Below are 55,782 nucleotides of genomic sequence, written 5' to 3' on the forward strand. Positions count from 1 at the left end.
TGTCGAGCCGAGTGGCCTGATCGTCACCACCGGCAGCCAGCAGGCGCTCGACCTGCTTGGCAAGACGCTGATCTCCCCCGGCGACAAGGTCATTGTGGAAGGCCCGACCTTCCTCGCAACCATCCAGTGCTTTCGCCTGTATGGCGCGCAACTGATCAGCGCGCCCATCGATGCCCACGGCGTGAAGACCGACGAACTCGAAAAACTCATTGCCGAACACAAGCCGAAGTTCGTCTACCTGATCCCGACCTTCGGCAACCCGAGCGGCGCGATGCTGAGCCTGGAACGCCGCAAGAAGGTGCTCGAGCTGGCTGTCAAGTACCAGACGCTGGTGGTGGAAGACGATCCCTACGGCGACCTGTACTTCGGCGAGGCGCCGCCGCCCTCGATCATGGCGTTGGCCAAGGACGTGCCGGGCGCGCGCGAGCTGGTCGCGCACTGCGGGTCGCTCAGCAAGGTGTTGAGCCCGGGCCTGCGCATCGGCTGGATGATCGCGCCGCCCGAACTGCTGGCCAAGGCCACCATGTGCAAGCAGTTCAGCGATGCGCACACCAGCACCTTCGCGCAGGCGACCGCTGCGCAGTACCTCAAGAGCGGCCGCATGCCGGCCACGCTGGCCAACGTGCGCAAGGTCTACGGCGAACGCGCGAAGGCGATGGGCGCGGCGCTCAAGCGCGAGCTCGGCGATGCGATTGCGTTCGAGCAACCGGGTGGCGGCCTGTTCTTCTGGGCGCGGCTCACGGGTGCGAACGGCAAGCTGGCCGATGCAAACGTGTTCGCCAAAAAAGCGATCGAACAGCTCGTGGCCTTCGTGCCCGGCGCGCCGTTCTTCGCCGAGAAGCCCGATGTGTCGACGCTTCGCCTGAGCTTTGCCACGGCCAACGTCGAGAAGATCGAAGAGGGCATCGCCCGGCTGGGCAAGGCGCTTTAAGGGGAGCGGTGCAGGCGCGGTGCCGACAGCAGCGCCAGGTTGTCGGCAATCGCGGTATCGACGTTGCGGTATTTCCCGGTGAGGCGCGACAAGGTCATGATGGTTTGAAGGGCCTTCAGGTCCTTCACGCTTGGCGCAACCTTGATCTGCGCGATCGCGGCGCTGGTGTTGCCGCCGTTGATGAGCGCCATCACCTTGCCTGCCCAGTCGTTTGCGCGTGCCATGTATTCACCTGCTTTCCGTTGAAGCATCGACTGTACACACGGCGTTAGGATCGACCATGCGCAAAACCTTTCAACTCCGCCCCGAAGGCAAGAACCCGGATCGCGTGCTCGAAGCGGTCAAACACGAGATCCGCAAGTACATCAAGCGTGAGCGTCGGCGCGTGCTGCCCGAAGGCGTGGACTACTGGGACTTCGACTGCAGGTTCGGCACCGCCGAAGAAGCTGCCGCCCCGGTGCACCTGAACGAGCTCACCAGCCTGATGGATGCGGTGGCGAAAGCCGCCGGCCCGCAGTTCTATGTGGAGATCCTGGCCAAGCACGGGCACCGCAAGGCTCGGCCCGCGGAGGCCGCTGCCGACCCCGACCCGCTACAGGCAGACCAGGGCACGGCTGCCTAGGCTGCCGGGAGGCGTGCGCTGGCCAGCGCCAGCCCGTGCCGTGCTTCCAACGGCTGCAGCGCGGCCGCGATCGAGGGGTGCAGGCGCACCCCGTTCTTTTTCTGCGCCTCGCGCCGAGCGAGGCCGGCCTGGCCGGGCAGCCGCACTGGCTTCGCGGCGTCGACCGGCGTGTTGCTGCGGCATTGCTTCGCCACGTGATCCATCTGGCGCAGGAAAGCGGCCTTGCCGCCGAACGCGTTCAGGTCGTGCAGCGTGATGTAGACAGTGGCACCCCAGCCCTCGGGCGGGTCGGCGCGGCCGTGGCCGGCGAGGCCGCCGGTCAGCGTGTCGACCAGCAGCGCCATGCCGTAGCCTTTGTGGCCGTGGCTCCGACCACCGACCGGAAGCAGCGTGCCGGGCGGCTGGTCGAACAGCACCTGAGGGTTGTTGCTTGGCTGGCCTTTCGCATCGATGAGCCACTCTTCGGCAAAGGTTTCGCCGGCTGCGCGCTTGCGGTTGCTCATGCCGTTGGTGGTGATGGAGGCCGAGATGTCGACCAGCACGCCGCCATCGGTGAGCGGAAAACCCATGGCCAGCGGGTTCGGCGTGAACACCGCCTGCGTGCCGCCGAACGGCGCGACGCTGGCCGTGTTGGGATCCGAGCAGGCCAGCAGCATCAGCATGTCCTCCTGCAGTGCGCGCAGCATGTAGACCGCCAGGCAGGCGATGTGGTGGCTGCGGCGGATGACGAGCGAGGCGGTGCCGAGTTCGCGCGCACGCGGCATGAGCATGTCCAAGCCCTGTTCGATGAGCCAGGGCCCGGGCAGGCGCAGGCCGTCCCAGAGCACGGCCGCAGGCCGATCGGACAGCACCGTGGGCGCGCCGTCGCGCGTCATGCCGCCCGATTCGAGTTCCTTCACATAGCCGGCCAGCAGCGCGAGGCCGTGGGTGTCGTGGCCCAGCAGGTCGCCTTCGACCAGCGTGCGCGCGACGGCACCGGCCATCGATGCGGCGAGGCCGGCCTTCTGCAGCAGCGCCTCGGCATAGTCGATCAGCGCATCGGGGCGGTAGAGCACAACGGATTCCTCGGTCATCGCACGATCTCCAGCAGGCGGTCGAGGCCTCCTTCGTTGATGGCCACCATGGCCTGTTCGCGCACCTTCGGCTTGGCGTGATAGGCGACCGATAGGCCGGCCTCGGCCATCATCGGCAGGTCGTTGGCGCCGTCGCCCACGGCAATAGTCTCGGCCGGCGAGACGCCGAGCAGCGAAGCCACTTCGAGCAGGGTGCGGCGCTTTTCGGCGCCGTCGCAGATGTCGCCCCACGACTGCACGACAACGCGGCCGGTGAGTTTTCCATCGGCCTCGTCGAGCAGGTTGGAGCGCGCGAAGTCGATGCCCAGGCGTTCCTTCACGCGATTGGCAAAGAAAGTGAAGCCGCCCGACACGAGCAGCACCTTGAGTCCGGCCGCCTTGCAGGCCGCGACCAGTTCGGCCGCGCCGGGGTTCAGGCGCAGGCGTTCGTCGTACACCTGCTGCAGCGACGCGACCGGCACGCCTTCGAGCAGCGCGACGCGGCGGCGCAGGCTTTCCTTGAAGTCCTTGATCTCGCCGCGCATGGTGGCCTCGGTGATCGCCGCCACCTCGGCCTTCTTGCCGACCGCATCGGCGATCTCGTCGATGCACTCGATGTTGATCAGCGTCGAGTCCATGTCGAACGCGATCAGCTTGAAGTCGGCGAGTTGCAGCGGCGGGGCAAAGCGCTGGACGACCAGGCCGGGAGCGAATTCAGAGGGGCTCATGCGGGCATCGGTTCCTGTACTTTGGGTTGGCCCAGGCTGCGCAGCACGTCGCGCACCATCTGCGCCCGGTCTTTGGGTTCTTTCAGTTCGCGCTCGATGCGCAGCTTCTCGTTGCCGGCCAGCTTGATGTGCTTGTTCTTCTGGATCAGGCTGATGATGTTCATCGCGTCGATCGGCGGGTCTTTCCTGAAGGTGATGTGGATCACGCCCGGTGCCGCATCGACCTTGACCACGCCATAGGGCCGTGCCAGCACGCGCAGGCGGTGCACGTCGATCAGCGTTTGCGCCTGCGGCGGCAGCTTGCCGAAGCGATCGACGATCTCCTCGAGCAGGATGTCGATCTGGTCGGGCGTCTTCGCGGTCGCGAGTTTCTTGTAGAACGACAGGCGCAGATGCACGTCGCCACAGTAGTCGTCGGGCAGCAGGGCGGGTGCGTGCAGGTTGATCTCGGTCGTCGCGCTGAGCGGGGAGAGCAGGTCGGGCTCCTGCCCGGCCTTGAGTGCGCGCACCGCCTCGCCCAGCATCTCGTTGTAGAGCTGGAAGCCGATCTCCATCATATTGCCGCTCTGACTTTCGCCGAGCACCTCGCCGGTGCCGCGGATCTCGAGGTCGTGCATCGCGAGGTAGAAGCCCGAGCCGAGTTCTTCCATCTGCTGGATCGCTTCGAGCCGCTGCGAGGCGTGCTTGGTCAGCCCCTCGATGTCGGGCACCATGAGGTAGGCATAGGCCTGGTGATGGCTGCGGCCGACCCGGCCACGCAGCTGGTGCAACTGCGCCAGGCCGAACTTGTCGGCGCGGCTCATCACGATGGTGTTGGCGGTCGGCACGTCGATGCCGGTCTCAATGATGGTCGAGCACAGGAGGATGTTGTAGCGCTGCGCCACGAAGTCGCGCATCACGCGCTCCAGCTCGCGCTCGGGCATCTGGCCGTGCGCCACCGCAATGCGCGCCTCGGGCAGGATCTCTTCGAGCTTCTGCCGCCGGTTCTGGATGGTCTCGACCTCGTTGTGCAGGAAGTAGACCTGGCCGCCGCGCTTCAGCTCGCGCAGCACGGCTTCGCGGATCACGCCGTTGCCCTCGGTGCGCACGAAGGTCTTGATGGCGAGGCGACGCTGCGGCGCGGTCGCGATCACACTCAGGTCGCGCAGGCCTTCGAGCGCCATGCCCAGCGTGCGCGGAATCGGCGTTGCAGTGAGCGTGAGCACGTCGACCTCGGCGCGCATCGCCTTCATCGCCTCCTTGTGGCGCACGCCGAAGCGGTGCTCTTCGTCGATGATCAGCAAGCCGAGGTTCTTGAACTGGATCGACGGCGACAGCAGCTTGTGCGTGCCGACCACGATGTCGATGGTGCCGTCGCCCAGCCCCCTGGCCGCCGCGGTGATCTCCTTGGCCGAGCGGAAACGGCTCATCTCGGCGATCTTCACCGGCCACTTGCCGAAGCGGTCGACCAGCGTCTGGTAGTGCTGCTCGGCCAGCAGCGTGGTCGGTGCGAGGAACGCTACCTGCTTGCCGCCGGTTACGGCGATGAAGGCAGCGCGCAGTGCGACTTCGGTCTTGCCGAAACCCACGTCGCCGCACACCAGCCGGTCCATCGGCTGCGGCGAGATCATGTCCTGAATCACGGCATGGATGGCGGCCTTCTGGTCGGCCGTCTCCTCGAAGCCGAAGTCGTTGGAGAAGGTCTCGTAGTCGTGCGGCGAGTAGCGGAAGGCATGGCCTTCGCGCGCGGCGCGGCGCGCGTAGATATTGAGCAGCTCGGCGGCCGAATCGCGCACCTGCTCGGCGGCCTTGCGCTTGGCCTTTTCCCACTGGCCGGAGCCGAGCTTGTGCAGCGGTGCCTCGTCGGCACTCACGCCGGTGTAGCGGCTTACCAGGTGGAGCTGGCTCACCGGCACGTAGAGCGTGGCCTTGTCGGCGTATTCGAGGTGCAGCATTTCCTGCAGCACGGGCGTGCCGTCAGCGTTCTTGCCCTGACCCAGATCCATGTTGATCAGGCCGCGGTAACGGCCGATGCCGTGCGCGGAGTGCACGACGGGGTCGCCGATGTTGAGCTCGCTCAAGTCCTTGATCAGCGCCTCGACGTCGCTGACCTGTTCCTGCTTCTTGTTGCGGCGCCGCGTGGTGGGCGCGCTCGCGAACAGCTCGGTTTCGGTGACCAGGTCGATGCCGCCTTCGAGCCAGGCGAAACCCGAGGCCAGCGCCGCGGTGGCGATGCCGATGCGTTCGCCGCCATCGGCTTCGAACTCGGCCAGCGAATCGAAGGCCGGCGGGCTGACGCCGCTTGCGCGCAGGAAGTCGAGCAGGCTCTCGCGCCGCCCGGCGCTTTCGGCCAGCAGCAGCACGCGCTGCTGAGTGTTGCGCAGGTGATCCTTCAGCCGGGTCAGCGGGTCTTCGGCGCCGCGCACCACGGCCATCGGCGGCAGCACGTCGAATTCGGCGAACGGCGCAGCTTCGGCTGCGGCGCCGCGCAGCGCGAGCTGGGCATGCGGTTTGGCGCAAGCGTAGAACTGCTCCGCATTGAGGAACAGCGCCTCCGGCGGCAGCGCCGGCCGTTCGGGGTCGCCCTGCACCAGCCGATAGCGCTCGCGGGTGTCCTGCCAGAAATGCCGGAACGCGGGTTCCAGGTCGCCGTGCAGCACCACCGTGGCGTCGGCGCCGAGGTAGTCGAACACGGTGGCCGTTTCTTCGAAGAACAGCGGCAGGTAGTACTCGATGCCGGCGGTGGCGACACCGTTGCCCATGTCCTTGTAGATGCGGCTTTTGGTCGGGTCGCCCTCGAGCAGTTCGCGCCAGCGGCCGCGGAAACGGGCGCGCGCGTCGTCGTCCATCGGAAACTCGCGGCCCGGCAGCAGGCGCACTTCGGGCACCGGGTACAGGCTGCGCTGGGTGTCGGGGTCGAAGGTGCGGATCGAATCGATCTCGTCGTCGAACAGGTCGACGCGAAATGGCTGGGTCGAACCCATCGGGAACAGGTCTATCAGGCCGCCGCGCACCGCGTACTCGCCCGGGCTCACCACCTGCGTGACATGGCTGTAGCCGGCCAGCGTGAGCTGGGCCTTGAGCTTCGATTCCTGAAGCTTCTGCCGGGTCTTGAAGTGGAAGGTATAGCCGGCCAGGAAGGCGGGTGGCGCCAGCCGGTAGAGCGCGGTCGTGGCCGGCACTAGTACCAGGTCGGCGTCGTGCTGGCTGATGCGCCACAGCGTGGCGAGGCGCTCGCTGATCAAGTCCTGGTGCGGCGAGAAGCTGTCGTAGGGCAGCGTCTCCCAGTCGGGGAACAGCGCGCAGCGCAGCCCGGGCGCAAAGAAGGTCAGCTCGTCGAGCAGCCGTTGCGCGTCGTTGGCATCGGCGGTGAACACCGCCACCGCGCGGCCCGCGAGCTTTTCGCGTTCGGCGAGCCGGGCCAGCAGCAGGGCGTCGGCGGAAGAGGGCGGCCGCGGGAGCGTGAAACGTTTGCCGGCGACGAGGGGAGGGAGAACCATGGCTTTGTGCAGACAATGCAGAACACCCCGCGCCGGCTGGCGAGGGGTGTGCAAGGCCAATTCTAGAATGGCGCCCCAATCGCCGCTTCGCCCATGCCCCAATCCCGTGCCCGCCTGTTTGTCGTGATTCCCTGCGCGGGCAACGGCAGCCGTTCGGGCAGCCGCGAGCCGAAGCAATACCGGCCGATCGCGGGCAAGGCGATGGTGGCGCACACGGTCGCGGTGTTTCGCGCGCTGGCCGGCCAGCTCGCCGGCCTGACGCTGGTGGTGTCGCCTGGCGACGAAGCGGTGCACGCCGCGTTGCCCGACTTTCCGCGCGTCGGCGAGCGGCTGCTGCTCGAAGGCGGCGCCACGCGGTCTGCGACGGTGCTGGCCGGCTTGCGGGCGTTGCGCGCCGAGGGCGCAGCGGATGCCGACTGGGCACTGGTGCACGACGCAGCGCGCTGCCTGGTCACGCCGGAACAAGTCGGGGCCCTGATCGCCGCCTGCGAGCACGACGCTGTAGGCGGGCTGCTTGCACATCGACTCGCCGACACGCTCAAGTCCGCAGGCCCGGACGGCCGTGTGGCCGCAACGCTCGATCGCGGCGACAAATGGCTGGCCCAAACGCCGCAGATGTTCCGCGTCGGCGCGCTGATCGACGCGCTGGAGCGCGCCGGCGAGGGCGTGACCGACGAAGCCGGCGCGATCGAGGCGATCGGCCTGGCACCGCTGCTGGTGCCCGGCAGCGCACAGAACTTCAAACTCACCTACCCGGAAGACTTCGCACTGGCGGAAGCCGTGCTGAAGGGGCGCACCGCACCATGACCACAGGCTTTCCATTCCGCATCGGCGAGGGTTGGGACGTGCACCAGCTTGTGGCCGGCCGCAAGCTGATCCTCGGCGGCGTCGAGATTCCGCACGTGACCGGCCTGCTCGGCCACTCCGACGCCGATGTGCTGCTGCACGCGATCACCGATGCGCTGCTCGGGGCGGCGGCGCTGGGCGACATCGGCCGGCACTTTCCCGACACGGATCCCGACTTTCGCGGCGCCGATTCGGTCGCGCTGCTGGCGGAGGCTGCGCGCCGCGTGCGCGCGCAGGGCTGGCAGATCGGCAATGTCGACAGTACCGTGATCGCGCAGGCGCCGAAGCTTGCGCCCCATATCGCGGCCATGTGCGCGCGCATTGCAGAGGCGCTGCGCATCGAGCCGGGCCAGGTCAATGTGAAGGCCAAGACCGCCGAGAAGCTCGGGCCGGTCGGTGAGGGTCGTGCGATGGAAGCACGCGCCACCGTGCTGCTGTTCCGCTAGCTGCGGCCTGCTATTTGCCTTGGGGCGCCGAGGGTCTGACGCCAGCCGCGCGGGGCATCCGGATGTGCGCCGCGAGGCCGCGACCGGGGGTGCTGGTGAGCGCGAAAGTGCCGCCCATGCGGTCGATGTTCTTGGCCACGATCGACAGGCCCAGCCCGGCGCCCGCGGCCGAAGTCCGTGCTGCGTCGCCCCGAAAGAATGGCTTGGTCAGTTGCGACAGCAGCGCAGGCGCCACGCCGGCGCCATGGTCGCGCACCTTGATCAGCACCGCGTCGTTGTGCGCCTGGGCCTGGATGTTGATTTCGGCCACGCCGCTGGCGGGCGATTTGCCGTAGCGCCGTGCGTTCTCGACCAGGTTGGAGATCACGCGCGTGAGTTCGACCTCGTCGGCCATCACGGCCAGGTCGGACGCCACATCGACCTTGATCTTCACGTCCTCGTGATCCTGCACCGCGTACGTGCAGGCGTCGATCACGTCGCGCAGGAGCACCGGCTTGAAATCCACGTGGTCGGGGCGCGCGTAGTCGAGGAACTTGTCGATGATGGCGTCGAGCTGCGCGATGTCGGCTGCCATGTGGTTGCGCGCGTCTTCGTCTTCCACGCTCATCTCGGTTTCGAGCCGCAGCCGCGCCAGCGGCGTGCGCAGGTCGTGCGAGATTCCGGCCAGCATGATGGCCCGATCCTGCTCGATCTTGGCAAGCTGGTCGGCCATGCGGTTGAAACCGATGTTCACCGCGCGAATTTCGTTGGTGCGCGCGCGCTCGTCGAGCCGGTGCGCCTCATACTCGCCGTCGCGCACCTCGCGTGCGGCGCGCGAGAGCTGGCTCAGCGGCCGGTTGATGAAGCGTGTGATGAGTGCCGCACCGGTCAGCGAGAGCGCCATCGCCGTGATCAGCCACACCAGCCAGGTGCGGCCGCCGACGCGGCTGAAGCGGGTCGGGTCGAGCAGCAGCCAGTAGTTGTCGCTTTCGATGGTGAAGCCGATCCAGAGACCCGGCTCGTTGTTCACGCGGCTCGCGACGTTGGTGCCTTCACCGAGCTGGTCGATCAGTTCTTCGGTCACGCGTTGGTCGAGCGCGCCAGTGGTGTAGGGCTCGAAGCGGTCGTTGGGCTCGCGCGGCAGGATGCGCACGCCTTCCTGGTCGGCCAGCGTCTTGATCAGCGACACGCGGGTGATCGCGTCCGAGTACACCAGCGCAGCACGGGTCAGGTTGACCAGCGAGGCAATCTGGTGCGCGGTCTGGATCGCGCGCGGCTCGTACTCGAGCTGGCGGAACGTCTGTAGCCAGGCCACCGTGCTGCCGATCAGCAGCAGGGCGAGCAGGAAAAAGGTGCGCCAGAAGAGGCTGAAGCCGAGCTTGAGTCGCCTGCGGTTCCTGCTGGCGCTGCTGCCTTCGAGCGGGCTCGGCAACGTCAGCTGCGAGCTGTCCTCGGCCAGCGGGCTCGGCTGCGTCGTCTGGGGGCCGAACGCAGTGGACACCGGGTTCAGGTCGTGCCGTCCGGCACGAACACGTAGCCGACGCCCCACACCGTCTGGATGTAGCGCGGTGCCGCGGCATCGGACTCGACCAGCTTGCGCAACCGCGAGATCTGTACGTCAAGGCTGCGGTCGAACGGTTCAAACTCGCGGCCGCGGGCCAATTGGGCCAGCTTCTCGCGCGACAGCGGCTGGCGCGGATGGCGCACCAGCGCCTTCAGCATCGCGAACTCGCCGGTGGTCAGCGAGAGCTCTTCGCCGTCCTTGCGCAAGGTGCGCGAGCCGAGGTCGAAGTTGAAAGGGCCGAAGCTCACGGTTTCGTTGTCGGTTGAAGGGGCACCAGGCGCTTCGAGTGGCGGACGGCGGCGCAGCACGGCGTGCACCCGCGCCAGCAGTTCGCGCGGATTAAACGGCTTGCCGAGGTAGTCGTCGGCGCCGACCTCAAGGCCGACGATGCGGTCGACGTCTTCGCCTTTGGCGGTGAGCATGATGATCGGCGTGCGGTCGTTGGCGGCACGCAGGCGGCGGCAAACCGAGAGGCCGTCTTCGCCGGGCATCATCAGGTCGAGCACGATCAAATCGACCGTGTCACGCAGCAAGATGCGGTTGAGCGCCTTGCCGTCTTCCGCGACGATCACTTCAAAACCTTCTTGCGTGAGGTAGCGGCGCAGCAGGTCGCGAATGCGGGCGTCGTCGTCGACGATGACGATCTTGTCTGTACGGGCAGGGACTTGATTCATTTCAACAACACTGAATTTGTAACAACGCCAATTCTGAATGCGTTGGTACGCTATTGAGCGGCTTTCGCTGCTGCGTTGACACTAAGTTACAAAACTTGCGGCCGCTCGCTTTAGCGCCACCATGGCGCCATGGTGGGGTGGCAGAGTGCATTGGTAACGACTGTCATCTGCAATGCGATTTACCTTCCGTACCCTGCCTCTCGTGCTTGCCTGTGTCTGCGCACCGCTGTGGGCAGCGCCCGAAGGCTACCTGCGAATCAGCGATCAGCAGCGCAATGAAGTGCGCGGTGCGGTCGATGCGCACCGCGCCGCGCGGCGTGACGAGGTGCAGCGCGAAGACGCCGCAGCCGGTCGGCGTCTGACGGCTGCCGAGCGGCTCGAGTTGCGCGAGCAACTGCGGCGCCAGTGGCGGGAGTCGTCGGCCACGCTGCATTCGGCAGAATCGCGACCGGCCGAACGCATGGCACCGGTGCCGGTCGCCGACGCCGTGCCGTCGCGGCCCGCAGCGCGCAGCCAGCGCCCGTGAGTCGGGTGCCCCTGGGGCACGGGCCTTCCTTTTCTCCGAAAGACTTGATTTGAATGCTATTAAATTCGTGGCGTCCTGCGCGCTGTTGGCAGGCGCGGGCGCCGCTTTTGCCCAGAATCCGCCGCCGCAGAACGTGCTGCAGTTGTCGGCCAGCGGCACGGTCGAGGTGCAGCAGGATCTGCTCAGCATGACGTTGTCCACCACGCGCGACGGCACGGACGCCGCCGCCGTGCAGAGTCAGGTCAAGACGGCGCTCGATACCGCACTGACCGAGGCACGCAAGACCGCCCAACCCGGCCAGCTCGACGTGCGCACCGGGAATTTCAGCCTGGTACCGCGCTACACCCGTGAGGGCAAGATCAACGGCTGGCAGGGCTCGACCGAGCTGGTGCTCGAGGGCCGCGACTTCCCGCGCATCACCCAGGCCGCCGGGCGCATCACCACGCTCAATGTCGGCAACGTCGGCTTCGCCCTGAGCCGGGAGCAGCGCACCAAGGTCGAGGTCGAAGCCCAGACGATCGCGATCGACGCGTTCAAGCAGAAGGCCGGCGAACTTGCCAAGGGCTTCGGCTTCGGCGGCTACACGCTGCGCGAGGTGTCGGTCAATTCGAGCCAGGGCGACATCGGCCGGCCACGCATGATGGCGGCGCAGGCCAAATCGCTCTCGTCCGATGCGGCAGTGCCGGTCGAGGCCGGCAAGACCAGCGTAGTCGTCAACGTCTCCGGCTCAGTCCAACTGAAGTAAACAGCAGACACCGGTAAGCAGCTGCCACCGACCCCTTCGCGCAACACAGCGGAACCGGCTCCGCCGGGCCGCTGGTGTTGCCCCCGGTCAGGGGGAAGGCGAAGCGACACGCAGTGCGCGAAGCCTGGGGGCGAGCAACATCTACTGCGCTGTCCAGCCGCCATCCATGGCCCAGGCCACGCCGCGGACTTGGTCGGCGGCAGGCGAGCACAGGAAAACCGCCAGGCCGCCCAGTTGCTCCACGGTCGTGAACTGCAGCGAAGGCTGTTTCTCGCCGAGCAATTCGTTCTGGGCCTGCAGTGCCGAAATGCCTTCGCGCGCGGCGCGGTCGTCGATCTGCTTTTGAACCAGTTGTGTCAGCACCCAGCCCGGACAGATCGCATTGCTCGTGATGCCCGTGGTCGCGGTTTCGAGCGCGACCGACTTCGTGAACCCGACGATGCCGTGCTTGGCCGCGACGTAAGCCGACTTCTGGGCCGAAGCGACCAGGCCGTGCGCCGAGGCGACATTGATGATGCGGCCCCAGTTGGCCGCGCGCATTGCCGGCACCGCGAGCCGCGTGGTGTGAAAGGCGCTGGTGAGGTTGATCGCGATGACGGCGTCCCAGCGCTCGGGTGGAAAGTCTTCCACCTTCGCCACATGCTGGATGCCGGCGTTGTTGACCAGGATGTCGACGCGGCCGAACTTCGAGGCCGCGAACTTCATCATGTCCTCGATCTGCCCGGGCTTGCTCATGTCGGCGCCGTGATACGTGGCCTGCACGCCCAGCCCGGTGATCTCGGCCTGCGGGCCTTCGGCGTCGCCGAAACCGTTGAGAACAAGATTTGCACCCTGTTGTGCAAGTGCCTTGGCAATGGCCAGGCCGATCCCGCTGGTGGAACCTGTAACGAGGGCGGTTTTGCCTTTGAGCATAGGGGTGAATCTCCGAATGAATTAGGATGCAATGCGACCATTATCCGCAGTCGCAACGGTGCCTCTCGCAGCCGGATCGGCTTCTTCTCATGACTGAACCCACCCTTCATTTCACCCCCTGCGAAGATGCCGCCGGCGGCCATCGCATGGCCTGGTGGCATTGGGGTGACGCGGCCGCTTCACGCGTGGTGGTTTGCGTGCACGGGCTGACGCGGCAGGGCCGCGATTTCGACGAACTGGCCAAGGCACTGGTGGTGCGCGCCGGCGGCAGCGTGCGCGTGGTGTGCCCCGACGTGGTCGGGCGCGGGCAGAGCGACTGGCTGCGCGATCCCGCCGGCTACCAGATCCCGTTCTATGCGGCCGACATGCTGGCGCTGCTGGCGCAATTGCACCGGGAGCAGCCGATCGCCACGCTCGACTACGTGGGTACCAGCATGGGCGGGCTGATCGGCATGGTGCTTGCAGGAAATCGGAAACTGCCGCTGCCGGCCCCGATACGCCGGCTGGTGCTCAACGATGTCGGCCCGGCGCTCGATCCCGATGCGCTGCGCCGCATCGGCGCTTACGTGGGGCAAAGTGGTCGCTATGCGTCGATGGCCGATGCGGCTGCCGCGCTGTGGTCGCTCTCGGCCATGTTCGGCCCGCATACTTCCGCGCAATGGGCCGAACTCTCGCGCCACATGGTGGCGCCGTCCGCGCAACGCAATGCCGATGGCAGCGGCAAGGTCGACGCCGAGGCCGAGCCGGGCGATGGCCCGTTCGTCCTGCACTACGACCCGGCGATTGCCGTGCCCCTGCGCGCGTTCACTGCCGAATCGACGGCCCAGGCCGAAACCGTGATGTGGGCGCTGTATGACGCGATCAAGGCGCAGACCCTGCTGCTGCGCGGCGCGCAATCGGACTTGCTGCGCCCGGCCACGGCGGCGGCCATGACGCAGCGTGGGCCCCGCGCCACGCTGGTCGAGTTCGAAGGCGTGGGCCACGCACCGACCCTGGTCGCACCGGATCAATACGGCGCCATCACCTCTTTTCTGTTTTCCCCGTGAAGCGTGAACTCTCCAGCCCCTCGTCCCTGAAATTGTCGGAGCCGGTGGTCGACTACCCGCTGTCGGCCGCCACGGCCGACAGCACGCCGGTGCAGGCCAACATGCTTGCGCGCGCGCGTGCGTTCGCGGAGCCGTTGATCGCCGATGAAACCCTGGACACCGGTGAAAACACCCTGGGCCATGCCGACGCGGTGGCCGCGATCGTGGCTGCGATGGGTGGCTCCGAAGCAATGCAGGCTGCGAGCTACCTGGTCTATTCGTGCCAGCACCTGAACCGGCCGCTGGAGGTGATCGCCAAGGTGTTTGGCGACAACTTTGCGGCGCTGGCGGTGGAGACCACCAAGCTGGTCTATGTGCAGAAGCAGACGCGCACCGCCGCGGCCGGCTCGCACACCGACGGTGCTGGCAACCAGACCGAGAACGTGCGCAAGATGCTCCTGGCGTTCTCGCGCGACCTGCGTGTGGTGATGCTGCGGCTCGCTTCGCGGCTGCAAACGCTGCGTCACGCGGCCGCGGCCAGGCAGCCGGTGGCCGAGAACGTGGCGCGCGAGTCGCTGCAGGTCTTCGCGCCGCTCGCCAACCGGCTCGGGATCTGGCAGGTCAAGTGGGAAATCGAAGACCTTTCCTTTCGCTTTCTCGAACCCGAAACCTACCAGCTGATTGCGCGGCTGCTTGACGAAAAGCGCACCGAGCGCGAAGGCCACATCGAGCAGTTGCGCTCGCAACTCGAGCAGGATCTGGCAAGCCAGGGCGTGCGTGCCAAAGTGCAGGGCCGCCCGAAGAACATCTACAGCATCGTCAAGAAGATGCGCGGCAAGTCGCTCGACTTCGCGCAGGTGTTCGACATCCTCGCGCTGCGCGTAATCGTGCAGGACGTGAAGGATTGCTACGCCGCGCTGGGCTGGGTGCATTCGCACTTTCAGCCGATCGACGAGGAGTTCGACGACTACATCGCCCGGCCCAAGGCAAACGGCTACCAGTCGCTGCACACCGTGGTGCGCGAAATGGCCGATGGCCGGGCCGGCAAGCCGATCGAGATCCAGATCCGCACCGAACAGATGCACGACCATGCCGAGCACGGTGTGGCCGCGCACTGGGCCTACAAGGAAGCCGGGCCCAAGGGCTACGCCGGCGTATGGGCCGGCGGCGAGTACGACGCCAAGATCGCGGTGCTGCGCCAGTTGCTGGCCTGGGAGCGCGATCTGTCGGACGGCCAGCAGGGCCAAGGGCTTTTCGACGACCGGATCTATGTCCTGACGCCGGACGCCGCGATCGTGGAACTGCCCCAGGGGGCCACTGCGGTCGACTTTGCCTACACCGTGCACACCAGCCTGGGCCATCGCTGCCGCGGCGCGCGCATCGACGGCGCCATGGTGCCGCTCAACACGCCGCTGCAGAACGGGCAAACCGTCGAGATCATCGCGGCCAAGGAAGGCGGCCCCTCGCGCGACTGGCTCAATGCCGAGCTGGGTTACCTGGCCAGCCACCGGGCGCGCGCCAAGGTACGCGCCTGGTTCAATGCGCAGGTCACGCACGAAACCGTGGCGCGCGGACGCGAGGCGGTCGAAAAGCTGCTGCAGCGCGAAGGAAAGACGGCGCTCAAGCTCGATGATCTCGCGTCGCGGCTCGGCTTCAAGTCGGCCGACGACCTGTTCGAGGTGGTGGGCAAGGACGAGTTCTCGTTGCGCAACATCGAGACGCTGCTGCGGCCGCCCGAACCGGCGCCGGGCCCCGACGACGGTGTGCTGATCCGGAAGTCCCGCGCGACCGAAAAGGGGGTGCAGGGCGGCGTACTGGTGGTCGGCGTGTCGTCGCTGATGACGCAGCTGGCCAAGTGCTGCCGGCCGGCGCCGCCCGACGCCATCGGCGGCTTCGTCACGCGCGGCCATGGCGTCAGCATCCATCGTGTCGATTGCAGCAATTTCCGCACGATGGTTTCGCAAAGCGCCGAGCGCGTGATCGAGGTCGAATGGGGCGCGAAGAAAGGCGAGGAGGGCGCGGTCTACGCAGTCGACGTGGCGGTCGAGGCGCTGGATCGCCAGGGCTTGTTGCGCGACATCTCCGAAGTGTTCGCACGCGAAAAGATGAACGTGATCGGCGTGCAGACCCAATCGGTGAAGGGCACCGCGTGGATGACCTTCACCATCGAAATCGCCGACGCGGCGCGGCTGGCGCAGGTTCTGCGCATCGTGGGCGGCGTAGACGGCGTACGCCACGCCCGCCGCCGTTGAGCGGAACGCTGCCAAACCACTGCTATAATCGCAGGCTGCACACATCAGGCCCATAGCTCAGCTGGTTAGAGCGCTTCCTTGACATGGAAGAGGTCGGCGATTCGAATTCGTCTGGGCCTACCAAACACATGAACAAAGCCACTCGTTAGAGTGGCTTTTTTTCTTGGCTCGACGATCGGGCTACGCCGTTCGTAGGTGGCGACAGTTGATCCAAATGTGTTAACTTGTGCGCCTGCCGTGACAACCCCGACCCCCATCGACCTCCTGCATCCGCCGCCGCTCGATCCGGCGGTCGAAGAGCTTCGGCTGGCGTCCCTGCAGCGCCAGGCGCCGCTCGAGTTTGCGCGCGTGGTGTATGGCCTGAACGACCGTGCCAGCGGGCGCGCCGGCACCATGGCGGCCGAAGAAGTGGCGCGCACGGTGCGTCAGGGCTCGCCGGTCACGCGGGAACGCGCCGAGCAGCGCGCCCGGGCCTACCTGCCCGTGGCCGGCCATGAGCACTGCCCGCGCTGCTGGGTTTTCAACGGCATCAAGAGTCCGCTGCATTACCGCGATGCGAACGACGAGCGCCCCGAAACCGCAACCTGCAAGGTCTGTGGCGCCGAATACACCAGTTCGCTGGAATAGCGCGGGTGCCGCCCGGCGCGGAAGGTTCCGGTCAGGGTAAACCTTGGCGCGATGCAGCAAAACCGCTCCCTAGAATGCCTCGGCGTGATCGCGTCCCCAAGTGAAGGAGTTCCATTGCAGAGCAAGAAAGTCGGCGCCAAGCCGGCCCTCCGGGTGATCAAGAAGTACCCGAACCGAAGGCTGTACGACACCGACACTTCGACCTACATCACGTTGGCCGAGGTCAAGCAACTGGTCATGTCGAAGGCGGCGTTCGTGGTTCGCGACGCCAAGTCCGGTGACGACCTGACGCGCAGCATCCTGCTGCAGATCATTCTGGAAGAAGAGGCCGGCGGCGCGCCGATGTTCACCGAGCAGGTGCTGGCCAGCATCATCCGTTTCTACGGCCAGGCGATGCAGAGCTACATGGGTCCCTACCTCGAAAAGAACATCCAGGCGATGACCGAGGTGCAGGCCCAGCTCAGCGAGAAGTCCGAAGGCCTGACGCCGGAGATGTGGTCGCACTTCATGACCATGCAGTCACCGGCGCTGCAGGGGCTGATGGGCAATTACGTCGAGCAGTCCAAGACCGTGTTCCTGCAGATGCAGGAACAAATGAAGAAGAACACCGAACAGGTTCTGGGCGCATTTGGCCTCAAGCGACCCTGAGGCCGGCTCCGGCTGCGATAGCTGGGACAATACGGGGATATGAGTGAAGTTGTCTCCCCCGAACGAACCGCGACCGCCGCGGCGCCCAAAGTGGGCTTTGTGAGCCTGGGCTGCCCCAAGGCCCTGACCGATTCCGAACTGATCCTGACCCGGCTGAGCGCCGAGGGCTACGAAACCTCGAAGACCTTCGAGGGCGCTGATCTCGTCATCGTCAACACCTGCGGCTTCATCGACGATGCGGTCAAGGAAAGCCTCGACACCATCGGCGAGGCGCTGGCCGCCAACGGCCGGGTGATCGTCACGGGCTGTCTCGGTGCCAAGGCGGGCGAAGACGGCGGCAACATGGTGCGCCAGATGCACCCGAGCGTGCTGGCCGTGACCGGCCCGCATGCGACGCAGGAGGTGATGGATGCCGTGCATGCCAACCTGCCCAAGCCGCACGACCCCTTCGTCGACCTGGTGCCCAACAGCTTCGGCATCGCGGGCCTGAAACTCACGCCGCGCCACTACGCCTACCTGAAGATCAGCGAGGGTTGCAATCACCGCTGCACCTTCTGCATCATCCCGTCGATGCGCGGCGACCTGGTGTCGCGGCCGATCGGCGATGTGTTGAACGAAGCCCGGGCGCTGTTCGAAGGCGGCGTGAAAGAGCTGCTGGTCATCAGCCAGGACACCTCGGCCTATGGCGTCGACACCAAGTACCGCATGGGTTTCTTCAACGGCAAGCCGGTCAAGACGCGCATGCTCGACCTGGTGCGCGAACTGGGCGAGATCGCCGAGCCCTACGGCGCCTGGGTGCGCTTGCACTATGTGTACCCTTACCCAAGCGTGGACGACGTGATTCCGCTGATGGCGAGCGGCCGGGTGCTGCCGTACCTGGACGTGCCGCTGCAGCACAGCCATCCGGCGGTGTTGAAGCGCATGAAACGGCCGGCCAGCGGTGAACGCAATCTCGAGCGCATCGCGAAATGGCGCGAGCTGTGTCCCGAGCTCGTGATCCGCAGCACGTTCATCGCGGGGTTCCCCGGCGAGACCGAGGAAGAGTTCGAGCATCTGCTCGATTTCATCCGCGAGGCCGGGATCGACCGCGCCGGTTGCTTTGCCTACAGCCCCGTCGCCGGTGCTGTGGCGAACGACATCCCGGGCATGTTGCCGGCAGCCGAGCGCGAAGCGCGCCGCGCCCGGTTCATGGAAGTGGCCGAGTCGGTGTCTATCGCGCGGTTGCGGCGACGCATCGGCGCAAGCATGCAGGTGCTGGTCGATTCGGCGCCGGGCATGGGTCGCAAGGGCGGGGTCGGTCGCAGCTATGCCGATGCGCCGGAGATCGACGGCGTGGTGCGGTTGCTGCCGCCCGAGAAGATCAGCAAGACGATGAAGGTCGGTGAGTTCACGCGCGCTCGCATCGTCGGCGCCGAGGGTCACGACCTCGTCGCGGTGCCGGTGTGAGAGTGCGTTGACACTGCAGCCCGGACAACAAAAAAGCCACCGGAGACCGGTGGCTTTGATCGAGAAATCCCGACAAGGGATTTATTTAAACTTGGTGCCCAGAAGAGGACTCGAACCTCCACGATGTTACTCGCTAGTACCTGAAACTAGTGCGTCTACCAATTCCGCCATCTGGGCCCACATGTTGCAAGAAGCTTGCAACGCGTTTTGAATTTCAGGAAAGAGAGAGATCATATCAAAAATAATGGCCACCCCAGCGGCTTGCTGGACGAGATTGAAGGAACGGTTCAAGGACATCGCGACGGGCACGGCTTCGTGCAGCGCGACGATGGTGAGGCCGACATCTATTTGCCCCCGAACGAGATGCGCGCGGTGCTGCACAAGGATCGCGTCAAGGCGCGCGTCGTGCGCCAGGATCGGCGCGGCCGGCCCGAGGGGCGTGTCGTCGAAATCATCGAGCGGCCGGAGCAGCCGATCATCGGCCGCCTGTTGCATGAAGGCGGCATCTGGCTCGTCGCCCCGGAAGACAAGCGCTACGGGCAGGACGTCCTGATTCCCAAGGGCGCGACCGGCACTGCGAAGGCGGGCCAGGTCGTGGTGGTGCAACTCACCGAACCGCCGGCACTGTTCGGCCAGCCCGTGGGCCGCGTGAAGGAAGTGCTCGGCGAGATCGACGACCCCGGCATGGAAATCGAGATCGCGGTGCGCAAGTACGGCGTGCCGCACGAATTTTCCGAGGCTGGCCTCGCCGAAGCGAAAGCGTTGCCGGACAAGGTGCGGCCGGCCGACAAGCGCGGCCGTGTCGACCTTACCGACGTGCCGCTGGTCACCATCGACGGCGAAGACGCACGCGACTTCGACGATGCCGTGTACTGCGAGCCGGCCAAGGTCGGCCGCGGCAAGGGCTGGCGACTGCTGGTCGCGATCGCCGACGTCAGCGCTTATGTGCAGACCGGCTCGCCGATTGACATCGATGCCTACGACCGCGCCACCAGCGTGTACTTCCCGCGCCGCGTGATTCCGATGCTGCCCGAGAAACTGTCGAACGGCCTGTGCTCGCTCAACCCCGAGGTCGAGCGCCTCTGCATGGTGTGCGACATGCTCGTGGCAGCCGATGGCGAGATCTACGCCTACCAGTTCTACCCGGCCGTGATGTTCAGCCACGCCCGCTTCACCTACACCGAAGTGGCGGCCATCCTTGGCAACACACGCGGCCCCGAGGCCGCCAAGCGCAAGGAACGCGTCAAGGACTTGCTGAACCTCTCCGACGTGTACAAGGCGCTGCTCAAGCAGCGTTCGCGTCGCGGCGCGGTGGACTTCGAAACCACCGAAACGCAGATCGTCTGCGACGACGCCGGCCGCATCGAGAAGATCGTGCCGCGCACGCGCAACGAGGCGCACCGGCTGATCGAGGAAGCGATGCTGGCGGCCAACGTCTGCAGCGCCGACTTCATCGCCGAAGGCAAGCACCCGGGCCTGTTCCGCGTGCACGAAGGCCCGACGACCGAGAAGAAGGAGGTGCTGCGCGGCTACCTCAAGGCGATGGGCGTGGGCCTCTCCATCACCGACGATCCGAAGCCCGGCGAATTCCAGGCGATCGCCGAAGCGACCAAGGAACGGCCCGACGCGCAGCAGATCCACACCATGCTGCTGCGCTCGATGAGTCAGGCGATCTACACGCCGATCAACAGCGGCCACTTCGGCCTGGCCTACGAGGCCTACACGCACTTCACCAGCCCGATCCGTCGCTACCCCGACCTGCTGGTGCACCGCGTGATCAAGGCGATCCTCAACAAGCAGAAGTACACGCTGCCGATATTGCCGACGCCGGGCGAAGCGCATGCCAAGCTGGCCAAGCGGCTCGCCTCGCGTGTCAAGTCGCCGACCAGCAAACCGCAAAAAGCCACCGTCGCACCCACCAAGGAAACGCTCGCCTGGGAAGCCGCCGGCCTGCATTGCAGCGCCAACGAACGGCGCGCCGACGAAGCCAGCCGCGACGTCGAGGCCTGGCTCAAGTGCAAGTACATGCGCGAGCACCTCGGCGAGGAATACGGCGGCGTGGTTAGTTCGGCCACGACCTTCGGCATCTTCGTCACGCTCGATGCGATGTACGTTGAAGGCCTGGTGCACATCACCGAACTCGGCGGCGAGTACTTCAAGTTCGACGAGATGCGCCAGGAGCTGCGCGGCGAGCGCACCGGCATCCGCTACGCCATCGGCACGCGCGTTCGCGTGCAGGTAAGCCGCGTCGACCTCGACGGCCGCAAGATCGATTTCCGCCTGATCCGCGAGGGTGATGACCTAGTGGCGCGTCCGGCGAAGGACAAGGGCGCTGCGCCCGGCAACGCAGGCGCCTCGCCCCGGGCATCGGGCAAGCGCCAGTCGCGGCCGCCGCATGCGCACAAGGAGAAAGACAAGGCCGAAGCCACCGCCGCGGTGGCCGCCGCCGAGCGCCCTGCGCAGCAAAGCGCGATGCAGGCGTTCAAGTCGGCGGTGAAGAAGGCCGCGAACAAGATGAAAGGGCGCAAGCCGCGCCGCCCCTGAACCCCTCTGACGGAAACACAAGAATGACTGCAGCAAACCCGAACCCGCGCATTGCGATCGTCACCGGTGCCGGCACCGGCATCGGGCGCTCCGCCGCACTGGCACTGCTGGCCGATGGCTGGAGCGTGGCACTGGCCGGGCGTCGCCCCGAGCCGCTCCAAACCGTGGCCGACGAATCGGGAGGCGGCGCGCGTGCATTCGCGGTGCCGACGGACGTAACAAACCCGGCCTCGGTGCAGGCCCTGTTCTCGGCGGTGGTCGATCGCTTCGGCCGGGTCGACCTGCTCTTCAATAACGCCGGCACGGGCAACCCGCCCGGCTTGATGGAGGACTGGACGCCCGAGCAGTGGAAGGGCGTGGTCGACATCAACCTCAACGGCATGTTCTATTGCCTGCAGCAGGCCTTCCGCACGATGAAGGCGCAGAGCCCGCGCGGCGGCCGCATCATCAACAACGGCTCGATTTCGGCCACTGCGCCGCGTCCGAATTCGGCCGCCTACACCGCCACCAAGCACGCGGTCGAAGGCTTGACCAAGACCGCCTCGCTCGATGGCCGCAAGTACGACATTGCGGTCGGCCAGATCGACGTCGGCAACGCGATGACCGCGATGGGCGGACGCATGGCGCAAGGCGTGCCGCAGGCCAGCGGCGAGATCGCGGTCGAGCCGGTGATGGACGTGGACATCGTCGGCCGTTCGGTGCTCTACATGGCGAGCCTGCCGCTCGAAGCCAACGTGTTGTTCCACACGGTGATGGCGACCAAGATGCCGTTCGTCGGCCGCGGCTGAAGCTGCCGCTCAGCGCCTGCCGCGCGCCAGTGCGCCGGCGGTGAGCGGCGCACTGGCCGGCCAGCGGTCGGCCCGGTTGCCGTGGTGCCAGACGGCGTCACGCGTTGCGTCGAGCGCGGGCAGCAACCCGCTTGCGAGCGCGGCACCGACCATGCCGGCCAGCACATCGCCGGTGCCCGCCGAAGCCAGGCGCGCATTGCCAGTTAGGTTGATAGAGGGCAGGGTGCCCGGCGCGGCTACTACCGTGCCTGAACCCTTGAGCACCACCACCGCGCCGAAACGGTTGGCAAGCTTTTGCGCCGAGCCGAGCCGGTCGGCCTGAACGGCGGCAGTGCCGATGTCGAGCAGCCGCGCGGCTTCGAGCGGATGCGGAGTGAGCACCGTAGACTGCCGGCGCCGTCCGCGTGCCGTCAGCAGCGTTTGCAAGCCGGGGTCGAGTGCGATCGCGTTCAGCGCGTCGGCATCGATCACCAGCCGTTGCGCAGTCGAGATCAGGCGCGGCAGCACGCCCCGCACAGCCGCGCCGCCGCCGCAGCCGCACACCACCGTCATCGCGCCGACATCCAGCGTGGCCGGGTCGCGCACCATGAGTTCGGGTTGCGAAGCGTCGAGGGCCACCTTGCTGTCGAGCAGGCCGGCAAACACCCGGCCTGCGCCTGCGTGCAGCGCCGCCGAGGCCGCCAGCAGCGCAGCGCCGGCCATGCCGGGTGCGCCGCCGATCACGGCCACGTCGCCGTAGCTGCCCTTGTGCGATGCCTCAAGCCGCAGGCGCGCAGCCGGTGCGCCCGCCAGACAGGCGACGGGCGCCGCATCGAAGGCGCTGCAGCCGAGATCGTCCAGCCACACTTCGCCAGCGGCATCGCGGCCCTGCGCCGTGAAAAGACCGGGCTTCAGCGTCAGAAGGCTCAGGCAAAAACGGGCGGCAGCGCCCGTCCCGCGGTCACCGGCTGCGGCGGTTTCCATCGCAGTGGCCCCGCTTTCGGCGTTCAGACTGGAGGGCACGTCGACGCTCAGCACAGGTGCAGCAGTGGCATGCATGCGTTGCAGCCAGTCGGCCATCGTGCCTTCGGGCGCGCGGCTGGCCCCGATGCCGAGCAGCGCATCGATCGCCAGATCCCACCGCTCGGGCGGCGCCTCGGCGAACGCCACGCCGGCGGCGCGTGCGCGTTGAAGCGAGGCCCGCGCGTCGGGCGGCGCATTGCCTTCATGACCCAGCCAAGTTACGACCGGCGCAAACCCGCGCTGCTGCAGTTGCGCCGCGGCCTCCAGTCCGTCGCCGCCGTTATTGCCCGGGCCGCAGGCAATCCACACGGTGCGCGCATGCGGCGCGATCGCCATCGCCAGGCGCGCAACCGCGAGCCCGGCGCGTTGCATCAAGGTATGGGGAGGTAGCGTCGCTGCCGCAGCGCGCTCGACGCGGCGCGTGGCTTCGATGCCGAAGAGCGATGCCGTGGTCGCCGGGGTGATGCGATGCATCGGCTCATTCTGACCGGACTTCAGCCGTCGCCGAGCAGGCGCTCCACGCCCAGGCCTTCGAGATCGACGCCCGGGTCGCGTCCGCCGAGCAGGTCGGCCAATACGCGTGCGCTGCCGCATGAGAGTGCCCAGCCGCTCGAGCCGTGGCCCAGGTTGAGCCAGACGCCGGGAACGCCGCTGCGGCCGATGATCGGTGGGCCGTCGGGCAGCATCGGCCGCGCGCCTTTCCATTGCTGCACGCCGGCCTGCAGCGTCGCTGCACCGGGGAACCAGTCGTGCAGCACTTTGTAGAGCGTCTGCAGCGCGGCCGGGTTGATCGCGTCGGGCGAGCCGCCGAGCTCCGCGCCGCCGGCCACGCGCACGCGCAGGCCGAGGCGCGAGATAGCGACCTTGTAGCGCTCGTCCATCACGGCGCTGCGGGGTGCGTTGAGCGGCTCGCGAATGTTGGCGCTGATCGAGTGGCCGTACACCGGGGCCAGCGGAATGCGCAGGCCCAGCGGGTTCAGGATGCGAGCCGAGTCGACACCGGCGCACACCACCACCGCGTCGAAGGTGTGGGGCTCCGAACCGGCCGCCAGCGAGATCGAGCGCGGTGCTGAGCGGCTTAGCGGCGCGATGTCGCAATTGAAGTGAAACTGCGCGCCGAGCGCCTCGGCCTCGCGCTTGAGCAGCAGCGCGAACTGGCGGCAGTTGCCGACCTCGTCGTCGGGCAGGTGGATCGCACCGCCGAGTTCGGTGTCGGTGCTCAGCGCGGGTTCGATCTTGCGCGCCTCGTCGGGGTCGAGCTCGTGAAAGGGGGTGCCGGCCGCGCGCAGCACGTCGAGGCCGGGCTGCACCAGCTTGAGTTCGCGTTTGGAGCGCAACAGCACCATGTAGCCGTCGCTGCGTTCGTAGCTGAGTTCGCGCGTCTCGGTGATTTCGTGCAGGCGAGTGCGGCTGTAGAACGCAAGGCGCTGCATGCGGGCGCGGTTGGCGAGATAGGTTTCGAGCTTGCAGGCGCGCTGCCAGCGGGCCATGAAGCCGATGTCGCGGCCACTGAGTGGCCAGCGCACCTTGATGGCGCCGTGCGTCGACAGCAGCGAACGCAGTACCTTGGCCCGCATGCCTGGTGCGGCCCACGGGGTGACGTAGCCCGGTGCGACGACGCCGGCGTTGGCAAAACTCGATTCTTCGGCTGCGGCGCCGCGGCGCTCGAACACCACGACTTCATGGCCGTCGCAGGCCAGCTCCCAGGCAGTGGTGACGCCGACGATGCCGGCGCCCACGATCGCGATTTTCATTGGATTCGGAAAGTCAGAAGAGGCGCGCAGTTTCGTGCGCCATGGGTCGAGGATAGACCACGCCTGCGCCGCCCGGCAGGCGGGCGCAGGGCACTATGCGTTCTGGAGCGCTTGTTCGACCTGCAGCGCCAGCGAAAGCACCACGTCGTCGTGCAGTGCGGCATGCCAGAGCATCATGCCGACGGGCAGGCCACCGCCGACCGGGCAGGGCAGCGATATCGCGCAGCCATCGAGCATGTTGACGACCGAGGGGTTGCGCAGCAACAGGCCGTTGACGCGGAAGAACTCGTCGTCGCGCTCGGCGCCCGGTGCCACGCCGGCGATCGGCGGCGCGGTGATCGGCACGGTGGGCGACAGCACCGCATCGAACGGTGCGAGCGCCGCCTCCATGCGCGCGATCCAGCCGCGCCGCGCCTGCACCAGGTCGATGTATTCGTGCGCCTTCATGGTGGCACCCTTGAGGATGCGCTGCGCCACGCGCGGGTCGTAGCCGGCGCCGCTGCGCTCCAGCAGCAACCGGTGCCAGGCGTAGGCCTCGGCGGCCGAGAAGCCGCCGGTCGCGTTGATCGAGGCCAGATCGGCCAGCGGGGGCAGGGTGATTTCCTCGATCCGGGCGCCGGCCGTACGCAACTGGCGCAAGGCGTTGTGAAAGGCCGTGTCGACCGGTGCCTCGATGCCATCGAAGAAGGTATTGGTGACCACCGCCAGCCGGTAGCTCGCCAGCGGCGCATCGGTGACGCCGACCCGGCGCGCCGCGAGGATTTCGTGCGCAGTCACCGCGTCGCGCACCGAACGTGTCATGGCGCAGACGGTGTCGAGCGTGGTCGACAGCGGCAGCGCGCCATCGGCCGGCACCAGCCGTGCGGTGCTCTTGAAGCCGACGATGCCGTTGAGCGCAGCCGGAATGCGGATCGAGCCGCCGGTGTCGGAGCCCAGGCCGATGAAGGCCGCACCCGTGGCAACCGAAACGGCCGCGCCCGACGACGAGCCGCCGGGGATTCGCGGCGTGGTCGCATCGGCCGCATTGGCCGGCGTGCCGTGGTGCGGGTTCACGCCGACGCCCGAAAAGGCAAACTCGCTCATGTTGGTCCGGCCGATCAGTGCGCCGCCGGCTTCGCGCAGTCGGGCCACCGCCACAGCGTCGGCGCGGGCGGCCGGCGCATGGCTCAGAACCTGCGAGCCGGCCGGGGTCGGCTGGCCTTCGATGTCGAACAGATCCTTGGCGGAAAAGGCGAGCCCGGCCAGCGGCAGTCCGGATCCGGCGCGCTCGGCCTCGGCGGCGGCCGCATCGAACAGCGGGCGAGTGAAGACATGGGCGCAGGCGGGCGATCGGGCTGCGGCTACGGAATGCGCCATCTCGGTGCGCGCGGAGGTCTGGCCCGCACGAAGCGCGAGTCGGGTGGCGTGGAGGTCTTGCATGGCCTGCATGCTATACTCCTTGGGTTTCGCTGACACGTCGCCATCCGGCGCCTTTCCCAGTGAAACGCATCCGCAAACCAGTCCATTCAAGGTGTTGCGCGTCGCCCGGATTCCGTTGGGTGGCCGCAAAAACGGGCTGGCTTTAAGACCTAACCTTTGGAGTTATTCCTATGTCGACCACCATGCGCGAAATGCTGGAAGCCGGTGTCCATTTCGGTCACCAAACCCGCTTCTGGAACCCCAAGATGGCCCCGTTCATCTTCGGCCATCGCAACAAGATCCACATCATCAACCTGGAAAAATCGCTTCCGATGTTCCAGGATGCGATGAAGTACGCCAAGCAACTCACGGCCAACCGCGGCACGATCCTGATGGTCGGCACCAAGCGCCAGGCCCGTGAAATCGTCGCTGCCGAAGCGCGCCGCGCCGGCGTGCCGTTCGTCGACACCCGCTGGCTCGGCGGCATGCTGACCAACTTCAAGACCGTCAAGACCTCGATCAAGCGTCTGAAGGACATGAAGGCCCAGCAAGAAGGCGGCCTCGATGCGCTCAGCAAGAAGGAGCAACTGACCTTCTCGCGCGAAATCGAAAAGCTCGAAAAGGACATCGGCGGCATCCAGGACATGACCGCGCTGCCCGACGCCATCTTCGTGATCGACGTGGGCTTCCACAAGATCGCCGTGGCCGAAGCCAAGAAGCTCGGCATCCCGCTGATCGGCGTGGTCGACTCGAACCACTCGCCGGAAGGCATCGACTACGTGATTCCGGGCAACGACGACTCGTCGAAGGCCGTCACGCTGTACGCCCGCGGCATCGCCGACGCGATCATCGAAGGCCGCAACAGCGCCACCGGTGACGTGGTCAAGGCCATTGCCGAAGGCAACAGCGACGAGTTCGTCGAAGTCGAAGAAGGCGCTTCCGCCTGAGTTGACGCGCCCGCGCGCCTGAAGAAGGGGCTTCGTTGCCCCTTTTTTTTAACCTGAATACTGAGAAAACCGGAGAAATCAAATGGCTGCAATCACCGCAAGCATGGTCGGCGAACTGCGCGCGAAGACTGACGCGCCCATGATGGAGTGCAAGAAGGCCTTGACCGAGGCCGACGGCAACATGGAAAAAGCCGAAGAGCTGCTGCGCATCAAGCTCGGCAACAAGGCCGGCAAGGCTTCGGCCCGCGTGACGGCTGAAGGCGTGGTCACCGCGTACGTCGACGGTGCCGCCGGCGGCATGATCGAAATCAACTGCGAAACCGACTTCGTCACCAAGAACGACAGCTTCCTGGCCATGGCCAAGGCCGCAGCCGAACTGGTCGCGAAAAACAACCCGGCCGACCTGGCCGCGCTGGGCGCCATCGCGTACACGCAGGACGGCTTCGGCCCCACGCTCGAAGACGTGCGCAAGGGCTTGATCGGCAAGATCGGCGAGAACATGAGCTTTCGCCGCTTCAAGCACTTCAACTCCGGCGCCAAGCTGGCGTCGTACCTGCACGGCACCCGCATCGGCGTCCTGGTGGAGTTCGAGGGCGACGACACCGCTGCCAAGGACGTGGCCATGCACATCGCCGCGATGAAGCCGGTCGCGCTGTCGACGGCCGACGTGCCGGCCGAGCTGATCGAGAAAGAACGCGCCGTGGCCGCGGGCAAAGCCGACGAAGACCGCAAGGTCGCCGAAGCCGCCGGCAAGCCGGTGCAGCCGCCCGAAATCGTCGCCAAGCGCGTCGAGGGCGGCGTGCAGAAGTTCCTGAAGGAAGTCTCGCTGCACAACCAGCCGTTCGTGAAGAACGACAAGCAGACCGTCGAGCAGATGCTCAAGGCCGCCGACACCTCGATCAAGAGCTTCACGATGTTCATCGTGGGCGAAGGCATCGAGAAGAAGGTCGACGACTTCGCTGCCGAGGTCGCAGCGCAGGTGGCTGCCGCCAAGGGCGAAAAGTCGCCCGCCTGAAGAACGACGCCGCCATCGCGGCGTCGTCGCTTTCACCCCGTACACTCGCCCCCGCCAACAACAAAAGGAAGTCTTTCATGCCCAACGCCCGCCCAGCCCACAAGCGCATCTTGTTGAAGCTGTCGGGTGAGGCGCTGATGGGCGACGACGCCTTCGGCATCAATCGCGCGACCATCGTGCGGATGGTGGAGGAGGTGGCGGAAGTGGTGAACATGGGCGTGGAGCTGGCCGTCGTGATTGGCGGCGGCAACATCTTTCGCGGAGTGGCTGGCGGTTCGGTGGGCATGGATCGCGCGACCGCCGACTACATGGGCATGCTGGCCACGGTGATGAATTCGCTGGCGCTGGCCGATGCCATGAACAAGCAGGGCCTCATTGCACGCGTGATGTCGGCCATCGCAATCGAGCAGGTGGTCGAGCCCTATGTGCGGCCCAAGGCGCTTCAATACCTCGAAGAGGGCAAGGTCGTGATCTTCGCAGCCGGAACCGGCAACCCGTTTTTCACGACCGACACGGCGGCCGCGCTGCGTGGCGCCGAGATCGGTGCCGAACTCGTGCTCAAGGCAACCAAGGTCGACGGCGTCTACAGCGCCGACCCCAAGAAAGACCCGACCGCCACACGCTATTCCTCGCTGACTTTCGACGAAGCGATTGCGCAGAATCTCGGCATCATGGACGCCACCGCCTTCGCGCTGTGCCGCGACCAGAAGCTGCCGATCAAGGTGTTCTCGATCTTCAAGAACGGTGCGCTCAAGCGAGTCGTGATGGGCGAGGACGAAGGCACGCTGGTGCACGCCTGAGGAGAATTGACAGATGACCATTGCAGACATCCGCACCGCGACCGACACCAAGATGACCCAGTCGCTCGCAGCCTTCCAGAACAACCTGACCAAGATCCGCACGGGTCGCGCCAATCCCGCGATCCTCGATTCGGTGCATGTCGACTACTACGGCTCGCAGGTGCCGCTGAGCCAGGTCGCCAACGTGGCCCTGCTCGACGCCCGCACGATCAGCATCCAGCCCTGGGAAAAGGGCATGGGCGCCAAGATCGAGAAGGCCATTCGCGAGAGTGACCTCGGCCTGAATCCCGCGTCGATGGGCGACCTGATTCGCGTGCCGATGCCGCCAATGAGCGAAGAGCGCCGCAAGGAAATGACCAAGCTGGTTCGCAACGAAGGCGAAGCCGCCAAGATCGCCACGCGCAACCTGCGCCGCGATGCGAACGAAGCGGTCAAGAAGCTGGTCAAGGACAAGCTCGCGTCGGAAGACGACCAGAAGCGCGCCGAAGCCGAGATCCAGAAGGTCACCGACCGACACATCGCGGACATCGACAAGATGGTCACGGCCAAAGAGGCCGAGATCATGGCCGTCTGATCTGCTGCGCATGACCGCTTCACCCGCCGTCCCTCATCACATTGCCATCGTGATGGACGGCAATGGCCGCTGGGCGACAAGGCGCTTCTTGCCGCGCGTGGCGGGTCACAAGCAGGGGGTGGAAGCACTGCGCCGTTGCGTCAAGGCCTGTGCCGACCGGGGCGTGGGTGTGCTCACGGTATTCGCCTTCTCGTCGGAGAACTGGAACCGCCCGGTCGAAGAGGTCTCGGGCCTGATGGATCTGATGGTCGGTGCGCTGGGCCGCGAGGTTCCGCGTCTGCGCGACGACGGCGTGCGCCTGCACTTCATCGGCGAGCGAGGCGGGCTGTCCGAGAAGATGACCGCGGGCCTGGTGCAGGCTGAGGCGGCCACCGCGCACAACACGCGGCTCGTGTTCAACGTCTGCTTCAACTACGGTGGCCGCTGGGACATCGCCCGTGCCGCAGCGCAGCTTGCCGCGCGCGGCGAAGCACTGACGGAAGCCAGCCTCGACCGTGCGATGGCACTCGCCCACGTGCCCGATCCCGACCTGTTCATACGCACCGGCGGCGAGCAGCGTCTGTCCAATTTCCTGCTCTGGCAGAGCGCCTATGCCGAACTGTTCTTCAGCGACAAGCTGTGGCCGGAGTTCGATGAAGCCGCGCTCGACGAAGCGATTGCCGCGTTCCGGCGACGTGAGCGCCGTTTCGGCCAGACTTCTGCGCAGCTTTCTTCGAGTGCGCAGCAACCGCGCCAGCTCGCCTGATTCCGGATGCTCAAGCAACGCATCATCACCGCGCTGGCCTTGCTGGCGATCTTGTTGCCGGCGCTGTTCTATCCCGGCTACGTGCCGTTCGCGGTCGTGATGCTGGTGCTGATCGGCGCCGCCGCGTGGGAATGGGGTCGTCTCAACGGGTACGGCTCGCGCATGTCGCTGTTTTTCGGCGCAGAGATGGTGCTGCTGTGCGCGCTGTCCTGGTGGCTCGGCCTGCTCGGTATGCAGCTGACCCTGGCCTGGGCGCTCGCCGGTGTCGTCTGGGTGCTCGGCGGCGCTGCACTGCTGCGGGTCGCGGTGCCCGGATGGCCACGCATTCCGAAGGCGCTGCGCCTGGTCGGTGGCCTGCTGGCGCTCTGGGTGGCCTGGTTGGCAGCCGTGCAGGCGCGCATGGTCGGCATCAACTTCCTGCTCTCGATCCTGTTGCTGGTATGGGTGGCCGACATATTCGCGTATTTCGCGGGGCGAGCCTTCGGCCTCAAGTTCACCCGGAGCAAGCTTGCGCCCGCAATCAGTCCCGGCAAAAGCTGGGAAGGGGTGTGGGGCGGCATGGCGGGTGTCGTGGTGCTGGCCTTGGCCTGGGCCTGGGCCGACGCAGCGCTGCAGGCTTCGGTGCCCAGTCTCTACAGCCGGCTCGCCGCACGCGGCTGGTGGCTGCTGGTGCTCGGAGTGATCTTCCTGGCCGCGATGAGCGTGGTCGGTGACCTGGTCGAATCGTTGATCAAGCGCAGTGCCGGCGCCAAGGACAGCAGCAACCTGTTGCCCGGTCACGGCGGCGTGCTGGACCGGATCGACGCGTTGCTGCCCGCGCTGCCGCTGGCGATGATGCTGGTGTCGTTGTGAACGAAGCACGCAGGCAACGCATCACCGTGCTCGGCTCGACCGGCTCGGTCGGCGTCAGCACGCTGGACGTGATCGCCCGGCACCCGGAGCGGTTCGAAATCTTTGCGCTCTCGGCTGCGACCAAGGTGGACGAATTGCTCGCCCAGTGCGCGCGCTTCAAGCCGCGCTATGCCGTCATGGCAAGCGCCCCCCATGCCGCTCAACTGGCTGAAAAGCTCAAGCAGAACAGCCTCGCCACGACGGTTCTGATTGCGCACGATGCATTGGAGGCGATTGCGTCGCATGAGGACGTCGACACGGTGATGGCGGCGATCGTCGGCGCCGCGGGTCTGGGTCCGTGCCTTGCAGCGGCGCGAAGCGGCAAGCGTCTGCTGCTGGCCAACAAGGAAGCGCTGGTGGTCGGCGGCGAACTGTTCATGCGCACCGTGCGTGAGGGCGGTGCGACATTGCTGCCGATCGACAGCGAGCATTCGGCGATCTTCCAGTCGTTGCCCGAAAACCCGGCGAGCTGGCCGCTGTGCGTGGACAAGATCATCCTGACCGCATCGGGCGGGCCGTTCCGTTCGCGCGCCCCCGGCACGCTCGGTGCCGTCACGCCCGAACAGGCCTGCGCCCATCCGAACTGGGTGATGGGCCGCAAGATCTCCGTCGATTCGGCCACGATGATGAACAAGGCGCTCGAGGTGATCGAGGCGCGGCATCTGTTCGGCGTAACGCCGGAGCAGATCGAGGTGGTGATTCATCCGCAGAGCGTGGTGCACTCGATGGTCGAGTTTCGCGACGGATCGGTCATGGCGCAGCTCGGCACGCCCGACATGCGCGTCCCCATCGCGGTCGGCCTGGCCTGGCCCGAGCGCGTCGAAAGCGGCGCACCGCGACTCGACTTCCGCAACATGGGGGCGCTGAGCTTCGAGCCGCCCGATGACGCGCGCTTTCCCGGCCTCGCGCTGGCCTGGGCTGCGCTGCGTGCTGCGCCCGGCACCACGGCCGTTCTGAACGCGGCCAACGAGATCGCCGTCGAGGCATTTCTGGCGCGCCGCCTTCGCTTCGACCGCATTCATGCGGTCAACCTTGAAACTTTGGCAGCGATCACGCCCTCCAAGCCCACATCGCTGGCCGACCTGCTGGCGCTCGACGCCGACGCGCGTGCGGCAGCCAATGCGGCGGCACTTCGGCTGGCCGCCTGAGCCGCTTGGTCGCATTACAGGGGAACCCGGATGCTCACTATCGTTGCCTTCATCGTTGCACTCGGGTTGCTGATCGCGGTGCACGAATACGGCCACTACCGCGTGGCGGTAGCGTGCGGCGTCAAGGTGCTGCGGTTCTCGGTCGGATTCGGCAAACCCTTGTTGACCTGGCGGCCAAAGCGTCCGCGCCCGGGGCAGGACACCGAGTTCGTGATTGGCGCCTTCCCTTTCGGCGGCTACGTCAAGATGCTGGACGAGCGCGAGGCGCCGGTCGCGCCTGAAGAGCGGCACCGTGCCTTCAACACCCAGCGCCTGGGCGCGCGCGCGGCCATCGTGGCCGCCGGTCCGATCGCCAACCTGCTGCTGGCGGTGGTGCTTTACACACTGGTCAACTGGATTGGTGTGCAGGAGCCGGTCGCCAGGCTCGCGCGGCCGGTTGCGGCTTCGCTGGCCGAGCAGGCCGGCTTGCGTGGCGGCGAGCAAATCGATGCGGCCGCCTACACGGGTGATGCGCTGGAACCCGTTCAGTCGTTCGAGGACCTGCGCTGGCGCATGACCCGTGCCGCGCTCGACGGCCACGATCTGCAGCTCGAAATTGCGGGCGAGGGCGGCCGGCCTTCCCGGGTGCTGGTGCTGCCATTGAGCCGCATCGAGGCCAAGGACGCCGATGCCCAGCTGTTTCGAAAGATCGGTGTTGTCGCGCCGCTGACGCGACCCGAGATCGGCGAATTGGTGGCGGGCGGTGCCGGCGAAAAAGCCGGCCTCCAGCGCGGCGACCTGGTGCGTTCGGTCGGTGGCGCTGCCATCGTCGACGGGCAGCAGTTGCGTGAGGTAATCCGTGCGTCGGTCGACGGCGACAAGGCGCGCACCCAGCCGTGGCTGATCGAGCGCCTCGGTCGCAGTCTCACGATCGAGGTCACGCCCGAGGTACGCGAAGAAGGCCAGCTCAAGGTCGGGCGTATCGGCGCTTACGTCGGCGCCCCGCCCGACATGGTGACCGTGCGTCAGGGCCCGGTGGATGGGGTCTGGCGTGGTGTCGTGCGAACCTGGGAAGTGTCGGCACTGACCGTGCGCATGATGGGCAAGATGGTGATCGGCGAGGCTTCGCTGAAAAACCTCAGCGGCCCACTCACGATCGCCGATTACGCCGGCAAGTCGGCCAGCATGGGCTTCACGCAATACCTGGTGTTTCTGGCCCTGATCAGCGTCAGCCTTGGCGTGCTGAACCTGATGCCGCTGCCCGTCCTCGATGGGGGGCACCTGATGTATTATCTTTGGGAGGGCCTGACCGGCAAAAGCGTCTCCGACGCATGGATGGAACGGTTTCAGCGCGGAGGGGTCGCATTGCTGCTTGTCATGATGTCGATCGCACTCTTCAACGACGTCACGCGGCTCTTTGGTTAACTATCTGCCGGCCCTTTGCGCGCCGGCTCAATTCACAGATGAACAAAACAAACAGTCGCTTCCGTATGCGTAGCGTGGTCGCTCTGGTAGCGAGCGCCTTGGCCGCCACGGCTGCGTGGGCCGTAGAGCCCTTCACGGTGCGCGACATTCGCGTCGAAGGCCTGCAACGGGTGGAGCCCGGCACCATCTTCGCCTCGCTGCCGTTTCGCGTGGGCGACACCTACAACGACGAGCGCGGCTCGGCCGCCATCCGTGCGCTGTTCGACCTGGGCCTGTTCAAGGACGTGCGCATCGACGTCAGCGGCAACGTGCTGGTGGTGATCGTGGAGGAGCGCCCCACCATTGCCGAGGTCGACTTCGCCGGCACCAAGGAATTCGACAAGGCCGCCCTGCAAAAGGCGCTGCGCGAAGTGGGCCTGGCCGAAGGCCGCCCCTACGACAAGGCGCTGGCCGACCGCGCCGAGCAGGAGCTCAAGCGCCAGTACATCAGCCGCAGCCTCTACAACGCCCAGATCGTTACCACCGTCACCCCGTCCGAGCGCAACCGCGTCAACCTCACCTTCTCGGTGACCGAGGGCGACTCCGCGCGCATCCGCGAAGTCAAGATCGTGGGCAACCAGGCCTTCAGCGAATCCACGCTGCTGGGCCTGTTCGACCAGGACGCGGGCGGCTGGCTGGCCTGGTACACCAAGTCCAACCAGTACTCGCGCGCCAAGCTCAATGCCGACCTGGAGACGCTGCGCTCCTACTACATCACGCGCGGCTACCTGGAATTCCGGGTCGATTCGACCCAGGTCGCGATCTCGCCCGACCGCCAGGATCTGTCGGTCACCGTCAACATCACCGAAGGCCAGAAGTTCACCGTCTCGGGCGTCAAGCTGGAGGGCAACTACCTCGGGCGCGACGACGAGTTCAAGTCGCTGGTGACCATCAAGCCGGGCGAGCCCTACAACGGCGAGCAGGTAACCGAGACCACCAAGGCCTTCACGGACTACTTCGGCACCTTCGGCTATGCGTTCGCGAAGGTACAGGCCAAGCCCGAGGTCGACCGCGGCAACAACACGGTGGCCATGAACCTGGTGGCCGAGCCGTCGCGGCGCGTGTACGTGCGCCGCGTGATCGTGGGCGGCAACAACCGCACGCGCGACGAAGTGATCCGCCGCGAGTTCCGCCAGTACGAGGCCTCCTGGTACGACGGCGACAAGATCAAGCTGTCGCGCGACCGGGTCGACCGGCTGGGGTTCTTCACGGAAATCACTGTCGACACGCAGGAAATCTCCGGCACGCCCGACCAGGTCGACCTGGCCATCAACGTGACCGAGAAACCCACCGGAACGTTGCAGCTCGGCGCCGGCTTCTCGAGCTCCGAGAAGGTGTCGCTGTCGTTCGGCATTTCGCAGGAGAACGTCTTCGGTTCCGGCAACTACCTGGGCCTGCAGGTCAATACCAGCAAGTACGCGCGCACGATTTCGCTCACGACCACCGATCCTTATTTCACCAAGGACGGTATCTCGCGCACGATCAGCCTGTACCACACGACGACCCGCCCGTACTACACGACGGACGGCGACTACAAGCTGGTCAACGAAGGCGGCAGCATTCGCTTCGGCGTGCCATTCAGCGAGGTCGACACGATTTTCTTCGGAGCCGGCCTCGAGCGCTACCGCTTCGATCCGGGTCGCGGCAGTTACGTGCTGAATCCGCTGTCCGGCTTCGTGCTCTTCCAGTCGCCCACGCCGCAGTCGTACCGTGACTATTTCGGCTGCACTACAGGCAGCGACAGCATTGTTTCGTGCAGCAAGGACAGCGTGTGGGGCATTCCGCTTACCGTGGGCTGGTCGCGCGACGACCGCGACAGCGCATTGGTGCCGACCAGGGGCCGGCTGCAGCGCGCCAACCTCGAAGTGGGCGTTGGCGGCGACATGAAGTACGTCAAGACCAGCTACCAGTACCAGCAGTTCTTCCCGATCACCAAGCAGTACACCTTTGCCATCAACGGCGAAGTCGGCTACGGCCGGGCTTACGGCAGCAATGTCTACCCAATCTTCAAGAACTTCTATGCTGGTGGTCTCGGCTCGATCCGGGGATTCGAGCAGAACTCGTTGGGGCCGAAGGACGTGCCGCTCCTGGGCCAGACGCAGGGCGCAGCCATCGGCGGCAACAAGAAGGCAATCTTCAACGCCGAGCTCAGCACGCCGTTCCCGGGCGCCGGCAACGACCGCACGCTGCGTCTCTACGGCTTCTTCGACGCCGGCAATGTGTTCGGCGACCGCTCCCCCTACACCTCCGACGCGCAATGGAAGGCACAGAAAAAGATCCGTGCGTCCGTTGGTATCGGCATCAGCTGGATCTCGCCGCTCGGCCCGCTGCGGCTCGCCTATGCGGTGCCGATCAAGCAGCAAAAGGAAGTCCTGGATCCCAACAACCCGTACCTGCCATTGGTAGCCGGGGATAGAATTCAGCGCATCCAATTCCAGATCGGAACCTCTTTCTGATGACTTTCCTGTTTCGTGCCGCAGGCGCGTTCCTGATCCCCGTATTCGCGCTGTGCGCCGCGCCCGCCCAGGCGCAGCAAGAGACATTTCGCGTCGGCTTCGTGAATCCGGATCGCGTGTTGCGCGAGGCCCAGACCGCGAAGGCCGCGCAGGCCAAGCTCGAAGCCGAGTTCGCCAAGCGTGAAAAGGATCTGCAGGGCCAGGGCGAGGCGCTCAAGGCTGCCTCCGACAAGTTCGAACGCGAAGCGCCGACGCTGTCGGAAACCCAGCGTGCGACGCGCCAGCGCCAACTGGTCGACCAGGATCGCGAATTCCAGCGCAAGCGCCGCGAGTTCCAGGAAGACCTGAACGCGCGCAAGAACGAAGAATTGCAGGCCGTCTACGAGCGCGCCAACCGCGTGGTCAAGCAGGTTGCCGAGGCCGAGAAATACGACGCGATCCTGCAGGAAGCGATCTACATCAATCCCAAGCACGACATCACCGACAAGGTGATCAAGGCGCTCAACGCGTCGACGTCCGCAGGCAACGCCAAGTAAGGCCGCGACCGGTGTGGCGCTGCGGCTCGGAGCGATTGTCGAAGCCCTTGGAGGCGAACTTCAGGGTGATCCCGGGCTGAGCATTGCGCGGCTTGTGCCGCTGCAGGATGCCGGCCCTGATGGCCTGAGCTTTCTGAGTCATCCCAAATACCTCAAGGAACTGGCGGCGTCCCGCGCGGGTTGCGTGATCGTGTCACCGGCGCTGCGCGAGCAGGCCGCCGCGCGCGGTGCTTTCATCGTCGCCGCCGACCCGTACCTTTACTTCGCGCGACTGACTCAGCTCTGGAAGCGCGAGCATGCCCGGCCGGACGGCGTGCGCATCCATCCCAGCGCGGTGATCGATCCGGAGGCCCAGGTCGATCCGACGGCGCGCATCGGCGCGCTGTGCGTGGTCGAACGTGGCGCACGCATCGGTGCCGGAACGGTGCTCAAGTCGCGCGTCACGGTCAGCGAAGACTGTGCCATCGGCGCGCGCTGCCTGCTGCATCCGGGCGTGGTGGTCGGAGCCGACGGCTTCGGGCTGGCGCCGCACGAAGGTGCCTGGGTCAAGATCGAGCAGCTTGGTGCGGTGCGCATCGGGGACGACGTCGAGATCGGTGCCAACACCTGCATCGACCGTGGCGCGCTCGAAGACACCGTGCTCGAGGACGGCGTCAAGCTCGACAACCTGATCCAGATTGGCCACAACGTACGCATCGGCAAGCACACCGCCATGGCCGGCTGCGTCGGCGTGGCGGGCAGTGCAGTGATCGGTGCGCACTGCACCGTCGGCGGCGGTGCCATCGTGCTGGGCCACCTGACGCTGGCCGACGGCGTGCACATCTCTGCCGCCAGCGTGGTCACGCGCTCGATCCACAAACCCGGCCACTACACCGGCATGTTTCCCATCGACGACAATGCCGCGTGGGAGAAGAACGCCGCCACCCTCAAGCAGCTGCATGGTCTGCGCGAGCGGCTCAAGGCCCTCGAAAAAACGACGATGCAGGACAAGAATTCATGACGACGACGCTCGATATCCACCAGATCCTCAAACTGCTGCCGCACCGCTACCCGTTCCTGCTGGTGGATCGCGTACTGTCGATGGAGAAGGGCAAGCGCATCACCGCGCTGAAAAATGTCACGATGAACGAGCCGTTCTTCAATGGCCATTTTCCGCACCGCCCGGTGATGCCCGGCGTGCTGATGCTCGAGGCGATGGCCCAGGCCGCTGCGCTGCTGTCGTTTCATTCGCTCGACATCGTGCCCGACGACAACACCGTCTACTACTTCGCCGCGATCGACGGGGCCCGCTTCAAGCGTCCGGTCGAGCCGGGCGACCAGCTCACGCTCGAGGTCGAAATCGACCGCATGAAGGCTGGCATTTCCAAGTTCCGGGGCCGCGCTCTGGTGGGCAGCGAACTGGCGTGCGAGGCCACGCTGATGTGCGCAATGCGCCAGATCAACTGATCCTGCCGACCGCATGACCCAGGTTCATTCGACGGCCATCGTCGACCCGAAGGCCGAACTCGACGCCTCGGTCACGGTCGGCCCGTACACCGTGATCGGCCCGCACGTGAAGGTGGGGGCCGGCACCACGATCGGCCCGCACTGCGTGATCGAGGGCCGCACCGCCATCGGCGCCGACAACCGCATCTTCCAGTTCTCCTCGATCGGTGCAGTGCCGCAGGACAAGAAGTACGCGGGCGAGCCTACCGAACTGGTGATCGGCGACCGCAACACGATCCGTGAGTTCTGCACCTTCAACCTCGGCGTGCCGGGCGCAGGTGGCATCACGCGCGTCGGCCACGACAACTGGATCATGGCCTACACCCACATCGCGCACGATTGCAGGGTCGGCGACCACACCACGCTGGCCAACAACACCACGCTGGCCGGCCATGTCGACCTCGGTGACTGGGTCACCGTCGGCGGCCTCGTGGGCATCCACCAATTCGTGAAGGTCGGCGCGCACGCCATGGTCGGGTTCGCCACTGCGGTGTCGCAGGATGTGCCGCCGTTCATGCTGGTCGACGGCAACCCGATGGCGGTGCGCGGCTTCAATCTCGTGGGCCTGCGCCGCCGCGGCTTCTCGGCCGCCAGGCTTGCGGCGGTCAAGCAGATGCACCGCCTCATCTACCGGCAGGGCCGCACGCTCGACGATGCGCGCGGCGCCGTCGACGCGCTGGCGACCGAGTTGCCGGAAGCCGCCGCCGACGTCGCGTTGATGAGCGGGTTTCTCGCCAACAGCACGCGCGGCATCGCGCGCTAGACATGTCCGCTCCCACGACGACTCCGCGACAGTTCGCACTGGTCGCAGGCGAAGCTTCAGGCGATCTTCTGGCCAGCCTGCTGCTCGAAGGCCTTCAGGCGCGCTGGCCCGACATGCACGCAGCCGGCATCGGCGGGCCGCGCATGCTGGCGCGCGGGTTCGAAAGCTGGTGGCCGCAGGAGAAGCTCGCCGTGCGCGGCTACATCGAGGTGCTGCGCCACTATGCCGAAATTGCCGGCATCCGCCGGCAGCTCAAGGCGCGCCTGCTGCGCGAATGGCCGCAGTTGTTCATCGGCGTCGATGCGCCCGATTTCAACCTCGATCTCGAGGCCGGCCTGCGCGGCCGCGGCCTCAAGACCGTGCATTTCGTGTGTCCCTCGATCTGGGCCTGGCGTGCCGACCGGGCGGAAAAGATTCGCGCTGCGGCCGACCATGTGCTGTGCATCTTTCCGTTCGAGCCGGTCCTGCTCGCGAAGCATGGCATTGCGGCCAGCTACGTCGGCCATCCGGTCGCCAACGTGATTCCGATCACGCCCGATCGCGCTGCCGCCCGCGCAGCGCTTGGCATCGAGGCCGACGCGACCGTGGTGGCGCTGCTGCCTGGTAGTCGTCGCTCCGAGTTGCGCTATCTTGCTTCCCGGTTCTTTTCGGCTGCAGCGCTGATGCAGCGGGCGCAGCCTGCTCTTAAATTCATAGCGCCGGTGTTGCCCGCGCTGCGCGCCGAAGTCGAGCAGCTCTTGGCAGCCAGCCCGATGGCAGGCCAGGTGCAACTGCTTGACGGCCAGTCGCACACCGCGCTGGCGGCCTGCGACGTAACGCTGATCGCGAGCGGCACCGCCACGCTGGAGGCGGCACTGTTCAAGCGGCCGATGGTGATCGCCTACAACATGCATTCGCTTTCCTGGCGCCTCATGCACCGGCAGCAGTTGCAACCCTGGGTCGGATTGCCGAATATCCTGTGCGGCGAGTTCGTGGTGCCCGAACTGCTGCAGGATGCCGCCACGCCCGAGGCGCTGGCCGAGGCCACGCTGGCCTGGCTCGCTGCTCCCGACCGCGTTGCGGCGCTGCAGCAGCGTTTTGCGACCCTGCACGACGAATTGCGCCGCGACACCCCCACACTCTGTGCCGATGCGATCCAGAAAGTTCTTCAAAGCTGAGCAGGCCGCGCTGGTCTGGGATGCCCCGGGTCTGTTGGCCGGCGTCGACGAAGCGGGCCGCGGCCCGCTGGCCGGACCGGTGGTGGCCGCGGCAGTGATCCTCGATGACCTGCGGCCGATCCGCGGGCTGGCGGATTCCAAGACCCTCACCGCGCTGCAGCGCGAGCGGCTGCACGACCAGATCCTGGCGCAGGCCCTCTGCTGCTCCATCGCGCTGGCCAGCGTCGAGGAAATCGACCAGCACAACATCCTCCAGGCCACCATGATCGCGATGCGCCGCGCGGTCGAGGGCCTGCGCCTGAAGCCGGCCAAGGTGCTGGTCGACGGCAACCGGTTGCCCATGCTCGACGTGCTGGCCGAAGCGATCGTCAAGGGCGATGCACGGGTGAAGGCCATTTCGGCTGCTTCGATCCTGGCCAAGGTGCACCGCGACCGGCTGTGCGATCAACTGCACATGGAGTTTCCGCACTACGGTTTTGCCAGCCACAAGGGCTATGGCACGCCCGAGCACATGGAAGCGCTGCAGCGCCACGGCGCCTGCGTGCATCACCGGCGTTCCTTCAGTCCCGTGGCGGCGGCGTATGCGCGCATGGCCGGCCAGGCCATGGCGGCGGATGTGCTCCCGCAGCGCGAAGGCGCGCCATGAGTGTTTCCGACGTTCAGCACATCACGTCGCGCGACAACCCGTTGCTGAAAGACCTGCGCAAGCTTGCGCAAGACCCGGGCGCCTACCGCAGGCTCGGCCGCCTCTGGCTCGAGGGCGACCACCTGTGCCGTGCGGCACTGGCACGCGGCGTGCGCCCGGCCATCGCGGTCTTTTCGGAATCGTTCTGGCCTGCAGCGCCGCTCGAAATGGCGCAGGCTGCTGACAAGAAGATCGTGATCGCAGACGCATTGCTGGCTGCTGTGAGCGGTCTCGAATCGCCGGCGCCGATGGGCTTTGTGCTCGACCTGCCGGGCCGGCCCGATTTGCTGCCCGACGCGCCGACCGTGGTGCTCGACCGACTACAGGACGCGGGCAACGTGGGCTCCATCCTGCGCAGCGCTTCTGCCTTCGGTTTCTCGCAGGTGGTGGCGCTCAAGGGCACGGCCGCACTATGGGCGCCCAAGGTATTGCGCGCCGGCATGGGCGCGCACTTCGGTCTGCGGCTGATCGAGGGTGCGGACGCGTCGGTGCTCGATGGCCTGGTGGTGCCGCTGGTTGCGACCAGTTCGCACCACGGCGACTGGCTGCACCAGGCCAGGTTGCCGCATCCCTGCGCCTGGCTCATGGGTCATGAAGGGCAGGGCGTGTCGGCCGAGTTGGAGGCGCGCGCCGCGCACCGCATCCGCATTGCCCAGCCCGGCGGCGAGGAATCGCTCAACGTCGCCGCTGCGGCGGCAATCTGCCTGCACGCGAGCGCTACAGCGCGCCAGGCCTGAATCAATTTCGCGGGGCGCCACGGGCTATAATCAAGGGCTTTCCCGCACCCACCCCGCCCACAGCGCACGCAAGCCACCTCCTCGACGAAAGCCGCAACCCCCGAGTCGCTTCTTGGGTTCGCTTTGGGCGTCATCCATCCGGAGAACCCAGTTGCTTTTGTCTCTCAAGGGAGTTTTCCCGCCCGCCATCCTGGCGCTTGCAGACGGCACGGTCTTTCTCGGCAACTCGATTGGCGCCACTGGCGCCACCGTCGGAGAAGTGGTGTTCAACACCGCGATGACCGGCTACCAGGAAATCCTGACCGACCCGAGCTATTGCCAGCAGATCGTGACCCTCACGTATCCGCACATCGGCAACTACGGCGTCAACGAGGAAGACGTCGAGGCCGACAAGATCCACGCCGCAGGCTTGATCATCAAGGACTTGCCGCTCGTCGCGTCCAACTTCCGCAAGACCGCCACGCTCAACGAGTACCTGGTGGGCGGCGGCACGGTCGCGATTGCCAACATCGACACCCGCAAGCTCACGCGCCACCTGCGCACGCACGGCGCACAGAACGGCTGCATCCTTGGCCTGGCCGAAGGCGAGGCCGCCACCCAGGCACTGATCGACAAGGCCATCGCCGCCGCCAAGGCCGCGCCGAGCATGGCCGGGCTGGATCTGGCCAAGGTGGTGTCGGTTCAGCAAACCTACGAATGGACGCAGACCGAGTGGAAGCTCGGTGCCGGCTACGGCGTGCAGATCACGCCGAAGTTCCACGTCGTGGCCTTCGACTATGGCGTCAAGAAGAACATTTTGCGCATGATCGCGCAGCGCGGCGCACGCATCACGGTGGTGCCGGCGCAAACGCCCGCGGCCGATGTGCTCAAGCTCAAACCCGACGGTATCTTCCTGGCCAACGGCCCCGGTGACCCGGAGCCCTGCGACTACGCGATCAGCGCCGTGAAGGAACTGATCGAGACCGGCATCCCGACCTTCGGCATCTGCCTGGGCCACCAGATCATGGCGCTGGCTTCGGGCGCGAAGACTTTCAAGATGAAGTTCGGGCACCACGGCGCGAACCATCCGGTCAAGGATCTCGACGACGGCCGCGTGAGCATCACCAGCCAGAACCACGGTTTCGCGGTCGACGAAAAAACGCTGCCCGCCACCTTGCGCCCGACCCACATCAGCCTGTTCGACAACACGCTGCAGGGCCTGGCCCGCACCGACAAGCCCGCGTTCTGCTTCCAGGGTCACCCCGAAGCCTCACCGGGCCCGCACGACATCGGCTACCTGTTCGACCGCTTCACGGCATTGATGGAGAAACACAAGAATGCCTAAGCGCACAGACCTCAAAAGCATCCTGATCATCGGCGCCGGCCCGATCATCATCGGCCAGGCCTGCGAGTTCGACTACTCGGGCGTGCAGGCCTGCAAGGCGTTGCGCGAGGAAGGCTACAAGGTCATCCTGATCAACAGCAACCCCGCGACGATCATGACCGACCCGGCCACGGCCGACGTCACCTACATCGAGCCGATCACCTGGCAGACGGTCGAAAAGATCATCGCGAAGGAAAAGCCCGACGCGATCCTGCCGACCATGGGTGGCCAGACGGCGCTGAACTGCGCGCTCGACCTGTGGCGGCACGGCGTGCTCGCCAAGTACCAGGTCGAACTCATCGGCGCCACGCCCGAGGCCATCGACAAGGCCGAAGACCGCCTGAAGTTCAAGGACGCGATGACGAAGATCGGCCTGGGCTCGGCGCGTTCGGGCATCGCGCACTCGATGGACGAAGCGTGGGCCGTGCAGAAGACGGTCGGCTTCCCCACGGTGATCCGCCCCAGCTTCACGCTCGGCGGCACCGGCGGCGGCATTGCCTACAACCCCGAAGAGTTCGAGACCATCTGCAAGCGCGGCATCGAAGCCTCGCCGACCAACGAACTGCTGATCGAAGAATCGCTGCTCGGCTGGAAAGAGTACGAGATGGAAGTCGTGCGCGACAAGGCCGACAACTGCATCATCGTCTGCTCGATCGAGAACCTCGACCCGATGGGCGTGCACACCGGCGATTCGATCACCGTGGCACCGGCACAGACGCTCACCGACAAGGAATACCAGATCCTGCGTAACGCCTCGCTGGCCGTGCTGCGCGAGATCGGTGTCGACACCGGCGGATCGAACGTGCAGTTCTCGATCAACCCGAAGGACGGCCGCATGGTCGTCATCGAGATGAACCCGCGCGTATCCCGTTCCTCGGCGTTGGCGTCGAAGGCGACCGGTTTCCCGATCGCCAAGGTCGCGGCCAAGCTGGCCGTTGGCTACACGCTCGACGAGTTGCGCAACGAGATCACCGGCGGTGCCACGCCGGCGAGCTTCGAGCCCAGCATCGACTACGTGGTCACCAAGATCCCGCGCTTCGCCTTCGAGAAATTCCCGCAGGCCGATTCGCGCCTGACGACGCAAATGAAGTCCGTGGGCGAGGTGATGGCGATGGGCCGCACCTTCCAGGAATCGTTCCAGAAGGCGCTGCGTGGACTCGAGGTCGGCGTCGACGGCCTGAACGAGAAAACGCAGGATCGCGAAGTGCTCGAGAAGGAACTGGGCGAGCCCGGCCCCGAGCGCATCTGGTACGTGGGCGACGCGTTCGCGATGGGCCTGAGCGTGGACGAAGTTTTCGCACTGACCAAAATCGACCCGTGGTTCCTGGTGCAGATCGAGGAGATCGTGAAGATCGAGCTCGAGCTCGAAACCAAGTCGCTCGACGAGATCGACCGCGACACGCTGCTGGCGCTCAAAAAGAAGGGCTTCTCCGACCGCCGCCTCGCGCGCCAGTTGAAGACGACCGACACCGCGATCCGGGAAAAGCGCATCGCGCTGGGTGTGCGCCCGGTCTACAAGCGGGTCGACACCTGCGCAGCCGAGTTCGCCACCAACACCGCCTACATGTACTCGACCTACGAGGACGAGTGCGAGGCCGCGCCGACGGACAAGAAGAAGATCATGGTGCTCGGCGGCGGTCCCAACCGCATCGGGCAGGGCATCGAGTTCGACTATTGCTGCGTGCATGCCGCGCTGGCGATGCGTGAGGACGGCTACGAGACCATCATGGTCAACTGCAATCCCGAGACCGTGTCGACCGACTACGACACGTCCGACCGCCTGTACTTCGAGCCGCTGACGCTCGAGGACGTGCTCGAGATCGTCGACAAGGAAAAGCCGCTCGGCGTGATCGTGCAGTACGGCGGCCAGACGCCGCTCAAGCTCGCGCTCGACCTCGAAGCCAACGGCGTTCCGATCATCGGCACCTCGCCCGACATGATCGACGCGGCGGAAGACCGCGAGCGCTTCCAGCATCTGCTGCACAAGCTGGGCTTGCGCCAGCCGCCGAATGCGACCGCACGCGCCGAGCCAGAGGCGCTCGAGAAAGCGGCCGAACTGGGCTATCCGCTGGTCGTGCGCCCGAGCTACGTGCTTGGCGGACGCGCGATGGAAATCGTGCACGAGCAGCGCGACCTCGAGCGCTACATGCGCGAAGCGGTCAAGGTGAGCAACGATTCGCCAGTGCTGCTCGACCGCTTCCTGAACGACGCGGTCGAATGCGACGTCGACTGCATCCGCGACGCCGAAGGTGGCACGCTGATCGGCGGCGTGATGGAACACATCGAACAGGCCGGCGTGCACTCGGGCGACTCGGCCTGCTCGCTGCCGCCCTACAGCTTGAACGCCGATACGATCGCCGAACTCAAGCGCCAGAGCGCCGCCATGGCCGAAGCGCTGAACGTGGTCGGCCTGATGAACGTGCAGTTCGCGATCCAGCAGAAGGACGGCAAGGACGTCATCTACGTGCTCGAAGTGAACCCGCGTGCCTCGCGCACCGTGCCCTACGTGAGCAAGGCCACCGGCATCCAGCTGGCCAAGGTCGCGGCGCGCTGCATGGCGGGCCAGTCGCTGAAATCGCAGGGTATGACGAAGGAAGTGACGCCGCCTTACTTCAGCGTGAAGGAAGCCGTATTCCCATTCGTCAAGTTCCCGGGCGTGGACACCATCCTCGGCCCCGAGATGAAGTCGACCGGCGAAGTCATGGGCGTGGGCAAGACCTTTGGCGAAGCCTTCGTCAAGTCGCAGCTCGGCGCCGGTACGGTGCTGCCGAAATCGGGCAAGGTGTTCATCTCGGTCAAGAACAACGACAAGGCGCGTGCGGTGGATGTCGCACGCGGTCTGGCCAGGCTCGGCTTCGAGCTGATCGCGACCAAGGGCACATCGGCCGCGATGCAGGCGGCCGGCATTGCCTGCACCCAGGTGAACAAGGTGACCGAAGGCCGTCCGCACATCGTCGACATGATCAAGAACAACGAGATCGCGCTGGTCATCAACACGGTCGAGGAGCGCCGCAACGCGATCACCGACTCGCGCCAGATCCGCACCTCGGCGCTGCTGGCGCGCGTGACCACCTACACGACCATCTTCGGCGCCGAAGCCGCGGTCGAAGGCATGCAGCACATGGACGAACTGGGCGTGATTTCGGTGCAGGAGATGCACGCACAGCTCACCTGAAGCCATGGCCTCCCAGCTCGTCGAACTCGACCTGGCCGACTGGGCCGGCGCCACGCCCAACGAAGCGTGGATCGCTGCGCTCGAGGCCGGCAAGGTGCTGTACTTCCCGCACCTGGGCTTTGAACTGCTGCCGTCGGAACAGAAGCTGCTGGATCCGGCGCTGCTGGCCGAGGGCGTGCGCAACATCAGCCTCGACGTGGCTGCGTCCGGGGAGAGCAAGCTCAAGGGCGTGGCGGGCGACGAAGCGGCCCAGCAGGCGGCGGCCGCGATGATCGGCCGCTTTCGCAGCCAGGCGCGCCAGCTGATCGACGGCTTGCTGCCGCACTACAGCCCGTCGTTGCGCATGGCGCCGACGAGCTTCCGCCCGGCCCAGGTCGAATCGCGCGTGCAATCCTGGCGCGCCGACGACCGGCGCCTGCATGTCGACTCCTTTCCCTCGCGGCCCAACTATGGGGAGCGCATCCTGCGCGTGTTCACCAACCTGAATCCGCAGGGGGCGCCGCGCGTCTGGCGCGTGGGCGAGCCGTTCGAGACGGTGGCGCAGCGCTTTTTGCCGCGCGCCAAGCCGTATTCGCGCCTGCAGGCCAGACTGCTGCGCGCGTTGCGAGTGACCAAGTCGCTGCGCAGCGAGTACGACCACCTGATGCTGCAACTGCACGATGCGATGAAGTCCGACCTGGACTATCAAAAGACTTCGGAGCAGGAAACCGTGCCGTTTCCGTCCGGTTCGGTGTGGGTCTGTTTTTCCGACCAGACCTCCCACGCCGTGATGTCGGGCCAGTTCATGGCCGAGCAGACCCTTCATCTGCCGGCCGCAAGCCAATACAATCCTTCTGCAAGTCCGCTGGCTATTTTGAGCCGGCTGACCGGACGAACCCTCGTCTGATTTCCACTACCCAGATACCGCCGAACGGCGACGTTCGGCGGTTTCGCTTTTTGAGACAGGCAACCATGGCCACCATTCCGATTACCAAGCGCGGCGCGGAGAAGCTCCGCGAAGAACTGCATCGCCTCAAGACCGTCGACCGCCCTTGGGTCATCAATGCGATCTCGGAGGCACGCGCCCAGGGCGACCTGAGCGAAAACGCCGAGTACGAAGTCGCCAAGGATCGCCAGGGCTTCATCGAGGGCCGCATCCAGGAGGTCGAGGGCAAGCTCTCGGCCGCGCAGGTCATCGACCCGACCGAACTCGACGCCGGCGGCAAGGTGGTGTTCGGCTCCACCGTGGAACTCGAGGAAGAAGCGTCCGGCGAGGCTGTCAAATACCAGATCGTCGGCGAGGACGAGGCCGACCTGAAGCTGGGCCTGATCAACATCTCCAGCCCGATTGCGCGCGCGCTGATCGGCAAGGAAGAGGGCGATACCGCCGAAGTGCAGGCGCCGGGCGGCCTCAAGCGCTACGAAATCGTGGCGGTGCGCTACCTCTGATGCGCGCCCTGGTCGCGCGCCTGCCCGGCATCGTTGCGGCGTTCTGGTGGGGCAGCCTGAGCACGATCGGGTTCCTGGTCGTGCCGTTGCTGTTCAAGCACCTGGCAACCCCCGCGATCGCGGGCGGCATGGCGGCCAGGCTTTTCACGGCCCAGACCTGGGTCTCGATCGCGTGCGCGCTGCTGCTCCTGATGGTGAGCCGATCGGCCCGCTCGCCCGAAACCGCCAACCGGGTGCGGGCAGCCTTGCCGTTCATCCTGGCGGGCTTGCTGTTCGCCCTGCTGGCCGAGTTCGGCGTCGCGCCGCGCATCGTGGCGCGCGAAAACCTGCCGCTGTGGCATGCCGTCGGCAGTGGCATGTACCTGTTGCAGTGGCTGAGCGCCGCCGTCGTGCTGTGGCGGCTGCAAGGCCCCGCGTCTCGCTGAGCCGCCTGAGGGAGGGCGAGCTTATTCTTTCCAGTGCTCGGCGACCCAGCGCGCCGGGCGGATGAAGCGGAACCGGCGGTTGCGGCGCCCGGCCAGCGCATCGGGCGGGTTGCACTCGCCGTGAAAGATCACCACACGCGCACCTTCAGGCACAAAGGGCGGCTGCCAGTAGTTGCTCGGCCACGCCGGAATGCCGTGGTACTTGAAGCTCGGGCACCAGGCGCTGGGCCAATAGCTGAGCTTTCCCTGCTTGTGAACGTAGTCAGACAGGTAGGTCTGCTCGTTGCGGAACTGCTCGCGCATCGCCGTCTCATGGGTGCGGAAATGATCCAGCACATCGGCATGCGCGCCGATCGTGAAGCGGTACACCGACGAGTTTCCGGTCACGCGCCAGGGGCGGCGGTAGTCCTTGATGATCACGAACTCGCCGGGCTCGGTGAAGAAATCGTCGAGGCTACCGACCACCACGATGTCGAGGTCGAGAAACAGCGCCTGGCCGCTCAGTCCGTAGACGTCAGGCAGGTCGCGGCTCAGCGTAGTGAGCTTGCGCCAGGCCCGATCGCGCACGCCGGCCGCCTCGGGCCGGATGTCGAGCCGCGGAATCGGAAAGCATTCGACCTCTTTGCGAATGCCGGCGGCATCGTCGGTCAGGCAGACAAAGCGGAACTCGCCACTCAAATGGCGGCGCGCCATGGCGTAAAGCTTGTTGACGTAGTAGGCCTCGTACTTGGTGCCCCACTTCATGCACAAGATGTGGCGCATCGGTGGCGCCGCTCCAGCCTCCAGCGCCATCGCTCAATCCGCCTGGCGCTGCTTTTTCACCGAGAGCGACTTGCGCGGCTTGGCACGCTTGATGTTGCCGCCGGGCGTGAGGCGCTGGTTGCCGAGCACGCGCAGGGTCTTGATCTCGGGCCGCTGGCCGAAGCGCTTGCTGTACTTGACGACCTTGATGTCGCGCGGGCCGGGCATGCGGTCTTCGTCGACTTCCTTGACCTTCTCGGCTTTCGGGCGCCACAGCACCAGCAGCTTGCCGATGTGCTGGATCGGCGCCGCATCGAGTTCGTCGGCCAGTGTCTGCAGCATCGCGTCGCGCGCGACCCGGTCGTCGGAGAAGACGCGGATCTTGATGAGGCCATGCGCCTTGAGCGCGGCGTCGGTTTCCTTCTTGACGGCCGGCGTGAGCCCGTCACCGCCGATCATGACGATCGGGTTCAGATGGTGCGCTTCGGAGCGGTGCACCTTGCGCTGGGCGGGGGTCAAATGAATAGCGGGCATGCCCGTATTATCGAACCACTGTGAAACGACCCTACGGATGACCACCAAAACCACCGGCAAGAAGGTCAACAAGGCCTGGCTGCACGACCACATCAACGACCCGTGGGTCAAGCTTGCGACCAAGGAAGGCTACCGGGCGCGCGCAGCCTACAAGCTCAAGGAAATCGACGAGACGCTGGGCCTGATCAAGCCCGGGCAGCTCGTGATCGACCTGGGCTCCACGCCGGGGGCCTGGAGCCAGTACGCGCGGCGCCGGATGGCGCCTGGCGGGGCTGCGGCGGGCCAGTTGCACGGCACCATCATCGCGCTCGACATGCTGCCGATGGAGCCGATCGAGGGCGTGATCTTCCTGCAGGGCGACTTCCGCGAGCCAGACGTGCTCGCGCGCCTCGAAGACGCCTTGCAGGGGCGCAAGGCCGACGTGGTGGTGTCCGACATGGCGCCCAACCTCTCCGGCATTGCCTCGGCCGATGCGGCGCGAATCGCCCACCTGGTGGAGCTTGCGGTCGACTTTGCCGGTCGCCACATGAAGGCCGAAGGTGCGCTCGTGACCAAGCTCTTTCACGGCAGCGGTTACGACCCGCTCAACAAACTGTTCAAGGACACCTTCAAGGTCGTCAAGAAGGTCAAACCGAAGGCATCGCGCGACAAGTCGTCCGAGACTTTTCTTGTCGGCATCGGCCTGAAAGCGTCGGATACGCCTTGATACAGTTGCCGCCAAACGGGGCGGTTTGGCGCAAAACCGTGCAGGCCCTGTGGCTGATGGGTGCAAACAAGGCTATTTCGCAGCTTGAAAAGCCTAAAATGGGCGTCAATTGCCTGCCTGGTGCGCGGCTTTCATTGTTTTGTCACGCGCACCCTACGACTGGAGCCTCGTTTGAATAATCAGTGGTTTTCGAAAATTGCCGTCTGGCTCGTCATTGCGATGGTGTTGTTCACTGTGTTCAAGCAGTTCGACACGCGCGGCGCAGCAGGAGCTGGTTATGTCGGCTATTCGGATTTCCTCGAGGAAGTTCGCGGCAACCGGATTAAGAGCGCAACCATCCAGGAAGGCCAGGGCGGCAGCGAGATCGTGGCTGTCACCAATGACGACCGCAAGATCCGCACCACCGCCACCTACCTCGACCGCGGCCTCGTCGGCGACCTGATCAACAACAACGTCAAGTTCGACGTCAAGCCGCGCGAAGAGGGCTCGCTGCTCATGACGCTGCTGGTGAGCTGGGGGCCGATGCTGCTGCTGATCGGCGTCTGGGTCTATTTCATGCGACAGATGCAGGGCGGCGGCAAGGGCGGTGCCTTCAGCTTCGGCAAGAGCAAGGCCCGCATGATGGACGAGAACAACAACACCGTGACCTTCGCAGATGTCGCCGGCTGCGACGAGGCGAAGGAAGAGGTCAAGGAAGTTGTCGATTTCCTGAAGGATCCGCAACGCTTCCAGAAGCTCGGCGGGCGCATTCCCCGTGGCCTGCTGCTGGTCGGCCCGCCCGGTACCGGCAAGACGCTGCTGGCCAAATCAATCGCAGGCGAGGCCAAGGTGCCTTTCTTCTCGATCTCGGGTTCCGACTTCGTCGAAATGTTCGTCGGCGTGGGCGCGGCCCGTGTGCGCGACATGTTCGAGAACGCCAAGAAAAACGCGCCCTGCATCATCTTCATCGATGAAATCGACGCGGTCGGCCGCCAGCGCGGCGCCGGTCTCGGTGGCGGCAACGACGAACGCGAGCAAACGCTCAACCAGATGCTGGTCGAGATGGACGGCTTCGAAACCAACCTCGGCGTGATCGTGGTCGCTGCGACCAACCGTCCGGACATCCTCGACGCGGCACTGCTGCGTCCGGGCCGCTTCGATCGCCAGGTCTATGTCACGCTGCCCGACATTCGTGGCCGCGAGCAGATCCTGAACGTGCACATGCGCAAGATCCCGGTGAGCCAGGACGTGAATCCAAGCGTCATCGCGCGCGGCACGCCCGGTATGTCGGGCGCCGATCTGGCCAACCTCTGCAACGAGGCCGCGCTGATGGCCGCGCGCCGCAATGCGCGCGTGGTCGAGATGCAGGACTTCGAAAAGGCCAAGGACAAGATCTTCATGGGCCCCGAGCGCAAGAGCATGGTCATGCCCGAGGAAGAGCGTCGCAACACGGCCTACCACGAGTCCGGCCACGCGCTGCTCGGCAAGCTGCTGCCGAAGTGCGACCCGGTGCACAAGGTCACCATCATTCCGCGCGGCCGTGCCCTCGGCGTGACCATGAGCCTTCCGGCCCAGGATCGCTACAGCTACGACCGCGACTACATGCTGAACCAGATCAGCATGCTGTTCGGTGGCCGGATTGCCGAAGAAGTGTTCATGCACCAGATGACCACCGGCGCGAGCAACGACTTCGAGCGTGCCACGCAGATCGCACGCGACATGGTCACCCGCTACGGCATGACCGAATCGCTCGGCCCGATGGTCTATGCCGAGAACGAGGGCGAGGTGTTCCTCGGCCGCTCGGTCACCAAGACCACCAGCATGAGCGAGCAGACCATGGAAAAGGTCGACGCCGAGGTGCGCCGCATCATCGACCAGCAGTACGCGCTCGCGCGCAGCCTGATCGAACAGAACAGCGACAAGATGCACGCGATGGCCAAGGCGCTGCTTGAGTGGGAAACCATCGACTCCGAACAGCTCGACGACATCATGGCCGGCAAGGAGCCGCGCCCGCCCAAGGACTGGACACCGCGCGTGCCACCTTCGGGTAACAGCGGTGGCGGCACAGGCGGCACGCCCGCCGTCAAGCCGGATCCGGCGCCGACCGCCGCCTGAGCGTGGCGCATCGGCAATCAACGGGGCCTCGGGCCCCGTTTTTTTGTGGAATCGCCGCCGCATGACGACGATCTGGCAGACCGCCCGGTTCAGGATCGATCTCACGCGACCGCGCGTGATGGGCATCGTCAACGTCACGCCCGATTCGTTCTCGGACGGCGGCGCGCACGAAAGTACGGCGGCGGCGCTGCGCCATTGCGAACGCCTGGTCGAAGAGGGCGCGGACATCCTCGACATCGGCGGCGAATCGACCCGGCCCGGCAGCCCGGCAGTGCCGCTGGAGATCGAGCTGGCGCGTGTGCTGCCGGTGGTGGGCGAGGCCGTCAGGCTCGGAGTGCCGGTTTCGGTCGATACCTACAAGCCCGAAGTCATGCGCGCCGTGCTCGAGCTCGGTGCCGACATCGTCAACGATGTCTGGGCGCTGCGCCAACCCGGCGTCCGCGAGGCCGTGGTGGCGCATCCCGCTTGCGGCGTCTGCCTGATGCACATGTACCGCGATCCGCAGACCATGCAGGTGGCGCCGATGGTGGGTGACGTGGTGCCGCAGGTGCGATTGTTTTTGGAGCAATCGGCGCAGGCACTGCGGGCGCTGGGGGTCGATTCGAACCGCATCGTGCTCGACCCCGGTATTGGCTTCGGCAAGACCGTGGCCCAGAATTTCGCACTGCTGGCGCGCCAGTCCGAATTGCTCGCGGCAGGCTATCCCTTGCTGGCCGGCTGGTCGCGGAAGTCCTCACTCGGTGCGGTCAGCGGCATCGAAGCCGCTTCGCAGCGCGTGCTGCCCAGCCTGGCTGCAGCGTTGCTCGCGGTGGAGCGGGGCGCCCGAATCGTGCGCGTGCATGATGTGGCCGAGACGGTGAGCGTGCTCAAGGTCTGGCAGGCCATGCACGCCGAAGAAGCACAACAATAAAGGAGCGAAATCTCACTATGACACGCCAGTATTTCGGCACCGACGGCATCCGCGGAACGGTCGGCCAGCCGCCGATCACACCAGACTTCGTGCTGCGCCTCGCCCATGCGGTCGGCCGTGTGCTCAAGAAGACCGAAGCGAGGCCGCGAGTGCTGATTGGCAAGGACACGCGCATCTCCGGCTACATGCTGGAGAGCGCACTCGAGTCCGGCTTCAATTCGGCCGGTGTTGACGTGCTGTTGCTGGGGCCGTTGCCGACGCCCGGCGTGGCCTACCTTACGCGTGCGCAGCGCGCCAGCCTGGGCGTCGTCATTAGCGCCAGCCACAACGCCTTTCCGGACAACGGCATCAAGTTCTTCAGCGCGCAGGGCACCAAGCTCAGCGACGAGTGGGAGCTGGCGGTCGAGGCCGCGTTGGAGGAGGCGCCCGTGTGGGTCGAGTCCGCCCAGCTCGGCAAGGCTCGCCGCCTCGACGACGCGGCCGGGCGCTACACCGAGTTCTGCAAGAGCACCTTCGCCAACGACCTCACGCTGCGCGGCCTCAAGCTGGTGGTGGACGCAGCCCACGGCGCGGCCTACCAGGTTGCGCCGCAGGTGTTCCACGAGTTGGGAGCCGACGTGGTCAGCATCGGCTGCGCGCCCGACGGGCTCAACATCAACAAGGGCGTCGGCGCGACGCATCCGCAAGCGTTGATCGAGATGGTCAAGGCGCAGGGCGCCGACTACGGCATCGCGCTCGACGGCGATGCCGACCGGCTGCAGCTGGTCGACGCCAGCGGACGCCTGTTCAACGGCGACGAGCTGCTCTACCTCATGGTCGCCGAGCGCCTGGCCAAGGGCGACCGGATCGAAGGAGTGGTCGGCACGCTGATGACCAACAAGGCGGTGGAAGTCGCGCTGCGCGCCAAAGGCATCGAGTTCGTGCGGGCCAGGGTGGGCGATCGCTACGTGCTCGAAGAGCTGCACAAGCGCGGCTGGCTGCTCGGCGGCGAAGGCTCGGGCCACCTGCTGGCGCTGGATCGGCACACCACCGGCGACGGCATCGTGAGTGCACTGCAGGTGCTGCAAGCCTGCGTGCGTTCCGGCAAGACGGTGGCGCAGCTGCTGTCCGACGTGACGCTGTTCCCCCAGACGCTCATCAACATCCGGCTGCGCGAAGGCCATGACTGGCGCAGCAACCGCGCGCTTGCCGAGGAAACGAAGCGCACCGAGGCCGAACTCGGAGACGGCGGCCGCGTATTGATCCGGGCCAGCGGCACCGAGCCGCTGCTGCGTGTGATGGTCGAGGCGCGCGAAGCGGCGCAGGCCGAGGCGTGCGCGCGCCGGCTCGTGGCCACGGTCGAGGCGGCCTGACCGTGGCGATCGACGTCAGGCTCGCGAACTACGCCAATCCCGACGACGCCGCTGCCCTCGTCGCGTTGCTCGACGCATACGCGCGGGATCCGGCAGGCGGCGGCACGGCGATCGCGCCCGAACTGCTGGAGCGCCTGCCGGCCGAACTCGCCCGACGGCCGCAGGCCTACAGCGTGCTGGCGTTCGACGGCGATGTGCCGGTCGGGCTGGTCAACTGCATCGAGGGCTTTTCAACCTTCGCCTGCCGCCCGCTCGTGAATGTGCACGACGTCGTGGTGCTGGCCAGCCACCGCGGCCAGCGCCTCGCGCAGCGCATGTTCGGGCGCGTCGAGCAGGAAGCGAGGGCGCGCGGCGCCTGCAAGCTCACGCTCGAGGTGTTGTCGGGCAATGCGAGTGCAATGCGTGCCTACGAGCGCGAAGGCTTCGCTGCCTTCCAGCTCGACCCGGCCTTTGGCTCTGCACTGTTCCTGCAGAAAAAGCTGTAGATAAAAAATGCCGCCGGCGCTTGTGGCGCGGGCGGCAGCGGCTGTCAAGAAGACAGCCGATGAACGGTGACGATCAGAAGCGAGTGACAGGCGGCTCGCTCTCGCGCTTGTCGGCCGAGTACTTGCCGAGCTCCCACTTGGCGATCGCGTTGCGGTGCACTTCGTCCGGGCCGTCGGCAAAGCGCAGGGTGCGCGCACCGGCGTAGGCGTAGGCCAGCGGGAAGTCGTCGCACATCCCGCCGCCGCCATGCGCCTGCATTGCCCAATCGATCACCTGGCAGGCCATGGAGGGCGCGACCACCTTGATCATCGCGATCTCGTTCTTGGCGACCTTGTTGCCGGCCACGTCCATCAGCCAGGCGGCCTTGAGCGTGAGCAGACGCGCCATGTCGATCTTGCAGCGCGCTTCGGCGATGCGTTCCTGCGTGACGGTCTGCGAGGCGACGGTCTTGCCGAAGGCCACGCGCGAGGAGGCACGCTTGCACATCAGTTCGAGCGCGCGCTCGGCCAGGCCGATCAGGCGCATGCAGTGGTGGATGCGTCCCGGGCCGAGGCGGCCCTGGGCGATTTCGAAGCCGCGGCCTTCGCCGAGCAGGATGTTGTCGACAGGAACCCGCACGTTCTCGAAATACATCTCGACGTGGCCGTGCGGCGCATCGTCGTAGCCCATCACATTGAGCGCCCGCACGATGCGGATGCCCTTGGCATCGGCCGGCACGATCACCATGCTCTGTTGCGAGTGCCTGGGCGCCTCGGGATCGCTCTTGCCCATGGTGATGAAAACCGCGCAACGCGGGTCGGCCGCGCCGGAGATCCACCACTTGCGGCCGTTGATCACGTACTCGTTGCCATCGCGTTCGATGCGCGTGGCGATGTTGGTCGCATCGCTCGACGCAACTTCGGGTTCGGTCATCGCGAAAGCGGAACGGATCTGGCCTTCGAGCAGCGGCTTGAGCCAGCGTGCCTTGATGTCTTCCGAGCCGTAGCGCGCAATGGTTTCCATGTTGCCGGTGTCGGGTGCCGAGCAGTTGAACGCTTCGCTGGCCCATGGCACTGCGCCCATGATCTCGGCCAGCGGCGCGTATTCCTGGTTCGTGAGGCCCGCGCCCTCGTAGCCCGAGGCCGACGCGCTGTCGACCGGAAGGAACAGGTTCCAGAGGCCCTGGGCCTTGGCCTTTTCCTTGACCTTCTCGACGGTC

The 55,782-nt window shown here is 66.2% G+C and carries 52 protein-coding genes and 2 tRNA genes (2 of these 54 only partly in view); 40 read left to right on the forward strand and 14 right to left on the reverse strand.

Annotated elements, in window-relative coordinates:
• Nucleotides 1-931, forward strand: partial view of an aminotransferase-like domain-containing protein gene (locus ACSFA8_RS13440; RefSeq protein WP_435480015.1) — the 3' portion only. 257 nt of this gene lie to the left of the window's left edge; only the last 931 of its 1,188 coding nucleotides appear in the window; its start codon lies off the left edge, out of view; it ends in the stop codon at nucleotides 929-931.
• Here the strand turns inward: ACSFA8_RS13440 and ACSFA8_RS13445 are convergent.
• The gene (locus ACSFA8_RS13445; protein WP_286543443.1) at nucleotides 928-1,155 is read right to left on the reverse strand and encodes a hypothetical protein; all 228 of its coding nucleotides are present in this window, start codon (nucleotides 1,153-1,155) and stop codon (nucleotides 928-930) included. The genes ACSFA8_RS13440 and ACSFA8_RS13445 overlap by 4 nt on opposite strands.
• 56 nt (nucleotides 1,156-1,211) lie before the next feature.
• Between ACSFA8_RS13445 and ACSFA8_RS13450 the strand changes: the two genes are divergently transcribed.
• The gene (locus tag ACSFA8_RS13450; protein ID WP_435480016.1) at nucleotides 1,212-1,553 is read left to right on the forward strand and encodes a DUF6172 family protein; all 342 of its coding nucleotides are present in this window, start codon (nucleotides 1,212-1,214) and stop codon (nucleotides 1,551-1,553) included.
• On the opposite strand, the gene ACSFA8_RS13455 is transcribed toward ACSFA8_RS13450, so the two are convergent.
• Genes ACSFA8_RS13455 through mfd form a run of 3 tightly spaced genes read right to left on the reverse strand, consistent with a single transcriptional unit; the run spans nucleotide 1,550 to nucleotide 6,812 of the window.
• On the reverse strand, nucleotides 1,550-2,626 hold the full coding sequence (locus ACSFA8_RS13455) for an Ldh family oxidoreductase (RefSeq protein WP_435480017.1): 1,077 nt from the start codon (nucleotides 2,624-2,626) through the stop codon (nucleotides 1,550-1,552). The genes ACSFA8_RS13450 and ACSFA8_RS13455 overlap by 4 nt on opposite strands.
• The gene (serB, locus tag ACSFA8_RS13460; protein WP_435480018.1) at nucleotides 2,623-3,333 is read right to left on the reverse strand and encodes a phosphoserine phosphatase SerB; all 711 of its coding nucleotides are present in this window, start codon (nucleotides 3,331-3,333) and stop codon (nucleotides 2,623-2,625) included. Before serB ends, ACSFA8_RS13455 begins: the two co-directional genes overlap by 4 nt.
• Nucleotides 3,330-6,812, reverse strand: coding sequence for a transcription-repair coupling factor (mfd, locus tag ACSFA8_RS13465; RefSeq protein ID WP_435480019.1), 3,483 nt, complete (start codon nucleotides 6,810-6,812; stop codon nucleotides 3,330-3,332). Before mfd ends, serB begins: the two co-directional genes overlap by 4 nt.
• Nucleotides 6,813-6,905: 93 nt before the next feature.
• Here mfd and ispD point away from each other — a divergent pair, with 93 nt between their 5' ends.
• Nucleotides 6,906-7,619 carry a 2-C-methyl-D-erythritol 4-phosphate cytidylyltransferase gene (gene ispD, locus ACSFA8_RS13470; protein WP_435480020.1) on the forward strand — a complete coding sequence of 238 codons (714 nt, stop codon included), beginning with the start codon at nucleotides 6,906-6,908 and terminating at the stop codon, nucleotides 7,617-7,619.
• On the forward strand, nucleotides 7,616-8,104 hold the full coding sequence (gene ispF / locus ACSFA8_RS13475) for a 2-C-methyl-D-erythritol 2,4-cyclodiphosphate synthase (protein ID WP_435480021.1): 489 nt from the start codon (nucleotides 7,616-7,618) through the stop codon (nucleotides 8,102-8,104). Before ispD ends, ispF begins: the two co-directional genes overlap by 4 nt.
• Before the next feature lie 10 nt (nucleotides 8,105-8,114).
• On the opposite strand, the gene ACSFA8_RS13480 is transcribed toward ispF, so the two are convergent.
• Together ACSFA8_RS13480 and ompR are read right to left on the reverse strand one after the other, a co-directional pair.
• Nucleotides 8,115-9,515, reverse strand: a complete 1,401-nt coding sequence (locus tag ACSFA8_RS13480; protein WP_435480216.1) for a sensor histidine kinase — start codon at nucleotides 9,513-9,515, stop codon at nucleotides 8,115-8,117.
• Nucleotides 9,516-9,589: 74 nt separating this feature from the next.
• A complete protein-coding gene (gene ompR, locus ACSFA8_RS13485) occupies nucleotides 9,590-10,321 on the reverse strand; it encodes an osmolarity response regulator transcription factor OmpR (protein ID WP_435480022.1) in 732 nt (243 codons plus the stop codon).
• A 202-nt stretch (nucleotides 10,322-10,523) separates the two neighbouring features.
• Between ompR and ACSFA8_RS13490 the strand changes: the two genes are divergently transcribed.
• Together ACSFA8_RS13490 and ACSFA8_RS13495 are read left to right on the forward strand one after the other, a co-directional pair.
• A complete protein-coding gene (locus ACSFA8_RS13490) occupies nucleotides 10,524-10,847 on the forward strand; it encodes a hypothetical protein (protein ID WP_435480023.1) in 324 nt (107 codons plus the stop codon).
• A 49-nt stretch (nucleotides 10,848-10,896) separates the two neighbouring features.
• Complete coding sequence (locus ACSFA8_RS13495; RefSeq protein WP_435480024.1) at nucleotides 10,897-11,592, forward strand: SIMPL domain-containing protein; 696 nt, start codon at nucleotides 10,897-10,899, stop codon at nucleotides 11,590-11,592.
• A 141-nt stretch (nucleotides 11,593-11,733) separates the two neighbouring features.
• On the opposite strand, the gene ACSFA8_RS13500 is transcribed toward ACSFA8_RS13495, so the two are convergent.
• Nucleotides 11,734-12,504: a 3-hydroxybutyrate dehydrogenase gene (locus ACSFA8_RS13500; RefSeq protein WP_435480025.1), complete on the reverse strand. Its 771-nt coding sequence runs from the start codon at nucleotides 12,502-12,504 to the stop codon at nucleotides 11,734-11,736.
• Nucleotides 12,505-12,593: 89 nt separating this feature from the next.
• Between ACSFA8_RS13500 and ACSFA8_RS13505 the strand changes: the two genes are divergently transcribed.
• The 6 genes from ACSFA8_RS13505 to rimO all read left to right on the forward strand — a co-directional run bounded on the left by ACSFA8_RS13505 (nucleotide 12,594) and on the right by rimO (nucleotide 18,502).
• Nucleotides 12,594-13,550, forward strand: coding sequence for an alpha/beta fold hydrolase (locus ACSFA8_RS13505; protein WP_435480026.1), 957 nt, complete (start codon nucleotides 12,594-12,596; stop codon nucleotides 13,548-13,550).
• A 26-nt stretch (nucleotides 13,551-13,576) separates the two neighbouring features.
• The gene (locus tag ACSFA8_RS13510; protein WP_435480217.1) at nucleotides 13,577-15,781 is read left to right on the forward strand and encodes a RelA/SpoT family protein; all 2,205 of its coding nucleotides are present in this window, start codon (nucleotides 13,577-13,579) and stop codon (nucleotides 15,779-15,781) included.
• Between the two features lie 46 nt (nucleotides 15,782-15,827).
• Nucleotides 15,828-15,904 (forward strand) — tRNA-Val (locus tag ACSFA8_RS13515).
• Between the two features lie 114 nt (nucleotides 15,905-16,018).
• A complete protein-coding gene (locus ACSFA8_RS13520; RefSeq protein ID WP_435480027.1) occupies nucleotides 16,019-16,408 on the forward strand; it encodes a hypothetical protein in 390 nt (129 codons plus the stop codon).
• A gap of 114 nt (nucleotides 16,409-16,522) precedes the next feature.
• Nucleotides 16,523-17,056 (forward strand): polyhydroxyalkanoate synthesis repressor PhaR, encoded by a 534-nt coding sequence (gene phaR, locus ACSFA8_RS13525; RefSeq protein ID WP_435480028.1) that lies wholly within the window; start codon nucleotides 16,523-16,525, stop codon nucleotides 17,054-17,056.
• A gap of 39 nt (nucleotides 17,057-17,095) precedes the next feature.
• Nucleotides 17,096-18,502: a 30S ribosomal protein S12 methylthiotransferase RimO gene (gene rimO, locus ACSFA8_RS13530; RefSeq protein ID WP_435480029.1), complete on the forward strand. Its 1,407-nt coding sequence runs from the start codon at nucleotides 17,096-17,098 to the stop codon at nucleotides 18,500-18,502.
• Nucleotides 18,503-18,594: 92 nt separating this feature from the next.
• On the opposite strand, the gene ACSFA8_RS13535 is transcribed toward rimO, so the two are convergent.
• A tRNA-Leu gene (locus ACSFA8_RS13535) sits at nucleotides 18,595-18,679 on the reverse strand.
• Between the two features lie 84 nt (nucleotides 18,680-18,763).
• Here ACSFA8_RS13535 and rnr point away from each other — a divergent pair.
• A complete protein-coding gene (gene rnr, locus ACSFA8_RS13540; RefSeq protein WP_435480030.1) occupies nucleotides 18,764-21,046 on the forward strand; it encodes a ribonuclease R in 2,283 nt (760 codons plus the stop codon).
• A 23-nt stretch (nucleotides 21,047-21,069) separates the two neighbouring features.
• Nucleotides 21,070-21,834 carry an SDR family oxidoreductase gene (locus ACSFA8_RS13545; protein ID WP_435480031.1) on the forward strand — a complete coding sequence of 255 codons (765 nt, stop codon included), beginning with the start codon at nucleotides 21,070-21,072 and terminating at the stop codon, nucleotides 21,832-21,834.
• Between the two features lie 9 nt (nucleotides 21,835-21,843).
• On the opposite strand, the gene ACSFA8_RS13550 is transcribed toward ACSFA8_RS13545, so the two are convergent.
• From ACSFA8_RS13550 to ACSFA8_RS13560, 3 genes are all read right to left on the reverse strand, one after another.
• Nucleotides 21,844-23,310: an NAD(P)H-hydrate dehydratase gene (locus ACSFA8_RS13550; RefSeq protein ID WP_435480032.1), complete on the reverse strand. Its 1,467-nt coding sequence runs from the start codon at nucleotides 23,308-23,310 to the stop codon at nucleotides 21,844-21,846.
• Between the two features lie 20 nt (nucleotides 23,311-23,330).
• Nucleotides 23,331-24,590 carry a D-amino acid dehydrogenase gene (locus ACSFA8_RS13555; protein WP_435480033.1) on the reverse strand — a complete coding sequence of 420 codons (1,260 nt, stop codon included), beginning with the start codon at nucleotides 24,588-24,590 and terminating at the stop codon, nucleotides 23,331-23,333.
• 93 nt (nucleotides 24,591-24,683) lie between these two features.
• Nucleotides 24,684-26,009, reverse strand: a complete 1,326-nt coding sequence (locus tag ACSFA8_RS13560; protein WP_435480218.1) for an amidase — start codon at nucleotides 26,007-26,009, stop codon at nucleotides 24,684-24,686.
• A gap of 170 nt (nucleotides 26,010-26,179) precedes the next feature.
• On the opposite strand from ACSFA8_RS13560, the gene rpsB reads away from it, so the two are divergent.
• The 21 genes from rpsB (at nucleotide 26,180) to ACSFA8_RS13665 (ending at nucleotide 47,761) form a co-directional block, all read left to right on the forward strand.
• The gene (rpsB, locus tag ACSFA8_RS13565) at nucleotides 26,180-26,935 is read left to right on the forward strand and encodes a 30S ribosomal protein S2 (RefSeq protein ID WP_286543485.1); all 756 of its coding nucleotides are present in this window, start codon (nucleotides 26,180-26,182) and stop codon (nucleotides 26,933-26,935) included.
• Nucleotides 26,936-27,017: 82 nt separating this feature from the next.
• Nucleotides 27,018-27,950 carry a translation elongation factor Ts gene (gene tsf / locus ACSFA8_RS13570; protein ID WP_435480034.1) on the forward strand — a complete coding sequence of 311 codons (933 nt, stop codon included), beginning with the start codon at nucleotides 27,018-27,020 and terminating at the stop codon, nucleotides 27,948-27,950.
• 77 nt (nucleotides 27,951-28,027) lie between these two features.
• Nucleotides 28,028-28,750, forward strand: coding sequence for a UMP kinase (pyrH, locus tag ACSFA8_RS13575; RefSeq protein ID WP_435480035.1), 723 nt, complete (start codon nucleotides 28,028-28,030; stop codon nucleotides 28,748-28,750).
• A gap of 13 nt (nucleotides 28,751-28,763) precedes the next feature.
• The gene (gene frr, locus ACSFA8_RS13580) at nucleotides 28,764-29,324 is read left to right on the forward strand and encodes a ribosome recycling factor (protein ID WP_435480036.1); all 561 of its coding nucleotides are present in this window, start codon (nucleotides 28,764-28,766) and stop codon (nucleotides 29,322-29,324) included.
• Between the two features lie 10 nt (nucleotides 29,325-29,334).
• Nucleotides 29,335-30,069: a polyprenyl diphosphate synthase gene (gene uppS, locus ACSFA8_RS13585; protein ID WP_435480037.1), complete on the forward strand. Its 735-nt coding sequence runs from the start codon at nucleotides 29,335-29,337 to the stop codon at nucleotides 30,067-30,069.
• Between the two features lie 6 nt (nucleotides 30,070-30,075).
• A complete protein-coding gene (locus tag ACSFA8_RS13590) occupies nucleotides 30,076-30,921 on the forward strand; it encodes a phosphatidate cytidylyltransferase (RefSeq protein ID WP_435480038.1) in 846 nt (281 codons plus the stop codon).
• On the forward strand, nucleotides 30,918-32,108 hold the full coding sequence (ispC, locus tag ACSFA8_RS13595) for a 1-deoxy-D-xylulose-5-phosphate reductoisomerase (RefSeq protein ID WP_435480039.1): 1,191 nt from the start codon (nucleotides 30,918-30,920) through the stop codon (nucleotides 32,106-32,108). The genes ACSFA8_RS13590 and ispC overlap by 4 nt, the downstream gene beginning before the upstream one ends.
• Before the next feature lie 30 nt (nucleotides 32,109-32,138).
• Nucleotides 32,139-33,512 (forward strand): RIP metalloprotease RseP, encoded by a 1,374-nt coding sequence (gene rseP / locus ACSFA8_RS13600; protein WP_435480040.1) that lies wholly within the window; start codon nucleotides 32,139-32,141, stop codon nucleotides 33,510-33,512.
• 38 nt (nucleotides 33,513-33,550) lie between these two features.
• Complete coding sequence (gene bamA, locus ACSFA8_RS13605) at nucleotides 33,551-36,007, forward strand: outer membrane protein assembly factor BamA (RefSeq protein WP_435480041.1); 2,457 nt, start codon at nucleotides 33,551-33,553, stop codon at nucleotides 36,005-36,007.
• Entirely contained in the window at nucleotides 36,007-36,543 is a 537-nt protein-coding gene (locus ACSFA8_RS13610; RefSeq protein ID WP_435480042.1) for an OmpH/Skp family outer membrane protein, read from the forward strand. Before bamA ends, ACSFA8_RS13610 begins: the two co-directional genes overlap by 1 nt.
• A gap of 13 nt (nucleotides 36,544-36,556) precedes the next feature.
• Entirely contained in the window at nucleotides 36,557-37,543 is a 987-nt protein-coding gene (gene lpxD, locus ACSFA8_RS13615) for a UDP-3-O-(3-hydroxymyristoyl)glucosamine N-acyltransferase (RefSeq protein ID WP_435480043.1), read from the forward strand.
• Nucleotides 37,540-37,989, forward strand: a complete 450-nt coding sequence (gene fabZ, locus ACSFA8_RS13620; RefSeq protein WP_286543655.1) for a 3-hydroxyacyl-ACP dehydratase FabZ — start codon at nucleotides 37,540-37,542, stop codon at nucleotides 37,987-37,989. Before lpxD ends, fabZ begins: the two co-directional genes overlap by 4 nt.
• 13 nt (nucleotides 37,990-38,002) lie before the next feature.
• On the forward strand, nucleotides 38,003-38,791 hold the full coding sequence (gene lpxA / locus ACSFA8_RS13625; RefSeq protein ID WP_435480044.1) for an acyl-ACP--UDP-N-acetylglucosamine O-acyltransferase: 789 nt from the start codon (nucleotides 38,003-38,005) through the stop codon (nucleotides 38,789-38,791).
• Between the two features lie 2 nt (nucleotides 38,792-38,793).
• On the forward strand, nucleotides 38,794-39,948 hold the full coding sequence (lpxB, locus tag ACSFA8_RS13630; protein ID WP_435480045.1) for a lipid-A-disaccharide synthase: 1,155 nt from the start codon (nucleotides 38,794-38,796) through the stop codon (nucleotides 39,946-39,948).
• Entirely contained in the window at nucleotides 39,920-40,594 is a 675-nt protein-coding gene (gene rnhB / locus ACSFA8_RS13635) for a ribonuclease HII (RefSeq protein WP_435480046.1), read from the forward strand. The genes lpxB and rnhB overlap by 29 nt, the downstream gene beginning before the upstream one ends.
• Nucleotides 40,591-41,370, forward strand: coding sequence for a TrmH family RNA methyltransferase (locus tag ACSFA8_RS13640; protein WP_435480047.1), 780 nt, complete (start codon nucleotides 40,591-40,593; stop codon nucleotides 41,368-41,370). Before rnhB ends, ACSFA8_RS13640 begins: the two co-directional genes overlap by 4 nt.
• Nucleotides 41,371-41,521: 151 nt before the next feature.
• The gene (carA, locus tag ACSFA8_RS13645; protein ID WP_435480048.1) at nucleotides 41,522-42,694 is read left to right on the forward strand and encodes a glutamine-hydrolyzing carbamoyl-phosphate synthase small subunit; all 1,173 of its coding nucleotides are present in this window, start codon (nucleotides 41,522-41,524) and stop codon (nucleotides 42,692-42,694) included.
• On the forward strand, nucleotides 42,687-45,908 hold the full coding sequence (gene carB, locus ACSFA8_RS13650; protein WP_435480049.1) for a carbamoyl-phosphate synthase large subunit: 3,222 nt from the start codon (nucleotides 42,687-42,689) through the stop codon (nucleotides 45,906-45,908). The genes carA and carB overlap by 8 nt, the downstream gene beginning before the upstream one ends.
• A gap of 4 nt (nucleotides 45,909-45,912) precedes the next feature.
• Nucleotides 45,913-46,794, forward strand: a complete 882-nt coding sequence (locus tag ACSFA8_RS13655) for a Kdo hydroxylase KdoO (protein WP_435480050.1) — start codon at nucleotides 45,913-45,915, stop codon at nucleotides 46,792-46,794.
• A gap of 65 nt (nucleotides 46,795-46,859) precedes the next feature.
• The gene (greA, locus tag ACSFA8_RS13660) at nucleotides 46,860-47,336 is read left to right on the forward strand and encodes a transcription elongation factor GreA (RefSeq protein WP_435480051.1); all 477 of its coding nucleotides are present in this window, start codon (nucleotides 46,860-46,862) and stop codon (nucleotides 47,334-47,336) included.
• A complete protein-coding gene (locus ACSFA8_RS13665; RefSeq protein ID WP_435480052.1) occupies nucleotides 47,336-47,761 on the forward strand; it encodes a DUF4149 domain-containing protein in 426 nt (141 codons plus the stop codon). Before greA ends, ACSFA8_RS13665 begins: the two co-directional genes overlap by 1 nt.
• Before the next feature lie 21 nt (nucleotides 47,762-47,782).
• Here the strand turns inward: ACSFA8_RS13665 and ACSFA8_RS13670 are convergent, their stop codons facing one another.
• Together ACSFA8_RS13670 and ACSFA8_RS13675 are read right to left on the reverse strand one after the other, a co-directional pair.
• A complete protein-coding gene (locus ACSFA8_RS13670; protein WP_435480053.1) occupies nucleotides 47,783-48,523 on the reverse strand; it encodes a glycosyltransferase in 741 nt (246 codons plus the stop codon).
• A 33-nt stretch (nucleotides 48,524-48,556) separates the two neighbouring features.
• Nucleotides 48,557-49,036 (reverse strand): YhbY family RNA-binding protein, encoded by a 480-nt coding sequence (locus ACSFA8_RS13675; RefSeq protein ID WP_286543673.1) that lies wholly within the window; start codon nucleotides 49,034-49,036, stop codon nucleotides 48,557-48,559.
• A gap of 37 nt (nucleotides 49,037-49,073) precedes the next feature.
• On the opposite strand from ACSFA8_RS13675, the gene ACSFA8_RS13680 reads away from it, so the two are divergent.
• The 5 genes from ACSFA8_RS13680 (at nucleotide 49,074) to ACSFA8_RS13700 (ending at nucleotide 54,583) form a co-directional block, all read left to right on the forward strand.
• Nucleotides 49,074-49,742 carry an RlmE family RNA methyltransferase gene (locus tag ACSFA8_RS13680; RefSeq protein WP_435480054.1) on the forward strand — a complete coding sequence of 223 codons (669 nt, stop codon included), beginning with the start codon at nucleotides 49,074-49,076 and terminating at the stop codon, nucleotides 49,740-49,742.
• 171 nt (nucleotides 49,743-49,913) lie between these two features.
• On the forward strand, nucleotides 49,914-51,836 hold the full coding sequence (ftsH, locus tag ACSFA8_RS13685; protein ID WP_435480055.1) for an ATP-dependent zinc metalloprotease FtsH: 1,923 nt from the start codon (nucleotides 49,914-49,916) through the stop codon (nucleotides 51,834-51,836).
• A 61-nt stretch (nucleotides 51,837-51,897) separates the two neighbouring features.
• Nucleotides 51,898-52,746, forward strand: a complete 849-nt coding sequence (gene folP, locus ACSFA8_RS13690) for a dihydropteroate synthase (protein ID WP_435480056.1) — start codon at nucleotides 51,898-51,900, stop codon at nucleotides 52,744-52,746.
• A gap of 17 nt (nucleotides 52,747-52,763) precedes the next feature.
• The gene (gene glmM, locus ACSFA8_RS13695; RefSeq protein WP_435480057.1) at nucleotides 52,764-54,098 is read left to right on the forward strand and encodes a phosphoglucosamine mutase; all 1,335 of its coding nucleotides are present in this window, start codon (nucleotides 52,764-52,766) and stop codon (nucleotides 54,096-54,098) included.
• A 2-nt stretch (nucleotides 54,099-54,100) separates the two neighbouring features.
• Nucleotides 54,101-54,583, forward strand: coding sequence for a GNAT family N-acetyltransferase (locus tag ACSFA8_RS13700; RefSeq protein WP_435480058.1), 483 nt, complete (start codon nucleotides 54,101-54,103; stop codon nucleotides 54,581-54,583).
• A gap of 73 nt (nucleotides 54,584-54,656) precedes the next feature.
• On the opposite strand, the gene ACSFA8_RS13705 is transcribed toward ACSFA8_RS13700, so the two are convergent.
• Nucleotides 54,657-55,782, reverse strand: partial view of an acyl-CoA dehydrogenase family protein gene (locus tag ACSFA8_RS13705; protein WP_435480059.1) — the 3' portion only. 146 nt of this gene lie beyond the right edge of the window; 1,126 of the gene's 1,272 nt are visible here — the last part of the coding sequence; the start codon falls outside the window, past its right edge — the gene reads right to left on this strand; it ends in the stop codon at nucleotides 54,657-54,659.

Origin of the sequence: Variovorax nitratireducens, assembly GCF_051216545.1 — a bacterium.
GTDB lineage: Bacteria > Pseudomonadota > Gammaproteobacteria > Burkholderiales > Burkholderiaceae_C > Variovorax.

What these genes read in the sequence shown, in the direction of transcription:
- rpsB (WP_286543485.1), top strand. Translation starts at nt 26,180, where the DNA reads ATGTCGACCACCATGCGCGAAATGCTGGAAGCCGGTGTCCATTTCGGT.
- tsf (WP_435480034.1), top strand. Translation starts at nt 27,018, where the DNA reads ATGGCTGCAATCACCGCAAGCATGGTCGGCGAACTGCGCGCGAAGACT.
- ACSFA8_RS13560 (WP_435480218.1), bottom strand. Translation starts at nt 26,009, where the DNA reads ATGCAAGACCTCCACGCCACCCGACTCGCGCTTCGTGCGGGCCAGACC.
- ACSFA8_RS13555 (WP_435480033.1), bottom strand. Translation starts at nt 24,590, where the DNA reads ATGAAAATCGCGATCGTGGGCGCCGGCATCGTCGGCGTCACCACTGCC.
- rseP (WP_435480040.1), top strand. Translation starts at nt 32,139, where the DNA reads ATGCTCACTATCGTTGCCTTCATCGTTGCACTCGGGTTGCTGATCGCG.
- ACSFA8_RS13665 (WP_435480052.1), top strand. Translation starts at nt 47,336, where the DNA reads ATGCGCGCCCTGGTCGCGCGCCTGCCCGGCATCGTTGCGGCGTTCTGG.
- pyrH (WP_435480035.1), top strand. Translation starts at nt 28,028, where the DNA reads ATGCCCAACGCCCGCCCAGCCCACAAGCGCATCTTGTTGAAGCTGTCG.
- ompR (WP_435480022.1), bottom strand. Translation starts at nt 10,321, where the DNA reads ATGAATCAAGTCCCTGCCCGTACAGACAAGATCGTCATCGTCGACGAC.
- ACSFA8_RS13610 (WP_435480042.1), top strand. Translation starts at nt 36,007, where the DNA reads ATGACTTTCCTGTTTCGTGCCGCAGGCGCGTTCCTGATCCCCGTATTC.
- greA (WP_435480051.1), top strand. Translation starts at nt 46,860, where the DNA reads ATGGCCACCATTCCGATTACCAAGCGCGGCGCGGAGAAGCTCCGCGAA.
- lpxB (WP_435480045.1), top strand. Translation starts at nt 38,794, where the DNA reads ATGTCCGCTCCCACGACGACTCCGCGACAGTTCGCACTGGTCGCAGGC.
- ACSFA8_RS13500 (WP_435480025.1), bottom strand. Translation starts at nt 12,504, where the DNA reads ATGCTCAAAGGCAAAACCGCCCTCGTTACAGGTTCCACCAGCGGGATC.
- glmM (WP_435480057.1), top strand. Translation starts at nt 52,764, where the DNA reads ATGACACGCCAGTATTTCGGCACCGACGGCATCCGCGGAACGGTCGGC.
- ACSFA8_RS13670 (WP_435480053.1), bottom strand. Translation starts at nt 48,523, where the DNA reads ATGCGCCACATCTTGTGCATGAAGTGGGGCACCAAGTACGAGGCCTAC.
- fabZ (WP_286543655.1), top strand. Translation starts at nt 37,540, where the DNA reads ATGACGACGACGCTCGATATCCACCAGATCCTCAAACTGCTGCCGCAC.
- ACSFA8_RS13450 (WP_435480016.1), top strand. Translation starts at nt 1,212, where the DNA reads ATGCGCAAAACCTTTCAACTCCGCCCCGAAGGCAAGAACCCGGATCGC.
- rnhB (WP_435480046.1), top strand. Translation starts at nt 39,920, where the DNA reads ATGCGATCCAGAAAGTTCTTCAAAGCTGAGCAGGCCGCGCTGGTCTGG.
- carB (WP_435480049.1), top strand. Translation starts at nt 42,687, where the DNA reads ATGCCTAAGCGCACAGACCTCAAAAGCATCCTGATCATCGGCGCCGGC.
- folP (WP_435480056.1), top strand. Translation starts at nt 51,898, where the DNA reads ATGACGACGATCTGGCAGACCGCCCGGTTCAGGATCGATCTCACGCGA.
- bamA (WP_435480041.1), top strand. Translation starts at nt 33,551, where the DNA reads ATGAACAAAACAAACAGTCGCTTCCGTATGCGTAGCGTGGTCGCTCTG.
- mfd (WP_435480019.1), bottom strand. Translation starts at nt 6,812, where the DNA reads ATGGTTCTCCCTCCCCTCGTCGCCGGCAAACGTTTCACGCTCCCGCGG.
- ACSFA8_RS13505 (WP_435480026.1), top strand. Translation starts at nt 12,594, where the DNA reads ATGACTGAACCCACCCTTCATTTCACCCCCTGCGAAGATGCCGCCGGC.
- ACSFA8_RS13550 (WP_435480032.1), bottom strand. Translation starts at nt 23,310, where the DNA reads ATGCATCGCATCACCCCGGCGACCACGGCATCGCTCTTCGGCATCGAA.
- ACSFA8_RS13675 (WP_286543673.1), bottom strand. Translation starts at nt 49,036, where the DNA reads ATGCCCGCTATTCATTTGACCCCCGCCCAGCGCAAGGTGCACCGCTCC.
- ACSFA8_RS13590 (WP_435480038.1), top strand. Translation starts at nt 30,076, where the DNA reads ATGCTCAAGCAACGCATCATCACCGCGCTGGCCTTGCTGGCGATCTTG.
- ACSFA8_RS13545 (WP_435480031.1), top strand. Translation starts at nt 21,070, where the DNA reads ATGACTGCAGCAAACCCGAACCCGCGCATTGCGATCGTCACCGGTGCC.
- ispF (WP_435480021.1), top strand. Translation starts at nt 7,616, where the DNA reads ATGACCACAGGCTTTCCATTCCGCATCGGCGAGGGTTGGGACGTGCAC.
- ACSFA8_RS13655 (WP_435480050.1), top strand. Translation starts at nt 45,913, where the DNA reads ATGGCCTCCCAGCTCGTCGAACTCGACCTGGCCGACTGGGCCGGCGCC.
- uppS (WP_435480037.1), top strand. Translation starts at nt 29,335, where the DNA reads ATGACCGCTTCACCCGCCGTCCCTCATCACATTGCCATCGTGATGGAC.
- ispD (WP_435480020.1), top strand. Translation starts at nt 6,906, where the DNA reads ATGCCCCAATCCCGTGCCCGCCTGTTTGTCGTGATTCCCTGCGCGGGC.
- ACSFA8_RS13445 (WP_286543443.1), bottom strand. Translation starts at nt 1,155, where the DNA reads ATGGCACGCGCAAACGACTGGGCAGGCAAGGTGATGGCGCTCATCAAC.
- frr (WP_435480036.1), top strand. Translation starts at nt 28,764, where the DNA reads ATGACCATTGCAGACATCCGCACCGCGACCGACACCAAGATGACCCAG.
- lpxA (WP_435480044.1), top strand. Translation starts at nt 38,003, where the DNA reads ATGACCCAGGTTCATTCGACGGCCATCGTCGACCCGAAGGCCGAACTC.
- rimO (WP_435480029.1), top strand. Translation starts at nt 17,096, where the DNA reads ATGAGTGAAGTTGTCTCCCCCGAACGAACCGCGACCGCCGCGGCGCCC.
- serB (WP_435480018.1), bottom strand. Translation starts at nt 3,333, where the DNA reads ATGAGCCCCTCTGAATTCGCTCCCGGCCTGGTCGTCCAGCGCTTTGCC.
- ACSFA8_RS13680 (WP_435480054.1), top strand. Translation starts at nt 49,074, where the DNA reads ATGACCACCAAAACCACCGGCAAGAAGGTCAACAAGGCCTGGCTGCAC.
- ACSFA8_RS13640 (WP_435480047.1), top strand. Translation starts at nt 40,591, where the DNA reads ATGAGTGTTTCCGACGTTCAGCACATCACGTCGCGCGACAACCCGTTG.
- ACSFA8_RS13455 (WP_435480017.1), bottom strand. Translation starts at nt 2,626, where the DNA reads ATGACCGAGGAATCCGTTGTGCTCTACCGCCCCGATGCGCTGATCGAC.